Source organism: Lysinibacillus sp. EB271-A1-10B, assembly GCF_058791335.1.
In genome coordinates this window covers 1-57671 of the sequence record NZ_JBYTDL010000012.1, presented here as the reverse complement: position 1 = coordinate 57671, position 57671 = coordinate 1, and the positions used below count along the sequence as shown (strand labels likewise).

54 protein-coding genes and 1 riboswitch (1 of these 55 running past the window's edge) are annotated in these 57671 nt (G+C 37.9%); of the genes, 7 read left to right on the top strand and 47 right to left on the bottom strand.

Annotated features, from left to right (window positions below):
• From AC3WSK_RS15925 to putP, 6 genes are all read right to left on the bottom strand, one after another.
• On the bottom strand, nt 1-687 hold the 5' portion of the coding sequence (locus tag AC3WSK_RS15925; RefSeq protein ID WP_079562482.1) for a GNAT family N-acetyltransferase. Its footprint begins 138 nt before the window's first position; 687 of the gene's 825 nt are visible here — the first part of the coding sequence; it begins with the start codon at nt 685-687; its stop codon lies off the left edge, out of view.
• A complete protein-coding gene (locus AC3WSK_RS15920) occupies nt 687-1832 on the bottom strand; it encodes a M20 peptidase aminoacylase family protein (protein WP_079562481.1) in 1146 nt (381 codons plus the stop codon). The genes AC3WSK_RS15925 and AC3WSK_RS15920 overlap by 1 nt, the downstream gene beginning before the upstream one ends.
• A gap of 262 nt (nt 1833-2094) precedes the next feature.
• Nucleotides 2095-2268 carry a hypothetical protein gene (locus AC3WSK_RS15915; protein WP_492414551.1) on the bottom strand — a complete coding sequence of 58 codons (174 nt, stop codon included), beginning with the start codon at nt 2266-2268 and terminating at the stop codon, nt 2095-2097.
• 215 nt (nt 2269-2483) lie between these two features.
• Nucleotides 2484-3971: a peptide MFS transporter gene (locus tag AC3WSK_RS15910; protein ID WP_079562480.1), complete on the bottom strand. Its 1488-nt coding sequence runs from the start codon at nt 3969-3971 to the stop codon at nt 2484-2486.
• 406 nt (nt 3972-4377) lie between these two features.
• Nucleotides 4378-5664, bottom strand: coding sequence for a GTPase HflX (gene hflX, locus AC3WSK_RS15905; RefSeq protein WP_079562479.1), 1287 nt, complete (start codon nt 5662-5664; stop codon nt 4378-4380).
• A gap of 157 nt (nt 5665-5821) precedes the next feature.
• The gene (gene putP, locus AC3WSK_RS15900) at nt 5822-7309 is read right to left on the bottom strand and encodes a sodium/proline symporter PutP (RefSeq protein ID WP_427483443.1); all 1488 of its coding nucleotides are present in this window, start codon (nt 7307-7309) and stop codon (nt 5822-5824) included.
• 183 nt (nt 7310-7492) lie between these two features.
• On the opposite strand from putP, the gene AC3WSK_RS15895 reads away from it, so the two are divergent.
• The gene (locus tag AC3WSK_RS15895) at nt 7493-8653 is read left to right on the top strand and encodes a class I SAM-dependent methyltransferase (protein ID WP_427483441.1); all 1161 of its coding nucleotides are present in this window, start codon (nt 7493-7495) and stop codon (nt 8651-8653) included.
• 119 nt (nt 8654-8772) lie between these two features.
• On the opposite strand, the gene AC3WSK_RS15890 is transcribed toward AC3WSK_RS15895, so the two are convergent.
• The gene (locus AC3WSK_RS15890; RefSeq protein WP_427483439.1) at nt 8773-10092 is read right to left on the bottom strand and encodes an ABC transporter permease; all 1320 of its coding nucleotides are present in this window, start codon (nt 10090-10092) and stop codon (nt 8773-8775) included.
• 1 nt (nt 10093) lies between these two features.
• Nucleotides 10094-10780: an ABC transporter ATP-binding protein gene (locus AC3WSK_RS15885; protein WP_079562475.1), complete on the bottom strand. Its 687-nt coding sequence runs from the start codon at nt 10778-10780 to the stop codon at nt 10094-10096.
• 683 nt (nt 10781-11463) lie between these two features.
• On the opposite strand from AC3WSK_RS15885, the gene AC3WSK_RS15880 reads away from it, so the two are divergent.
• From AC3WSK_RS15880 to AC3WSK_RS15870, 3 genes are all read left to right on the top strand, one after another.
• Nucleotides 11464-12084: a DUF47 domain-containing protein gene (locus tag AC3WSK_RS15880; RefSeq protein ID WP_079562474.1), complete on the top strand. Its 621-nt coding sequence runs from the start codon at nt 11464-11466 to the stop codon at nt 12082-12084.
• A gap of 20 nt (nt 12085-12104) precedes the next feature.
• Nucleotides 12105-13121 carry an inorganic phosphate transporter gene (locus AC3WSK_RS15875; RefSeq protein ID WP_079562473.1) on the top strand — a complete coding sequence of 339 codons (1017 nt, stop codon included), beginning with the start codon at nt 12105-12107 and terminating at the stop codon, nt 13119-13121.
• 183 nt (nt 13122-13304) lie between these two features.
• Nucleotides 13305-15416, top strand: a complete 2112-nt coding sequence (locus AC3WSK_RS15870; protein ID WP_427483435.1) for an MMPL family transporter — start codon at nt 13305-13307, stop codon at nt 15414-15416.
• 107 nt (nt 15417-15523) lie between these two features.
• Here the strand turns inward: AC3WSK_RS15870 and AC3WSK_RS15865 are convergent, their stop codons facing one another.
• The 20 genes from AC3WSK_RS15865 to AC3WSK_RS15770 form a co-directional block, all read right to left on the bottom strand.
• Nucleotides 15524-16135 (bottom strand): alpha/beta hydrolase, encoded by a 612-nt coding sequence (locus tag AC3WSK_RS15865; protein ID WP_079562471.1) that lies wholly within the window; start codon nt 16133-16135, stop codon nt 15524-15526.
• A gap of 18 nt (nt 16136-16153) precedes the next feature.
• On the bottom strand, nt 16154-16345 hold the full coding sequence (locus AC3WSK_RS15860) for a hypothetical protein (protein ID WP_079562470.1): 192 nt from the start codon (nt 16343-16345) through the stop codon (nt 16154-16156).
• Nucleotides 16346-16368: 23 nt separating this feature from the next.
• Nucleotides 16369-16833: a hypothetical protein gene (locus AC3WSK_RS15855; protein WP_492414549.1), complete on the bottom strand. Its 465-nt coding sequence runs from the start codon at nt 16831-16833 to the stop codon at nt 16369-16371.
• Between the two features lie 493 nt (nt 16834-17326).
• Nucleotides 17327-17938, bottom strand: a complete 612-nt coding sequence (locus tag AC3WSK_RS15850; RefSeq protein WP_427483429.1) for an NUDIX hydrolase — start codon at nt 17936-17938, stop codon at nt 17327-17329.
• Between the two features lie 12 nt (nt 17939-17950).
• Nucleotides 17951-19030, bottom strand: coding sequence for an AI-2E family transporter (locus tag AC3WSK_RS15845; protein ID WP_427483427.1), 1080 nt, complete (start codon nt 19028-19030; stop codon nt 17951-17953).
• Nucleotides 19031-19324: 294 nt separating this feature from the next.
• Nucleotides 19325-21022, bottom strand: coding sequence for a M3 family oligoendopeptidase (locus AC3WSK_RS15840; RefSeq protein ID WP_492414548.1), 1698 nt, complete (start codon nt 21020-21022; stop codon nt 19325-19327).
• A gap of 73 nt (nt 21023-21095) precedes the next feature.
• Nucleotides 21096-21671 (bottom strand): YdcF family protein, encoded by a 576-nt coding sequence (locus tag AC3WSK_RS15835; RefSeq protein ID WP_427483426.1) that lies wholly within the window; start codon nt 21669-21671, stop codon nt 21096-21098.
• Between the two features lie 84 nt (nt 21672-21755).
• Complete coding sequence (locus tag AC3WSK_RS15830) at nt 21756-23498, bottom strand: methyl-accepting chemotaxis protein (RefSeq protein ID WP_079562465.1); 1743 nt, start codon at nt 23496-23498, stop codon at nt 21756-21758.
• Nucleotides 23499-23852: 354 nt separating this feature from the next.
• A complete protein-coding gene (locus AC3WSK_RS15825; protein WP_492414547.1) occupies nt 23853-25148 on the bottom strand; it encodes an arsenic transporter in 1296 nt (431 codons plus the stop codon).
• A gap of 101 nt (nt 25149-25249) precedes the next feature.
• On the bottom strand, nt 25250-25969 hold the full coding sequence (locus tag AC3WSK_RS15820; RefSeq protein ID WP_427483423.1) for a YebC/PmpR family DNA-binding transcriptional regulator: 720 nt from the start codon (nt 25967-25969) through the stop codon (nt 25250-25252).
• A gap of 197 nt (nt 25970-26166) precedes the next feature.
• The gene (locus AC3WSK_RS15815; RefSeq protein ID WP_492414546.1) at nt 26167-26631 is read right to left on the bottom strand and encodes a low molecular weight protein-tyrosine-phosphatase; all 465 of its coding nucleotides are present in this window, start codon (nt 26629-26631) and stop codon (nt 26167-26169) included.
• 217 nt (nt 26632-26848) lie between these two features.
• A complete protein-coding gene (locus AC3WSK_RS15810; RefSeq protein WP_079562550.1) occupies nt 26849-27457 on the bottom strand; it encodes a lysophospholipid acyltransferase family protein in 609 nt (202 codons plus the stop codon).
• A gap of 81 nt (nt 27458-27538) precedes the next feature.
• On the bottom strand, nt 27539-28369 hold the full coding sequence (locus AC3WSK_RS15805; RefSeq protein WP_079562461.1) for a putative RNA methyltransferase: 831 nt from the start codon (nt 28367-28369) through the stop codon (nt 27539-27541).
• Nucleotides 28369-29745, bottom strand: coding sequence for an MATE family efflux transporter (locus AC3WSK_RS15800; protein ID WP_427483509.1), 1377 nt, complete (start codon nt 29743-29745; stop codon nt 28369-28371). Before AC3WSK_RS15800 ends, AC3WSK_RS15805 begins: the two co-directional genes overlap by 1 nt.
• Before the next feature lie 490 nt (nt 29746-30235).
• Entirely contained in the window at nt 30236-31003 is a 768-nt protein-coding gene (locus tag AC3WSK_RS15795) for a tyrosine-protein phosphatase (protein WP_492414545.1), read from the bottom strand.
• Between the two features lie 221 nt (nt 31004-31224).
• The gene (locus AC3WSK_RS15790) at nt 31225-32184 is read right to left on the bottom strand and encodes an ABC transporter substrate-binding protein (RefSeq protein ID WP_492414544.1); all 960 of its coding nucleotides are present in this window, start codon (nt 32182-32184) and stop codon (nt 31225-31227) included.
• A 3-nt stretch (nt 32185-32187) separates the two neighbouring features.
• Nucleotides 32188-32730: an ATP:cob(I)alamin adenosyltransferase gene (locus tag AC3WSK_RS15785; RefSeq protein ID WP_197143822.1), complete on the bottom strand. Its 543-nt coding sequence runs from the start codon at nt 32728-32730 to the stop codon at nt 32188-32190.
• Between the two features lie 198 nt (nt 32731-32928).
• A riboswitch (cobalamin riboswitch) is annotated at nt 32929-33118 on the bottom strand.
• A gap of 230 nt (nt 33119-33348) precedes the next feature.
• Nucleotides 33349-33897 (bottom strand): hypothetical protein, encoded by a 549-nt coding sequence (locus tag AC3WSK_RS15780; protein ID WP_492414543.1) that lies wholly within the window; start codon nt 33895-33897, stop codon nt 33349-33351.
• A 591-nt stretch (nt 33898-34488) separates the two neighbouring features.
• The gene (locus tag AC3WSK_RS15775; protein ID WP_427483416.1) at nt 34489-35691 is read right to left on the bottom strand and encodes a C40 family peptidase; all 1203 of its coding nucleotides are present in this window, start codon (nt 35689-35691) and stop codon (nt 34489-34491) included.
• A gap of 381 nt (nt 35692-36072) precedes the next feature.
• Nucleotides 36073-38061: an ABC1 kinase family protein gene (locus tag AC3WSK_RS15770; protein ID WP_492414542.1), complete on the bottom strand. Its 1989-nt coding sequence runs from the start codon at nt 38059-38061 to the stop codon at nt 36073-36075.
• Between the two features lie 502 nt (nt 38062-38563).
• Here AC3WSK_RS15770 and AC3WSK_RS15765 point away from each other — a divergent pair.
• Nucleotides 38564-40258 carry an FAD-dependent oxidoreductase gene (locus AC3WSK_RS15765; protein ID WP_492414541.1) on the top strand — a complete coding sequence of 565 codons (1695 nt, stop codon included), beginning with the start codon at nt 38564-38566 and terminating at the stop codon, nt 40256-40258.
• A 41-nt stretch (nt 40259-40299) separates the two neighbouring features.
• On the opposite strand, the gene AC3WSK_RS15760 is transcribed toward AC3WSK_RS15765, so the two are convergent.
• The 13 genes from AC3WSK_RS15760 to hmpA all read right to left on the bottom strand — a co-directional run bounded on the left by AC3WSK_RS15760 (nt 40300) and on the right by hmpA (nt 49790).
• The gene (locus AC3WSK_RS15760) at nt 40300-41244 is read right to left on the bottom strand and encodes a c-type cytochrome (protein WP_427483410.1); all 945 of its coding nucleotides are present in this window, start codon (nt 41242-41244) and stop codon (nt 40300-40302) included.
• A gap of 274 nt (nt 41245-41518) precedes the next feature.
• Nucleotides 41519-42223, bottom strand: coding sequence for a DsbA family oxidoreductase (locus AC3WSK_RS15755; RefSeq protein ID WP_079562219.1), 705 nt, complete (start codon nt 42221-42223; stop codon nt 41519-41521).
• 13 nt (nt 42224-42236) lie between these two features.
• The gene (locus AC3WSK_RS15750; RefSeq protein WP_079562218.1) at nt 42237-43013 is read right to left on the bottom strand and encodes a sulfite exporter TauE/SafE family protein; all 777 of its coding nucleotides are present in this window, start codon (nt 43011-43013) and stop codon (nt 42237-42239) included.
• 104 nt (nt 43014-43117) lie between these two features.
• Nucleotides 43118-43345 (bottom strand): sulfurtransferase TusA family protein, encoded by a 228-nt coding sequence (locus AC3WSK_RS15745; RefSeq protein ID WP_079562231.1) that lies wholly within the window; start codon nt 43343-43345, stop codon nt 43118-43120.
• 158 nt (nt 43346-43503) lie between these two features.
• Nucleotides 43504-44631, bottom strand: coding sequence for an MBL fold metallo-hydrolase (locus AC3WSK_RS15740; protein ID WP_079562217.1), 1128 nt, complete (start codon nt 44629-44631; stop codon nt 43504-43506).
• 87 nt (nt 44632-44718) lie between these two features.
• A complete protein-coding gene (locus AC3WSK_RS15735) occupies nt 44719-45114 on the bottom strand; it encodes a DsrE/DsrF/DrsH-like family protein (RefSeq protein WP_079562216.1) in 396 nt (131 codons plus the stop codon).
• A 12-nt stretch (nt 45115-45126) separates the two neighbouring features.
• A complete protein-coding gene (locus tag AC3WSK_RS15730; protein ID WP_492414540.1) occupies nt 45127-45681 on the bottom strand; it encodes a sulfurtransferase TusA family protein in 555 nt (184 codons plus the stop codon).
• 247 nt (nt 45682-45928) lie between these two features.
• Nucleotides 45929-46225 (bottom strand): rhodanese-like domain-containing protein, encoded by a 297-nt coding sequence (locus AC3WSK_RS15725; protein ID WP_079562214.1) that lies wholly within the window; start codon nt 46223-46225, stop codon nt 45929-45931.
• Nucleotides 46226-46237: 12 nt separating this feature from the next.
• Nucleotides 46238-46579 carry a rhodanese-like domain-containing protein gene (locus AC3WSK_RS15720; protein WP_079562213.1) on the bottom strand — a complete coding sequence of 114 codons (342 nt, stop codon included), beginning with the start codon at nt 46577-46579 and terminating at the stop codon, nt 46238-46240.
• Between the two features lie 43 nt (nt 46580-46622).
• A complete protein-coding gene (locus AC3WSK_RS15715; RefSeq protein ID WP_349659363.1) occupies nt 46623-46883 on the bottom strand; it encodes a metal-sensitive transcriptional regulator in 261 nt (86 codons plus the stop codon).
• Nucleotides 46884-47136: 253 nt separating this feature from the next.
• Complete coding sequence (locus tag AC3WSK_RS15710; protein WP_079562211.1) at nt 47137-47361, bottom strand: sulfurtransferase TusA family protein; 225 nt, start codon at nt 47359-47361, stop codon at nt 47137-47139.
• A gap of 17 nt (nt 47362-47378) precedes the next feature.
• The gene (locus tag AC3WSK_RS15705; protein ID WP_427483402.1) at nt 47379-48440 is read right to left on the bottom strand and encodes a YeeE/YedE thiosulfate transporter family protein; all 1062 of its coding nucleotides are present in this window, start codon (nt 48438-48440) and stop codon (nt 47379-47381) included.
• Between the two features lie 183 nt (nt 48441-48623).
• Nucleotides 48624-49790: an NO-inducible flavohemoprotein gene (gene hmpA / locus AC3WSK_RS15700; RefSeq protein WP_079562209.1), complete on the bottom strand. Its 1167-nt coding sequence runs from the start codon at nt 49788-49790 to the stop codon at nt 48624-48626.
• A 190-nt stretch (nt 49791-49980) separates the two neighbouring features.
• On the opposite strand from hmpA, the gene AC3WSK_RS15695 reads away from it, so the two are divergent.
• The gene (locus AC3WSK_RS15695; protein WP_079562208.1) at nt 49981-50418 is read left to right on the top strand and encodes an Rrf2 family transcriptional regulator; all 438 of its coding nucleotides are present in this window, start codon (nt 49981-49983) and stop codon (nt 50416-50418) included.
• A 51-nt stretch (nt 50419-50469) separates the two neighbouring features.
• Here the strand turns inward: AC3WSK_RS15695 and AC3WSK_RS15690 are convergent, their stop codons facing one another.
• The 5 genes from AC3WSK_RS15690 to AC3WSK_RS15670 form a co-directional block, all read right to left on the bottom strand.
• Nucleotides 50470-51450 carry a GNAT family N-acetyltransferase gene (locus AC3WSK_RS15690; RefSeq protein WP_492414539.1) on the bottom strand — a complete coding sequence of 327 codons (981 nt, stop codon included), beginning with the start codon at nt 51448-51450 and terminating at the stop codon, nt 50470-50472.
• 84 nt (nt 51451-51534) lie between these two features.
• On the bottom strand, nt 51535-51912 hold the full coding sequence (locus AC3WSK_RS15685; RefSeq protein WP_197143839.1) for a VOC family protein: 378 nt from the start codon (nt 51910-51912) through the stop codon (nt 51535-51537).
• Nucleotides 51909-52346, bottom strand: coding sequence for a DUF1801 domain-containing protein (locus tag AC3WSK_RS15680; RefSeq protein WP_427483397.1), 438 nt, complete (start codon nt 52344-52346; stop codon nt 51909-51911). Before AC3WSK_RS15680 ends, AC3WSK_RS15685 begins: the two co-directional genes overlap by 4 nt.
• A gap of 472 nt (nt 52347-52818) precedes the next feature.
• Entirely contained in the window at nt 52819-53475 is a 657-nt protein-coding gene (locus tag AC3WSK_RS15675) for a YdeI/OmpD-associated family protein (RefSeq protein ID WP_492414538.1), read from the bottom strand.
• Between the two features lie 129 nt (nt 53476-53604).
• The gene (locus tag AC3WSK_RS15670; protein WP_427483393.1) at nt 53605-54099 is read right to left on the bottom strand and encodes a DUF1648 domain-containing protein; all 495 of its coding nucleotides are present in this window, start codon (nt 54097-54099) and stop codon (nt 53605-53607) included.
• Nucleotides 54100-54410: 311 nt separating this feature from the next.
• Between AC3WSK_RS15670 and AC3WSK_RS15665 the strand changes: the two genes are divergently transcribed.
• The gene (locus tag AC3WSK_RS15665; protein ID WP_427483392.1) at nt 54411-56105 is read left to right on the top strand and encodes a methyl-accepting chemotaxis protein; all 1695 of its coding nucleotides are present in this window, start codon (nt 54411-54413) and stop codon (nt 56103-56105) included.
• 600 nt (nt 56106-56705) lie between these two features.
• Here AC3WSK_RS15665 and AC3WSK_RS15660 read toward each other — a convergent pair.
• Nucleotides 56706-57473, bottom strand: coding sequence for an HAD-IIB family hydrolase (locus tag AC3WSK_RS15660; protein WP_492414537.1), 768 nt, complete (start codon nt 57471-57473; stop codon nt 56706-56708).
• Between the last annotated feature and the right edge of the window lie 198 nt (nt 57474-57671).

Here is a 57671-nt window from a genome sequence, read left to right as displayed (position 1 = left end):
AAGCTTAGGACTTTCCACTTTCATCTTTTGTAAATATTGAGGTATGGGCAATAAATAAGCGTCTTTATAAAATAATTGCTCTCGCTGAAATTCACCTTCAATATCGAGCACTGGTAAGCCATCTACCGTTAAAGACCACGGTACAACTTCTTCGGCTCCCTCTTCCAGTTCATCTAAGGAATCTTCCACTCGATCGCGTTCAATCCACCATTCTACGACAATTCGATCTGAAGGTAGCCCATCGTTAAAATCATCCCTGAGCGGACCATAATAATCATTTTCATACTGAAGACTAAAGGAATTGAGCTTCAAAAACGATAAATTAGCCATACATGCTTCTAGTGGATCAAATAGCCAAATCACAAGCTGAAACCCATGTTCTTTTGCATATTCCTGTTGGGCATGCTTTAATAATTCACCTACACCTTGTTCACGATATGTTTTTTCCACACCAATCATGTGTGAGTGTAAATACATTTTTCCATGTCCAAAGCCAACAAAGCAGTAGTTAAAGCCAATCAGCTTTTCGTCTAAATACGCCCCAAGTACTAATCCACCATTTTGTACAGCCGCTAACAATTGATGAGAGGGAATAGCCTGACTCCCCCAAATACTTTCGTTTAAAATTTGCACTTCTGCAACCTCTGTAGGTGTCATTACTTTTTGAATACGCACACTCTCTAACATTATGCTGACCCCTCCTTTGTATTCCCTGACTCCAATGCTAACAATACCGCTCTTGTAAGAATTTCAACTCCAGTTACTAACCTTGCCTGCTTAAATTTCATCTTTGGATGATGTAGTCCTGGTGCTAGTCCACAGCCTAGACCTAACATCGTAGATTTTAAATGTGGGCGTTGGACAGCATAATGATGAAAATCTTCTCCTCCAGGTGTATGAACTGGCCTTCTTAAATTCGACACCCCTGTTGCTTGCACGATTGCTTTCTCCATAAGAGATTGAGCAGTTGAGTCTACTTCAGCAGCTACTACATTTGCCACTGTACGTAATTCAATCTGCACTTTATGCAACAGCTTGGAAGAATCTATAACCCTTTTTACTCCCTGTACAAGTGCATCCATCACATCATTTTGTTGAGCTCGTATATCAATGGTGAACGCTGCACTCCCAGGAATAATATTGCCGGATTCTCCTCCTGCATGAAATTTAGTCATCTTAATTGATACAGGAACCATCGGATCTGTATGAATAGTTCGTAAATCTTCAATAATAGTTGCTCCTACTTCAATGGCATTCACGCCAAGATGCGGTCTAGCAGCATGGGCATCTTCTCCAATGATTTCTCCTTCTAATAATCGGGAAGCTCCATGGTGCAACGCGGCACAATATGTACCGTCTTCAAGCTCATGGACAGGTCTTACATGGACACCAAATAAAAAGTCTAAATCATCAATGACTCCTTCCTTTAAAACAGAGAAAGCACCTGTACCTTTCTCTTCTGCTGGTTGAAAAATTACACGAATTGTACCGTTGAATGATGGAGCAAGCTCTTTCAAAAGTAAGAGAGCACCGATTGCCATCGTCATATGTCCATCATGGCCACAGGAGTGATTCGCACGAAATTCACCATCTACTTCCTGCCATAACGCATCCATGTCCGTACGTAAACCGACTTTAGGTTGACCATTCCCTACATCAACATAAAGCCCTGTACTGTTTTTAAAGCGTATTGGTGAAAAACCTTCACGAGTTAGTAAATCGAAAATATAATTTGTTGTTTCTACCTCTTGCCAGCTTATTTCTGGATTCGCGTGCAAGTACGTGAAAATCTCCATTAATCTTGGCCTCAAACGATTCAAAGCTTCCTTCATAGCATCCAACCCCTTAAATTATCATACTATTAAGATTATTATAAATGAAAATAAAAACTTTTCTACACAGAAACGTCCCGCCTCCAGCAAATTAACTACATGCTACAGCTTTTCACATTCAGATTGTAGAAAGCTTTCCATATTGAATCCTAAAAAGTGGGGACGTTGTTAACCGCCTTTTATCCATTTTTTAATTAGAAGATGCTGATTTCCACCAAGGGCTACTATTAGTTAAAAATACGCTTATATTAATTGATCTTCGTTACGGTTGGGCGACTCCTTGGGGATCAGCGATAGAGGAACGAAGGCTAAAACCATCACGTCCTGCGATAACGCCTTCGTGACCAACATCCTGCTGTTGCTGTCGCTGCGCTTTCGCACAAACAAAACCCTCTGCTGCCGCTACGTTAGCACTACGCTTTCGCGCAAAAAACATCTGTTGGCCCGAGACCCTGCAGCGAAGCGAAGCGGCTCATCGGACGCCCCCAGGAAGCTCTGCTCTGTGCGAAAGCGAAGCGGCAGCGACAAAGCGCCCAGCCGGAACGGAAATCAACCTCACGTTATGTGGTAAGCAAAGTATCAAAGGTAATATTTCTTAATACAAAAAAATGCAAGTACAGTTATTTGAATAACTGTACTTGCATCTCTTGATTAATTAATACCTCGCATAGCTTTTGAAATAATTGGCGAAAGTACTAATATTATGATCCCGAAAACAATTGCTAATGAGCCTAAGAAACCGAAGTATGTGAATTCACTTACCACTTCATAGACTTTTACAAGTTGTGCGTTGATCGCTTGCGCTGCTGCGCTTGTTAAAAACCAAAGTGACATCGTTTGTGCAGCAAAAGCCTTTGGAGCCAATTTTGTAGTAACTGACAACCCTACTGGCGATAATAATAACTCCCCAACTACAACTAAAAAGAATGATAATACTAACCACCACGGACTTACTAAATCTGTACCACCAGATAAATACGCTGGAAGCATCATCACTAAGAATGACAATCCTGCAAAGAATAATGCATAAGCGAATTTACGCGGTGTAGATGGTTGCTTATCTCCCCACTTCATCCATAACATGGCAAATAACGGAGCCATTGTAACGACGAATAAAGGGTTTAATGATTGGAACCAAGAAGATGGAATATGAAAACCACCAATATCCAATCGTGTACGACTATCTGCATACGTTGCTAAAATAGTCGCCCCTTGTTCTTGGATTGCCCAAAACATTACAGCCGATAAAAACAAAGGAATATAAGCGAGCACGCGAGACTTCTCGTCCTTCGTTGTTTTCTCACTGCGATACATATAAATAAAGTACACCGTTGGAATTATAATACCCAGCGCCGTAATAATTAAACCAAAAACATTCACTGTTAGTACGCCAGTTTTGATACCAATTGCCCCAGCAATAATAATAAGTAGCGCTAAAATCCCAAATCGTGTAAAGACTTTTTTCCGTTCTTCAGGCAGTAACGGGTTGTTTACCTGTAACCCTGCTAACCCTAAATATTTTTTTCCTGTTAATTTAAAAATAATTAAACCAAATAACATCCCTATCCCTGCTACACCAAAGCCTAGGTGGAAATTATACTGTTGTCCAATTGTTCCGACAATTAATGGTGCAAGGAATGATCCCATGTTAATGCTCATATAGAAAATTGAAAAACCTGCATCACGACGACTATCTGTATCAGCATACATGTCTCCGACAATGCTTGAAACGTTCGGTTTTAATAAGCCTGTCCCAATGACAATAAAGAACATTGAAACAAATAAAATGCTTGCGCCACCAGGTAACGCTAGCAGGAAATGTCCAATCATAATGAACACGCCACCATAGAAAATAGTCCTACGTGTACCTAGTATTCGGTCAGCAATCCAACCACCGATAATCCCTGACATGTAAACCAATGATCCGTAGATAGCCATAATTGAGTTCGCTAGTCCACGATCTAGGCCTAAGCCGCCTTCATGCAATTCATAATACATAAAGAAAATCAGAATTGCTCGCATACCGTAGTATGAGAATCGTTCCCAAAATTCTGTAAAAAATAATGTAAAGAGCCCTTTAGGGTGTCCGACAAAGCCGTTTTGAGGGACGGATTTTACAATTTCATCTTTAGTAGACATAAAAATATCCTCTCCCGATTTCATTATTCAGTAATAATATTATTACCCAATTTTAAGGATAAAAACTATATTTCATCATACTAAAGTGTTTTAAAAACTTTTTCAAGAGTTTTAAAAAATGTTGGAATTTTACACCTTTTCTTTAAATTCAGACTCGTTTTACTATAATTATAGCAAACCTGTTGCTATCCCTGAATTTTTCTACTCTTTAATATCTACTAATTTATAAACATCTACAAAATTATTCTAAAATATTTTATAATCAGAGTATTTACTTTATTAACAAATAGGCTAGTATTATCTAAAATTTAATCCACAATGATATAAATTCGCTTTTTCTTTTGCAACAAAAAAACACGCTAGAAACACGAAGTGCTTCTAACATGTTTTTAGAACATGTTTGTGATCAACTAATTACATATTGTTGGAATTTTGCATAATCCGCTTCTTTTGCCTCTATTGTTAACAGCGTGCCATTTTCTTCATACGCTGTTTCATAGACAGAGGCATGTTCATTTAAATAAGAGACGATATTCCCCTGCTCATACGGAATGAGCATTTTACATGTTATATAATCAGAGAAAATATGCTGACGTATCATTTGCAATAATTCCTCTAATCCAGTCCCTTCCTTCGCTGAAATCCAAATATTATCACCGCTGATCACAGGGTATGGGACGTTTGCTATATCAGCTTTATTATACACATAAATTGTCGGAATCCCTTCAACGCCAACTGCTTTAAGCGTTTCATTTGTTACATCCATCATAAAGCCGTGCTCAGAATTGGAAACATCCACAACATGTAATAATAAGTCGGCATCACGAGCCTCTTCTAGAGTTGAACGGAATGCTTTCACTAGGTGATGCGGTAATTTGCTAACGAAACCAACTGTATCTGTTAATAGGAATGTCTTCTTATCAGGTAATTCTATTTGACGGACAGATGTTTCAAGTGTGGCAAAAAGCATATCCTTCTCAAACACTTGTTTATGATCTTCCTGCCCTATTTTCGTAAGTAGCTGATTCATAATGGTTGACTTACCAGCGTTCGTATAGCCAACAATGGAAACGACAGGGACGGCATTTTTACGTCGTTGTTTACGCTGCGTCTCTCGTTGCTCCTTCACATGCTCTAGGTCCTTCTTAATTTTCGCAATTTGATCCTCAATTTTACGACGGTCTAGCTCGAGCTTTGTCTCACCGGCACCACGGTTTTTAAAGCCACCTCCAGTGCCGCCACCTTGACGACTGAGAGAAGCATGCAAACCAACCAAACGAGGTAACATATATTGCAATTGCGCTAACTCAACTTGCAGCTGTGCTTCACTTGTTTTCGCACGACGTCCAAAAATATCTAAAATCAACATGGTTCTATCAATAACCTTTGTTTCTAAATCGCGCTCTAAATTACGGATTTGCGAAGGTGATAATTCATCATTAAAAATTACTAAATTCGCTTGTACTTCATCATAAAAGTTTTTTATTTCTTCAATTTTCCCTGTTCCAACATAATGAGATGGCGTAACTCGCTCTAAATTTTGTGTAACAATGCCAGCTACTTCAACATTTAAAGCTTCAGCTAAATTTTTTAGCTCCTCCATTGAATAATCAAAATGCTCATCATTCCGTAAATTCACACCAACTAAAATAGCTTTTTCTACCAATACATCAACTTCTTTAATTCTATCCATCCACAAACCTCCCACCAATGCCTTGATGCTACTACGACAAATTTTCTTCATCTTACCATATAATGTCCAAATTCGTGTTGTTTAGTAGTTATCTTATCTTTATTAACATGTATATCAAAAAAATGCGCCTTCTATACAAAAGGCGCACTACATTCATTTACTTACGTTCTTCTTTTAACAATACTTCAGTACGATTGAACTCGTCTTCAATATCTTTATTCGGTTTATATGTCACGATGCTGACAATCACCGCAACAATTAAGCATACGAAGAAGCCTGGAACAATCTCATATAACGATTCAGATAAGACCTTTATTTTCCCCCAAACGAAGGCGGTTGCAGCACCTGCTATCATCCCACTGAGAGCTCCGTAATTCGTTAATTTTCTCCAATATAGAGACAGCAATATTACTGGGCCGAATGCTGCACCAAAGCCAGCCCAAGCAAAGCCTACTAGGCCTAAAATAGAACTATCTGGATTCCATGCTAAAATCGCTGCGATAATAGCTACAACTAAAACAGCGAGACGGCCAACAAAGACATAATGCTTATCATCTGCTGTTTTATTAAATATAGCTTTGTAAATATCTTCTACAAGCGCTGACGAAGTAACAATTAATTGTGATGAAATCGTACTCATAACCGCAGCTAAAATGGCAGCTAGCATTATACCTGCAATAAACGGATGGAATAGGATTTGGCCAAGTACAATAAATACTGTCTCAGCGTCCTTTAACTCACCTGCATTTTGTTCATAATACGCCACACCTACCAAAGCTGTTGCAATCGCTCCGAACAAGCTTAACATCATCCAGCCAATACCGATACGACGAGCCTGTTTTGTTTCTTTAACCGAGCTTATTGCCATAAACCGTACGATAATATGTGGTTGTCCAAAATAACCTAGTCCCCATGCAAGTGATGAAATAATTGCCGCAGCAGTTGCAGTTGCTGGTAATAAGCTTAGATGTTCAGGATTTACAGCTTTAATAGAAGCTATTGTGTCTCCAATTCCACCTGTTAAAAACAAGCCAAATAACGGTACAGAAATAAGTGCAACAAACATAATTAGACCCTGTAAAAAGTCTGTATAACTAACCGCTAAAAACCCTCCAAACAATGTGTATGCCACAACAACAGCAGATACAATCAATAAACCAGTATGGTATTCATAGCCAAATGAACTATCAAAAAACTTGCCACCTGCAACCATTCCCGAAGAAACATAAAATGTAAAAAAGATTAAAATAATAATACCTGACGCAATTCTTATTAGCTTTGTGTTGTCACGTAAACGATTATCTAAATAACTCGGAATAGTAATTGAGTCATTAGCAACTTGTGTATATACACGTAGTCTCGGTGCTACAAGTAACCAATTCAAATAGGCACCAATCGTTAAGCCAATAGCAATCCAGGCCTCAACAATTCCAGATAAATAGATCGCACCCGGTAAACCCATTAACAGCCAGCCAGACATATCTGCTGCACCTGCACTTAGCGCTGTGACAGCAGGGCCTAGAGAACGCCCACCGAGCATGTAATCGGTTAAATTAGATGTTTTAACAAATGCATACCAGCCGATTCCTAGCATAGCTATCATATAAATGATAATTGAAAGTAATTGATACATGTTTGCAGACATATTTTTCCCCCTTATTTCCCCATGAATCTTTTTATTAAAAATTCTCTATATTTAAAATACCACAAACTTACAAGATAACCTATAATTATTCAAAGAGCGAATTCTAAAATTTATAATAGCAATGCAAATCACAAAGTATGTTAAACTAGTGCCATCTATAACACGATAAAGAAGGCGAAATGTATGACATTTGAAGAAATGAAAGCTCAGCTTATAGAGCAGATTTTACAACAGCAACTTGTTACTGCGACAATCAGTCAACCACGTATGAAATCAAACGAAGTAAAACGTATAAAGCTAAAACCTTTATTATTGAAGGATACTTACCATATACAAGTTGAATATCAATTTGAACGTATTTTAAAGCATGAAAATGTTTTATTAGAAGATTTCCCTGAGAAGTTAGAAGCATTTTTTAACGATTACCGCCAAGCACATATTGATTTTATTGATGAAAAAATACAAGTGCAGCTATCAAAAAAGAACAAAGTACTATGGAAATCTGATAAGTCCTCAACGCCAAAGCAAGTTAATTTAGCGCATAATCGCAAGAAAAACTATTTACTACCAGAGGATAAGCCATATCCATTTTTAATTCGTCTTGGCGTACAAACGGAAGAAGGAAAAATAAAAAAACAAAAATACGATAAGTTTAAACAAATCAACCGCTTCATCGAATTTATTGATGATGCATTAACATATTTACCAAAAGATCGTCAGGTTCGTATTTTAGATTTCGGTTCAGGCAAATCCTATTTAACATTCGCCTTATACCATTATTTAAAAATCGAAAAAGGCTTAGACATTCGTGTCACTGGTTTGGATTTAAAGAAGGAAGTCATCGAAGAATGCTCACAAATCGCACAAGATTTAGGCTATGAACAACTCGAATTTCTAGTAGGAGATATTAATGATTACAATGATGAGTCTGCCGTGGATATGGTAGTAACTCTACATGCTTGTGACGTTGCCACTGATATGGCATTAGCACGCGCTGTAAAATGGGGAGCAAGCGTTATTTTAAGCGTCCCTTGTTGCCAGCATGAGCTAAATCGCCAGCTTCATACACCAGCTCTTGATATCATGCTTCAGCATGGTCTCGTACGCGAGCGTTTTTCAGCGCTTGCAACGGACGCAATCCGAGCAGAAATTCTATCACTTGTGGGCTATGAGGCACAACTGCTGGAGTTTATCGATATGGAAAACACACCAAAAAACATTTTAATAAGAGCTTATCATACCGGCAAAAAGCCAAGCTCTGAACAGCGCGCTAGCTACGATGCGTTTTTAAAGTTACTAAATGCCAAGCCGTTTTTAGCGAATGAGTTACAAGCTTACCTATAAAATGTCGAGGTATTTGAGAGTGAAGCGCGGGTATTCGTCCTCCTTCCGCGGGTATTTCTGAATTTTCTTAAGCACAACATTAAAAAGGCGGTCCAATAATTTTTGGACCGCTCTTTCTATTATAGTTCTTGTCGTAAAGCTTGAATAACGTCAATTTTTGTGGCCTTTCGTGCTGGACGATAGCCAGAAATCATCGCTACACCAACACTAATCGCTGCAGCAATAATAACGAGCTGCCAAGGAATAAGAGAAAATGTAATGTCACTTTTACTAAATGCCTCTTCCCCTGTTGCAGCTTCTAGAATTACAGGCAGTGCAGCATTTGCTACGAAGCTAATAATATATGAAATAACTACAGCTATTAAAGTCCCAATAACACCAATGAACGTACTTTCCATTAAGAACAATCGTTGAATAAGCTTTGGACTTGCTCCGATCGCCTTTAAAACACCTATTTCACGAGTACGCTCCGTAACTGCCATTGTCATTGTATTGAAAATGCCAATCGAGGCGATCAAGACAGCAATTGTTCCTACAAAAATTAAGCCGATTTTTAAAACTAGGAAAAATACATTCATTTGATCCAACTTCTCAGTCACTGAATAAACGTTATAGCCATAGTCTTTTAGTTTGTCTAATATCGGTTTTACATTTTCCATACTATCAGCGAAAATATTGAATTCTGAATGAAACATGTCATCCTCATTAACAGTACCCGTTGCTGCTAAATTAGTTGCTAGCGTAGGCTTTTGCTCTGTATCCATATAAATAGAGTTATTGACCATCCAATCATAAGAAGGCTTCTTCATAACACCGACAATCGTATACTTTATTTTCTCTCCCTCTTCTGCACCATCAGAATGCGGCATTAATGCCAATTCGATTTCTTTACCAATTAATGAGTCCTTATACCCTTCCTCACTACCATTATAAAACGTGCCTTCCGCTTCAGCTTTTTTACTTTTCTCTTCAATAATTTTGCGCTCGGCATCATTTATTAATGTTTGAGCAAAATGATAACCTACTACGATTTCGTTTGGCTTTGTTGGATACTTCCCTTTCGCAAGCTTGCCATTTACTTGCTCAAAATCTTGCATATTCGCAACGTATACATCAGATAGTGTATCGCGACCTTCAAAAAATGAATGTCCGGATGCATTGACAGTAATCGTTTCAAGTACTGTTTTCACATGTTCTATACTTTTTATTTCATGGATTTGTTCCTCTGTAAATTGATCATTACCAAACACTTGAATCTTCGTAATATTTTCATCCGATAATATTTCATTACGTATGGAATCCTGCAGCCCAAACCCAACTGATGCGAGGACAATCAAAAATGCACAACCCATCGTTGCGGCTAGTACTGTCATAAACACACGTAATTTATTTTTCTTTATATGCTGTGTAACAAAATCTATTTGATCTTTAAATAACATGTTATGCTTCCTCCTTTACAAGTTCCCCGTCGTACATGCGGAAACGTCGATGTGCTATCGTTGCTACTTCCTCGTCATGAGTAATGATGACGAATGTTAAACCAAGCTCACGGTTTAGACTTTGAATGAGCAGCAATATATCTTGCTCTGTTTCTGAGTCAAGACTTCCTGTCGGCTCATCTGCTAGCAGAATAGGTGGATTTGTAATTAAGGCTCTCGCAATACTAACTCGTTGTTGCTGACCACCCGATAATTCATTTGGGTAATGGTCTGCTACCTCCGTTAAACCAACCTTGTCCATTAATATTTTCACCTTTTCAGTACGCATTGCTTTCTTGATACCTTGTAACTTCAATGGTAGTTCTATGTTTTCAGACGCCGTTAAGCCTGGCATCAGTTGAAAGTTTTGAAAGATAAATCCGAAATGTTGCAAGCGAAAGGCTGCACTTTCTACTTCAGTAAAATTAGCTGCTTCTTTACCGTTTACCTTAATAGACCCTTGTTCAGATTTCATAAATCCAGCTAGTATTTGTAATAAGGTAGATTTACCGGAGCCACTTTTACCAACAATTGCGACAATCTCTCCTTTTTTCACCTCAAAGTTGACACCTTTTAATACCGGAACCTGTTTTTCCTTGCCTTTCTTTCCAATTAAAAATGTATGTTGTAAGTTTTCGACTTGAATCATTTTCAAATAAACACCCTTTCACATTCTTTAAACCCATCACCATAACGTGTAGTTGATTTCCGTTCCGACTGGGCGCTTTCCTGGGAGCGTCCGATGAGCCGCTTCGCTTCGTTCCAGGGTCTCGGGCCAATAGGATGTTGGTCACGACGGCGTTATCACAGGGCGTGATGGTTTTAGCCTTCGTTCCTCTATCGCTGATCCCCAAGGAGTCGCCCAGCCTCCACTCCAATCAACTTATATACATGGATATGTTTTTAACAAATATCATCCTAAATATATGGTGATGAGTAATTCTTTCTCCATTGTAGACAAGAATTCTTAATAAAGTTGAAGGATAAAAATGAAGATATTCTTAAGAAAAGAGAAAACTATGAGCAAAACAATCCCTTTACATTCCCTTTACAATTCTGACATATAAGTTATTCAAAATTTTACGTCTCCATAGCTTTCTTTTGTATTAAACAGAAAGTATAAATCCTTATAAAACCTATATTTAAAGCGTTTTCCTGTATTAATAAAAACAAATACAGAAGTTCCATTATTATTTTGTGAGCAAATTGTATATTACAGAATTGTAAAGTTTTATGGAGAATAGAAAAAAATTATGTAGATAAATTAAAGATTTTGTTATGATAGTAAAGTTTAGAGGCCAATTTATTTATATCCAGGAGGATTCGATTTACATGCTTAACTCAAAAAAACAAGACCCTTTCTTTATAGCTTTGCATAAAATTGCTGAAAATATGAGAGAGGCCGTACATTACGCAAATGATTTTCGTATTAACAGTGTAGCTGACTTAAAAGAGATTAGCATTACTATGAAAAATTACGAAACAGCTGGTGATAAGCTTATTCACGAACTAATCGTGATGCTAAACAAATCATTTATGACACCTATCGAGCGCGAAGACATTCTAGAATTTGCAATTCGTATGGACGACGTGTTAGATGGTACGGAGCATTGTATCGCTCATTTTGAAATGTTCTCTCTAACAGAAGTTGACGAATCAATGCGTACTTTCTTAGGCTATATTTCAAAAAGTGCTGATGAAATTGTGAAAGCAACAGAAGAGTTAAAGAAAAAGAATCTTATTGGCATGCGCCCACACGCAATTCTTATTAAGGACTATGAACGTGAATGTGATGAAGTACAACGTTCGTCTATTAAACAACTATTTTTAAATGAAAAAGATCCGATTCGACTTATTAAATATAAAGATATATATGAACAACTTGAAGATATCGCTGATCATTGCCAAAACGTTGCAAATACTATGGAAACAATTATCATGCGTAACGCGTAATTAGGAGATGGGCACTTACAATGAACACAATCATTATTCTAACCGTACTGGTCGTTATCTTTGCCCTAACATTTGACTTTATCAATGGCTTCCATGATACAGCAAATGCTATTGCAACTTCGGTTTCCACTAGAGCGTTGAAACCTCGCGTAGCTATCATGATGGCTGCAGTGATGAACTTTATCGGAGCTATTACTTTCGTCGGTGTTGCAAAGGCTTTAACAAAAGATATTGTAGATCCATTCGCTTTAAATGCCTTTAATGGAGATACAACTGGTTCAGTCGTTATTTTAGCAGCATTAATCTCCGCTATTATTTGGAACTTACTAACGTGGTATTTCGGTATTCCATCGAGTTCTTCACACACTCTGATTGGCTCCATTGCTGGTGCAGCAGTTGCATCTGCTGGCTTCGACGTTCTAAACTATGGCGGTTTCACTAAAATCATTATGGCCTTAGTGCTATCACCAATCCTTGCGATTTGCGCCGGCTTTATTATGATGACACTGTTTAAATTATTGTTTAAAAACTTAAATTTATATCGCACGAATAAAGGTTTCCGTACGATGCAAATTTTCACTGCCGCCATTCAATCTTTTACACATGGTACAAACGATGCACAAAAGGCAATGGGGATTATGACGATGGCGTTAATCGCCGGTGGTTTGTATACAGGAGATGAAATTCCTTTCTGGGTACGAGCTGCAGCAGCAACTGCAATGGGGCTTGGTACTTCTATCGGTGGCTATAAAATTATTAAAACAGTCGGCGGTAAAATTATGAAAATCCGTCCAGTAAACGGAGTTGCAGCAGATTTAGCATCTGCGTCTGTTATCTTCGGTGCTACATTAATTCATTTACCAGTTTCTACAACACACGTTATTTCTTCCTCTATCATGGGTGTCGGCTCTGCACAACGTGTACGTGGCGTAAACTGGGGGATGGCGCGTAAAATCGTCACTACTTGGATTATTACAATGCCAATTTCTGCAGTTATGGCAGCTACGATTTACTTTTTATTATCGTTATTCTTTTAACTTCTTCCCACCTCTATAGATGGTGAGATAAACGCAGATTTCATAGAATTATGCCAAGGCATAATTGATTTTGATCGCATACTAAGACTCCTGTTCCTTATTAGGGACAGGAGTCTTTATATTATTACACGACAAAATGTGACACATCCTTTACACTATTTTAAAAGGGGGACAGTACCTAATATGAAAACTTTTTCAGCTTTTATAACGGCCCACGCTAAAGCTATCGTAGCCTTATGGTTCGTCATTTTCATTTCCATGGCTATGTTTGCTATACAACTTCCAAGTAAACTTCATGGCGACGGTTTCTTCGTGAAAGGAGATCATACCTACGTAACAAATGAGCTTGCCAAAACATTTGATTTACCTTCCGAGACAATTTTGGTCGTCTTCAATCCAGCAGACGATAAGAAAATTCAAGATACATTAAAAAAGTTGGAAAAAATTAAGGAGATTCATTCAATCCAGTCACCACTCGATGATGCTTCTTTACAAAAGAATGGTATAGCTTATGCCATGATTCATCTTAAAAATAATATTGATCAGCTACCGGATGTTGTGAAAGACATTCGTACATTAATAGAGGATGACGGTGTGAGCATTACTGGCGGACCTGTTATTTCAGCAGACATCAATACGGCCAGTCAAAAGGATTTAGCGTCAGCAGAGGCAATAGGCTTACCAATCGCTATCATAGTGCTATTACTAGCTTTCGGTACTGTCGTAGCCTCCATCTTACCTATCATTATTGGTGTTGTTACTGTTGTCACTGCGTTTGGAATTTTGACTTTGTTTAGTGGTAATGTCAATTTATCAATTTTTGTATTAAATATAGTACCCATGCTTGGACTTGCATTAAGCATCGATTTTGCCTTGTTATTTATTAACCGCTATCGCGAAGAACGTGCTCACACATCCATTGTACAAGCCATTCAAACGTCTATACAGACAGCTGGCCGTTCAATCATCTTTTCTGCAGCTTGTGTCATGATCGGCTTAGGTGCCATGATTGTCATTGACGTCGAGATTTTTCATAATATCGCTTTAGGAGGCGCAATTGTTGTATTTCTTGCAGTACTTTCCGGCTTAACCTTGCTACCTGCTACGATGATGTTATTAGGAGATCGCATTAATAAATGGCGCCTATTACGTGTAAAATCCGGTGGTACAAATCGTTGGCGTGGTTTTGCCGGCTTTGTAATGAAACATCCTGTTGCCATCGTTATTGCTGCTTTAATATTACTAGGCATTGGCATGATTCCATTGAAGGATATTAAACTTACAATTCCTCAGGTGGATTCATTACCGGCTAAATATGAGGCACGTGCTGCTTATGATCAGCTAGATGAGACGTTTGGACTTGGTGATACCTCAACATTATATTTATTGGCAGAACGTAAAGATGGTTGGGAAGATAATAAGGCAAGAAAGCTTATTTACACTATTCAAGAAAAGTTGCTTGATGACCCATTAGTAAATCATGTTTCAACCATTTATACGACGGCTAACATTAAGTCACCTGAGGAGCTGACTGCTTCTTTGAAGACTCCACAAGTGGCCGAACAAATAGAACCAATTCTAAATACGTTTACTAAAGATAAACAACTCTTTATCCCAATTACATTGGATGCATCCGGTTCATCCACTACCGCTCAAGAATTTGCTCGAACATGGAAAGATAAAGATTTAGGTGTCGATTTTGCGCTCGGAGGTCATGCGAAATTCAATCAAGAGATTTTCGATGAAATTGCTAGTAAAATTTTCTTGGCTGTATCTATTATTATCGTTTCAACGTTCTTTATTTTAATGGTCGCTTTCCGCTCTATTTTAATCCCACTGAAAGCGATTATTATGAATATCATTGGACTTTCATCAGCCTTCGGTATTCTCGTCTATATTTTCCAATATGGACATTTGGGCATTGAAGCCGGTACGATCGTCCTTATTATCCCAGTAATTGTATTTTGTCTTGTCTTCGGCTTAAGTATGGACTATGAAGTCTTTTTAATATCTCGCATTCAAGAGGAATATCAAAAAGGGGCGGATAATACACGTGCCACGATTGACGGTCTAACTTCTACAAGTCGTATCATTACGTCAGCAGCGCTTATTATGATTGTTATAACAGGGGCATTTGCTTTTACAGATGTGATGCCTGTGAAGCAAATTGGGGTTGGTATAGCTATTGCGGTCGCCATCGATGCAACTATTATTCGCCTCATGCTTGTTCCTAGTCTTATGAAGCTCTTTGGGGACTGGAATTGGTGGCTACCCTTTGCGAAGAAACAGAAATAAACAGACATCAATTATGCCTCGGCATCCGAAATCGGCTTTGTGTTCGGACACCCGCTGAAAGAAATTAAAAAAATCCGCTCCCTCACTCAAAGGTTGCGGATTTTTTCTTATTTTGAATAAATACGGTCGTACCATTCTTTTGCAGCTTCTACCTCAGGCATTGTTAGCTGATGACCATAATTAAACCATACAGTTGTCACATCGGCCCCAGCTGACGTTAAAAGCGCCTCTAAATCTTCAGATTCCTGAGCAGTACACATTGGATCATTCGTTCCAGCACCGATAAAGACAGGGGTTGAAGAAAGTGTAGGCAATTTAATATCGCGTCTAGGAACCATTGGATGATGCAGTATTGCACCTGCTAGAGCATCCTCATAATGGAATAATAGGCTAGCAGCAATATTCGCGCCATTAGAATAGCCGATAGCAACAACTCGATTACGGTCAAAGCCATACTGCTGCGCTGCTTCTAATAAAAAGTCATTTAATTCCTTCGTACGGAAAATTAAATCCTCTATATCAAAAACACCTTCCGCTAATCTACGGAAAAAGCGTGGCATACCATTTTCAAGGACATTCCCACGGACACTTAAAATACTTGCTGTTTCATCAATTTCCTTCGCAAGGCCAATTAAGCTTTGTTCATTTCCACCTGTACCGTGTAACAGTAAAAAAATTGGTTTTGTTTCATCTGTTCCTTTATGAAAAACGTGCTGCATTTACAGTCCACCTCTCGATTATCTTGAATTCGAGATAATTGTAGCCTGTGGCAAAATTAAATTCAAGCTCTTTGATTTATTTATTTCGCGATTTTCACTATTTGGCTGTTCCTTATGATCTTTATAAAACTTTGTGATCGTAAATACTGAAAATAAACAAGCAGCTAGAACAACAACAATAACTATTCCCACTATTTTTTTCCCATTCATTCGTTTCGTATCCCCCGAATTACTTATTTCTTTTTACGAAAACCTTCTTCTAGTAAATATTCTTTCGCAGCATCGTGTGTACCAAAGGCTTCTTCTAAGTTTTCTCCATGATAAATATTCCACGAACGTTGCTCAAAGGCTAGCATTAATTGAGCACCTTCACGATTTTGCCATAGCTCTTCAATCGGCTCTTGCTCCTCTGCTTCTTCCGATAAATATTGAATGGCATCTTCAATAATTTCACGAAGTTGTTGTTCATCGTAGTCACGAATGTTTACTAGGCCTTTATCACTTGCTTCTTTCTCGTAGCGCAATAAATCACCGACAAATACGAAGCCGTTGCCATTTGGGTGTAGTTTTTCCACAACAATTGTCTTTTCATAAAGGCTATCCATAAAGTGATAATTTACGCGTTTCAATGAAATTTCCTTCTTTGTCAGTTTAGGAAATGAGTCGATGATGGCTTGCTTTTGTTCAAATGTTAGCATATAAAAATGCTCCTTTTCTATTCAATATCTCTTTTAGTATAACTTATTCTTCCTGTTATATTGAAGTAAAATAGGAAGTACTAAAAGTAAAGTTTCATGTCCATAACGTGTGGATTGATTGTTTAGGTTGATTTCCGTTCCGATTGGGCGCTTTCCTGGGGGCAGTGGCAGATGTTTTTTGCGCGAAAGCGTAGTGCCAACGTAGCGGCAGCGGCAGATGTTTTTTGCGCGAAAGCGTAGCGGCAGCGGTACAGAGGTAGGTCATGAAGATCAACTTATTTACATGGCATACTCTTTAACAAAATTGATGATGAGACAAGAAATCAGAGTCTAATGATTTTTCCTATAAAGGCAAAAAATCCGCTTAAACTTCCTATGAAAAAAGCACGAGCACAATGATGTTGCTCATACCTTATTCACGGAAAGCGAAGCGGATTTACCTTATACAATTATGCTAGAATTCCTATGAAGGTTTTTCAGACACCCCACAAATTCATAACATTTTATCTTTTACAAACTGAATAACATGGGCAACGTATAGTTCCCTGTAAGGGACAAATTGCGCAGTACTAACAGGGCGCACAATTTTCGCTCGTTGACCATCAGGGAAATATTCATAGCCTTCAATATTTAAAGTAGCTGTTTCTCCTAAAAAGAATGCCTCGGCCTCGTCAAGCTTTGCTCGAACGACCCCTGACACTTCCTCATACTGCAGGTTAAATGATTCCCAATCATGTTTGAATGGATATATAAAAACATGACAAAATTCATTGTCAATCATGTTTTCTGAAACGATACTACAAGATGTCATGCCCATTTTAACTACTTCGTGTACGTCAACATCGAGTCCTAGCTCTTCCTTTACTTCGCGAATTCCTGACTCGACTGTCTCTACAGCTAATAAATGCCCCGCTGCTGTAATATCAAGCAAACCAGGATAGTCCTTTTTTTGTGCACTACGGATTTGGAAATAGATATAGTCCTCATTGACAAGCCAACAGTGGAATGTTTCATGCCATAGTCCTTTTTCATGTACCTCTGCTCTCGTTGCTGTCCCAATCTGTTCATGCTGTTCATTAAAAACTTTCACAATTTCTTGTTCCATTTTTTCCGACTCCTATACCGACTTCGTAGCCTTTTTCTTAATCACGTTCCGTTCATCATAAATATTGGATGCGATTACTTTTAATACTGCATAAAACGGTACAGCAATGATAATACCGATAAAGCCTGCAATATTACCTGCTGCTAAAATAACTGTAATAACGGTTAACGGATGGATATCGAGTGTTTTCCCCATTACATTAGGCGTTATAAAGTTACTATCAATTTGCTGTGCCACTAGTGTGACAACAGACACCCATATAACCAACACTGGATCCTGAACAACAGCCACGATCAGCGCTGGTGTAAAGGCAATCCATGGTCCTATAAACGGAATCATATTCATAAAGAAAGCAAATATAACAAGAAGCAATGAATATTCTAAACCTATAATTAAATATCCGACATACATAATAAGTGCAAGTAAAAAACTAATTTGTAGCTGTCCTTGTATGTAGCTACGTAAAACACTATCAATTTCACTTAACGTTTTCTTCACCCATTCACGGCGTTCACCACTAAAATATTTATAAATTGATGGTGCAAATTTTTCATGATCCTTCAACATAAATATAAAGAAAAACGGAATTAAAATAGCTAATAAAGAAACTGAAACCACTGATTGTAAAAGTGATACTAGTCCTTTACTTGCCGCAAAAGCAATATCCTGCACATAGTCCGCCATATTGTCGATAAGATCTTTTAACTGTGGCGGGAAATTATCCCTGTTTCTCAATACATAATCAGCTGCATCTTGAATACTAGCACTAATCTGCGGTACATTTTTCACTAAATTATTTACCTGTACGGCAATCGGATTACCAACGATCCACCCAAAGCTACCGACAAGCGCGATTAATCCAACGACGATCGTTAAAATGCTCGCCCATCTCGGCCATTTACGCTTCTCTAAAAATCTCTGAATCGGCTCTGTAACATAATACAAAACACCGCCCAGTAATAAAGGTACAAAAATAGCCTTTAAGATAATTACAAGCGGCGAAAAAATCCAATGAATCTCTATAAAATATTTAATGACTAATAGGGTAAGTAAAATCCCTACGCCTACTTGAAACCAAACTTTCCTCGTCACTTTAATTCACTTCCTTTTATCTCAGTTACTGAAAATACTACTTATATATTAACCATTTCGCAAGTATCCTATTAATTATTGTCTAAATATGAGAGTTTATCAATTATGCCTCGGCATAATTGTAGCTGCCGCTTTGCTTTCGCTACAAAAGACATTTGCTGAAAATAGTTAACACAAAAAAATTGCAACCCTCCAATGGGCAATCTCGCAAGCCCCTCAAATGCCAAAGCATCCGAGGAGGCTCATACGTTTTGCCTTCCACAGGAGTGTCGCAAATTTCCACAATGTAATAGTTTATAATTTTGTATCGTCTACTGAATTTAAGTAATCTTCAATATCGCCAATGACCGATTCAACGCAGCCGTCCTCAAATGGTGAAATTAAGCCAGCTTCTTTTACAAGCTTCGTAAAGGACATAGAACCACCTAAATTACATAAATGAGTATAGTCCTTCCAGGCAGCTTCAAATTCTTCACGTGAACGTTTCCAGAACTGGAATGCACAAATTTGCGCTAACGTGTAATCAATGTAATAGAACGGACTTGCATAAATATGTGCCTGACGTTGCCATACACCACCCGCTTCTAGATAACTATTATGATCATAGTCACGGTGTGGTAAATATGTCTCTTCAATTTTTTTCCACGCAACTTTACGTTCAGCTGGTGTCATATTCGGATTTTCATAAATCACATGCTGGAACTCATCAACTGCAACACCGTAAGGAAGGAATAATAAGCCACTGCTTAAGTGTGTGAACTTATATTTTTCTGTGTCTTCCTTAAAGAATAGCTCCATCCATGGCCATGTGAAAAACTCCATACTCATCGAATGAATTTCACAAGATTCATAAGTTGGCCATAAATATTCTGGGATTCCGATGTCACGGCTTGAATAAACTTGGAAAGCATGTCCCGCTTCATGTGTTAACACATCGATATCACCTGAAGTACCATTAAAGTTCGAGAAGATAAATGGAGAGTGATAGTTTTCGATAAACGTACAATAACCGCCACTCTCTTTACCTTTCTTCGCCACTAAGTCCATTAATTCATGGTCAATCATAAAGTTGAAGAATTCACCCGTCTCAGGTGATAGCTCCTCATACATTTTTTTACCGTTCGCAACAATCCATTCTGGATCGCCTTTTGGTGTCGCATTTCCTGATACAAAGTTGAATGCTTCATCATAGAACTTAAATTCAGAAATACCAATACGCTTTGTCTGGCGCTCATATAACTTAGTTGCAATAGGTACGATTAAATCACGAACTTGGTCACGGAATTTCTTCACCATATCTGCATTATAGTCAATGCGATTCATTCGAACATAGCCTAGCTCGACATAGTTTTTATAACCTAATTTAACAGCGATTTCATGGCGCACTTTGACAAGTTCATCATATAGTCGATCAAATTCCTCTTCATGGCCAGCAAAGAAGCCAAAGCGTGCATCCGTTGCCGCCTTACGCATTTCACGATCAGTAGACTCTGCATACGGACCAAGCTGGGCAAGCGTTAATGTTTCACCATTAAAGTCAATTTGCGCAGAGGCAACAAGCTTATTATATTCTGAAACGAGCTTGTTCTCCTTTTGCATTAGATCAATGACTGCTGGTGAAAAACCTTTAATTTGATAGGTTGCTAAATCAAATAATTGCTGGCCCCATTTTTCTTCTAACTGCTCACGGAATGGTGAAGCGATTAGTGCTTTATAATATTCTGTTGTTACCTCTTCTAACTCAGGTCCAACCTCATCATAATAATCACGTTCTGCGTGATAGAATTCATCATTCGTATCAATCGAAGCACGAATATACACCAGGTTCGCCATCGTGGCATAGTCATTACTCAATCCGTTTAATTTCTCAATTATTTCACTTTGCTCGTCCATCGTTTTCGCATTTTTAAATTCGTCAATTAAAGATAATTGTTGCTCTTTCATTGCCTCAACTTTAGGACGGCTGTATTCATAGTCTTTAAATGTTTTCATAAAGTCCCCTCTTTCTGTCATATACCCCGTTATATTTCTATTATATGCCAAATCTATAGTATTAAGAAATAAATTAATAGCCAAATACATATGTTTTTAATAGTGCGGCCCTTTCCCGTAGCGTTAACTTCAATTCCACCGATTTTGGCGTTTTTGCCGCAACTACATCTACTTCAAAACCTAAAGTCTCCGCTAAATATTTTGCACGCTTTAAATGAAAATCATTAGAGACTATCGTGATTTTCTTAGTTTCTTTAGGCAAAAGTTCTTTACTAAATAATAAGTTCTCATAAGTTGAAGTAGATTGGTCTTCCACTACTATTCTATTCGTATCAATACCATTGTCCTGTAAGTATTTAAGCATGACTGAAGCCTCTGTCCGATCTTCATCTTCCCCTTTTCCACCTGACACGATCACTTTTACACGAGGATACTTTTTCAAATACTTTACTGCCTCTTCTAATCTATTTTTCAAAGAAAGCGATGGAATTCCACCCGGTTTTACCTTTGCTCCCAGAACAATCATGTATGTAGCTGTTCCGTTTGCAGCTGGCTGGACACCCTGTTTCATCTCCTCGCCGAGCCAAATATAAACAACACTACCCATAGCAAGCAATATAACCCCTAACCTTATTACCCATTTCTTCACAATTGCCCCCCCTTACCTTTTATTAACGTTTAGGCAAAAAAAAGGATGCTTGTACTGAAATTGCTGTACAAACATCCTAATTGATTATCTTAATATAAAGCGCTTAATAGAATCCTGTAACGCTGTTATTTCATCTGTTAAATCATTGGAAGATTCACTAACAACCTGAATGGCACGCTGTTGTTCATCAACGGATGCCGTAACTTCCTCTGATGCAGCAGCATTTTTCTCACTAATCATCGCAATACTTTCGATAGATTGCATAATGTTATTTTTTGAGCCATTCAAATATTCTACCCCAGTCGTCATTTCCTTAATAATAGAAATGATCTCTTCTACGGCCAATTCTATTTCCTTAAAGGATGACTCTGTTATGGCCACCGAATCATTTTGCTGACGAACAATGACGTTTGTTTTCTTCATCTCATCATTCACTAAATTAGTTTCACTTTCAATTCCCTTTAAGGTTGTACGCACTCGCTCTGTTGCTACAGATGTTTGATCCGCTAACTTACGTACCTCCTCAGCAACAACTGCAAAGCCTTTGCCATGCTCCCCAGCTCTAGCCGCCTCTATCGATGCATTCAATGCAAGTAGATTCGTCTGATCAGAAATCTCCGTAATCGTACCGACAATGCCTTCAATTTCCCTAACTTTCACAATTAAGCTATTAAATACAGCCTGGACATTATTAATCACTTCTGAAGACTCGTGTGATGTCTCTTTTAAGTTCTTTAAATTTAAAAGCCCGTCTTGATTTGATTGCTTCATATTTTGAGATGCATCTAGCATTACTTCATTTTTGTCATGCAATAATTCAATCTGTTGCGCAAAATCAATTGCTGTTCTATTCGTATCCTCTGCCTCTGAAGCTTGCATTGATGCGCCGTTTGAAACCTCATTTATCGCTTTTACTATTTCATCTCCATAAGCGTTTGTTTCCTCTGCCACAGATGTTAAATTTGACGATGTCGATTGAATTTCTACAATAGCTTCCTCTACATCTGTAATTAATGTTTTCAGTTGATCAACCATTTCATTAAAGCCTTCATTTAACTGACCGATCTCATCTGAACGTTGTAGATTTTCAATTTCTACAGTTAAATTCCCTTTGGCTACTTCACGTACACGTTTCGATAATTTTCGCACTGGTAAAGCTAAATGTCTTGAAACCATTATGACAACTATAGTACCTATAATGATGGCACCTAATAATGTAATACCAATAACGAATAATAATGAATTAGCCCCTTCATTAAAGTCTTGCATATATGTACCCGATACTATAATCCATCCCCAATTTGGATCCTTTGCAGAATAAATTATTTTATCAGCTAATACATCTTGCCCTGGTAGCTCAAACTCATATTTGGTATATCCCCCACCGGCAAGTGCTTTTTCGGTTACTTCCCGAATAAAGTAATTTCCGCTACTATCTTGATCGTTCCATAGGTTATCCCCTTCTCGAGTCGGATGGGTTGTTAATGTCCCTTTATCATCTAAAACATATAGATAACCATACTCCCCCAAGTCTCCAGGATAATTAATTGGCCTCTTTCCTTCACTATCCTTCGGTCCTAGAAATGCCTCCCGCACTTTCTCCTGTGCAACTTCTAAAGGAACTTCGCCCCTTTTAACACTCTCATTTGCTAACTCGATTAATTGCAAAGAAGATTCAACACTATTTTTAATAACTTGTTCACCAATATCATCCAGACCTTTTTTTGCTTTGCTATAGCTAACTAAGCCTATCACTAAGCTAGGGATAATTAATAATGCTAGTGAAATGATAATTAGTTTCCCCTGTATCGAACGTGAAAACTTCATGCTTTAGCCCCCCTTTTCTCCTCTTTCACTATGACTATCAATCTATATTATGTTATTATTCAGAATTTTTCACAATGGGTAAAACGTAATTTATGTTTGAATTCTTCGCCTTTTTACGAAAATATGCTTGATAGCTTAACGTGGGGGGGGATTTCCATTGCTACTGGACCTATTTCCGGCGGCGTCCAGCCTTCACTCCAAATCTAACAAATATGATTCCAAACTTTTAATGACAAGCTTCAAATATGCATAATAGATAAAAAAACTATCTTTCTACAAGAATATGCCTTATAGAAAAATAGTTTTTTGATTTTTACCATCATTAAAATGTTTAGACACTATCTTAGTTCTCGCCTATGATATGATTTTAATCCAAATTACTAATGCTATTAAAGTAGTGAAAAGGGTTGGGATTGTTAAAATAATACCTATTTTCAAATACTGAACCCAGCCAATCTTTATTCCTTTTTGCTTCAGTATATGGAGCCATAACAATGTTGCGAGTGAGCCAATCGGCGTCATTTTAGGACCTAGATTTGTGCCGATGACATTTGCATAAATAAGCCCTTCTTTCATAATTCCAGTTGCACTAGTTTCAGCAATAGCTAATGCATCAATCATTACAGTTGGTAGGTTATTCATAATAGCTGACAAAATCGCTGCTACAAACCCCATCGTAATTGTCGCTACCATCAATCCTTGCTGTATAGCGTGCTCTAATAGACTTGCCAACAATCCGGTCATTCCTACATTTTTCAAGCCGTAAACAACCACATACATACCGATAGAAAAGAACACAATATTCCACGGTGCCCCTTTCACAACTCTCGTTGTATCTACAGTGTGGCTACGTCGGGCTAGTAGGAAAAAGATAGCTGCTACACCACATAAAATAAATGACACTGGAATTTTGAAAACCTCACTCGTTAAGAAACCAACTAATAGAATGGCTATAACATACCATGATAATAAAAATAATCTCGAATCACGAATTGCAAGCTTTGGATTGTCAACTGCCTCGAGTGAATATTCTTTTGGAATTGAACGACGAAAGACAATATAAAGCACAACTATACTTGCTAGTAAAGAAACTAGATTCGGTATCAGCATATGTAGGGCATATTCCATAAATCCAATACCGAAATAGTCTGCCGACACAATATTTGTTAAATTGCTAATGACTAACGGTAAGGATGTTGTGTCCGCAATAAAGCCACTTGCAATAATAAATGGAAAGATCATTTTATCGGTTAAATTCAATTTACGGATCATTGCGAGAACAATTGGTGTTAGTATTAAAGCTGCACCATCATTTGCAAATAATGCTGAAACAATAGCACCTAGACAGCAAAGGTAAATGAATAAGCGTATACCACTTCCCTTTGCCACTCGTGCTATATGTAGGGCAGACCATTCAAAGAATCCTATTTCGTCTAAAATAAGTGAAATAAAAATAATTCCTATAAACGAGAACGTTGCATTCCAAACAACCCCCGTCACCTCGACAACATCTTGCCAGGTAACAACTCCGAGCATTAATGCAATTGCAGCACCAAAACAAGCAGACCAGCCGATCGATATTTTACGCGGCTGCACTATTACAAAAAATAAAGTTATTAAAAATATTGCAATCGCTAAAAGAGCTTGCACAGTTTTCCTCCCTAAATCAATTATGCCTCCGGCGGAAGTTTGGACACCCGATGAAGTTAAAAACCAGTAGCTTTATTCGCTACTGGTTTCATATGTTTATATTATTCACCTAAATCTGCATTATGGTAAACGTTTTGAACATCCTCTAAATCTTCTAATGCATCAATTAATTTTTCAAATTTCGCAATGTCGTCACCAGCTAATGCTACTTCTGTTTGTGGAAGCATTGAAAGCTCTGCTACTGTAAATTCTTGAATGCCTGCTGCTTTTAGTGCTTCTTGTGCAGCAAAGAATTGATCTGGCTCTGCATAAATAATGACAGTCTCGTCTTCTTCAAGAATATCACGAGCATCAACATCTGCTTCCATTAAAATTTCAAGAACTTCATCTGCTGATTTACCTTCTAAACCGATAACCGCTGTTGAATCAAACATGTAGGCAACAGAACCACTGACACCCATATTCCCATTATTTTTACCAAATGCTGCACGTACATCAGAAGCTGTACGATTAACATTATTCGTTAAAGCATCAACGATTAACATAGTGCCTGCTGGTCCGAAACCTTCATAACGTAATTCGTCGAAGTTTTCATCGCCGCCACCCTTCGCTTTATCAATTGCTTTTTCAATAATATGTTTAGGAACACTGTATGTTTTTGCACGTTCTAGAACAACTTTAAGGGCACGATTTGATTCAGGATCTGGCTCGCCTGATTTAGCTGCCACATAAATTTCGCGTCCAAATTTTGCATTGATACGGCTTGTGCTTTGGTCTTTAGACGCTTTCTTTTCTTTAATATTGTTCCACTTACGACCCATTGTTTCCACTCTCTTTCAAATTATAAGTTGTTTATCAATTACGCCTTGGCGTAATTGCGTCCGGATTTTGAATTGTGATTTCGTATCTTTACTCTGAAAATAATAACACAAATGATGCTTACAAAGCTATATATGCCAATGTTTAAGGTAACTTTATTAAGTCATTAATTGCAAAAAATTGTTTCACTTAGAGCACTCTACAAATGTTTTTCCACTTTGATTTTTTCTAATAATGCCTGACAGCCTTCTAAAACTAAATCATAGGTTTCTTGGAAATCTCCTGTATAGTAAGGATCAGGCACGTCTTTTCGATGATCAGTTAAATCTAAAAAGCGAAAGATCTTTGTGGAATCCGGATTCCCTAGCATCGTTTGGATATTACGTATATTGCTTTCATCCATGCCAATAATGTAATCAAAATTTTCAAAGTCAGCCTTTTGTAATTGTCGACCTTGCATCCCTTTCGTTGAGATGCCATATTCTTTTAGCTTACCTTGCGTTCCTCTGTGAGGAGGATCTCCAATATGCCAAGAGCTTGTTGCAGCCGAATCCACCTCGACTTTATGACTCAAATGCTCTTTCTCTACCAAATCACGCATGACCGCTTCAGCCATTGGTGATCGACATATATTCCCCAAACATACAAAAAGTACTCGAATCATTTTTATGTCCTCCTACAATCAATCTCATCTTGGCGTATCGTAGTTGTCGCTACAGTAAACACTTGCTAAATGTAGATAAAGCACTCAAAATCAACCGATTCTGAGTGCCTTCTAAGTTATCCCACATTACTGGCAGTATGCTACTACTTCAAAGGAATGTGAAGATTTTAGTTTGTGTTCTTCACACAGAGGGTTCACCTCTGAATGGTGTTTCACTTTATTTCTTTTCTGCTGCAACTCGCTTCTCTAATTCTTCAGTTAATGCTATTAATTCATGCTCAAGGTGATTTGTAAATTCCTCGCGCCCTTCTTTACCTTTACCCGTTACGTAAAATGGCTCGCCATAAATTAGATAACCTTTACCACGCTTAAAGACATCACCAGCATTACGCGCACCAATATAAGCTGCTGGTACAATTTGCGCTTTGGCTAACTGAGCTATTGTAATTGCACCTTGCTTTAAATCTGTACCTTCCGCATTTCGCGTACCAGATGGGAATATCCCAACCACTTTCCCCTCTTTCAATAGCTGCGAAGGGATTTTAATAACACTTGGGCCTGGATTATCACGGTCAACCGGAAAGGCATTTAAACGCTCTATAAGCCAGCCAAGACCCTTTATATCAAACAATTGCTTTTTAGCCATAAAGTGAATCTCTCGAGGGCATACTGCAACACCAAGATTTAAAATATCAACATAGCCCGTGTGTGTACACGCAATAATAAACCCACCTTCCTTCGGTAAGTTTTGCTCTTCATATACACGCGCTTTCGAACCTGTTAATTTTAAGATTACTTTTACAACATTTGCTATAAATTTATACACTGTTTTCATTCCTACCTTATTCAATAGTTATCCCCATTGTAATCGAAAAGACCAGTATACTGCAATTACAGATGAAAATATCTAGACTCTTCCCACTAATACATCAACATCAATCGTAATTTCATTTAACAGGATATTGGATCCTTCTTTCTTATGCCAGCCCATTGGTGTCATTTCCAGCAGTGCTGGTACAAGCTCTTTAGCTAGCGGTACCGTATATGTAATACGTTCTACGCTAACATCGGTAAAGCTTTCTTTAAACCGAGCAACTATTTGTTCATTCGAATACGACTCTTTAGTAGAATCCGCATATAATTGCGCTCGAAGCTCATGTAAGTATCCACTTTGAGGTACAACCTTAACAACACAACCATTGTGAGTTAATAGTCGTTTAAATTCTTCATAATTGGCCGGCGATAAAATATTTAATATGGCATCGAAGCTCGATCTTGCAAATGGACTTTTCGCTAAATCACCAACACACCACATTTGCTCTGGATAATGTCGAGATGCAGCAAGGATGCCTTCCTTCGCTATATCAATACCAATTCCTATACCATGTTTCTTTACCATAATACGAGCTAAATGTGAACCTTCACCACATCCTGTATCAAGTACGGTTTCTGCATTAGCAATTAGCTCTCCGATTTTATCTTCTACTACATCATAAATACCACTATCAATAACCGCTTTTCGAGATTCAAAAAGCTCTTTATTGTACTTAGAAACGGCACCATGTGTCAGCATATTGATGTAGCCCTGTTTGGCAATATCAAAAGAATGATTTGAGGAACATACTAATCTACCTTGCTCAAAAACATCCATTGATTCCTGACAAATTGGACAAGCAAAAAGCTTTATATTTTTATCCATTAACGCTGCCCCTGCAGCTCTTTTAGAAAGTGCCCCCATTAATTTTCCTCCTTCGGTTCTGTAGGTGAAACAAGTGCAAAACGCTCCCACTTACGACTTTTCCATCTAAAGTATACGATAATAGCTCGCATCCATTCATCTACCGCAATTGCTAACCAAATACCTACCAGCCCCCAATGTAAAACGAATACAAACAAGTATCCAAGCGGGAGACTCATACATACCATTGATAAGAAACCAATTTTCACTGGAAATCTTGCATCCCCTGAGGCACGCAATGAGTTAATAACTACAATATTCATTGTTCGCCCTGTTTCAAGGAGAATACTTAATGCTAGGACAGATGCTCCGATGGCAATTACCTCTGGATTATCTGTAAAAACGTGCATAAGTTGCTTACGGAATATCGTTACAACTGCAACCATAGTGATTGTAAAAGCAAAAGCTGCGCGTACACTCGTCCAAAGCTGATGATAAGCTTGATCCTTTTTACCAGCACCGACGCTTCGTCCAATAATTATAGCCGTACCTGTTCCGATGGCAATCGCAAATAAATACGTAAACATCGAAATATTCATGGCATATTGTCTCGCCGCAAGTGTCTCTGTGCCTAAGTAAGTTGCATAATAAAGGAAGACAATCTGACAAAACTGATAAAGCACCTGCTCAAATGCTGACGGTAAGCCTATATTTAATATTTTTTGAACATATTCCTTTGAATACTCGAAATAATATTTCAGCTTCATTCTCACTTCCATGACTTGGTACAACAGCCAGAAAAACACAAGAACTGCCAAACCACGGCTTACCACTGAGGAAATAGCTGCACCTTTTACACCTAACTCCGGTAATCCTAAGTTACCAAAGATTAAACCATAGTTTAAGACAACGTGTAGCACATTCATACCTAGTGATACATACATCGTTTGCTTTGTCCATCCATGTACACGGATAATTGCTGCTAAAGCGTTTATAATAGCCTGTAAAAAAATAAAGCTTCCGATGATTACCAAGTAGCTTTGAGCGTATTTAAGCACTTCCCCTTGCAAGTTCATCATGGTCATTAAATGACTTGAAAAGAAGAAAAATAAGATACTCATCATTAGTCCAACAACCAAATTCATCGTAACTGCTAAAGCGGAAATCTTCGCAGCCTCAAAAAATCGCCTTGAACCTAAATATTGAGATACAACAATGGAAGCACCGTTACCAACTACCTCAAGTATTAAAATTGCAATATGAATATATTGATTGGCTGCACCAACTCCTGATACAGCATTATCTGATAAAGCGCTGAGCATAAAAGTATCGGCTAGTCCCATTAACATAAATAAAAATACTTCTAAAAATATCGGCCATGTCAAATGGAATAAACTTAACCTATCTGTCTCTTTAATATCACTTTCTTTTAATATATCTGCCAATACTTTTCACTTCTCCTAATCGTTTCGTAAAGATTTTCACATGCTGTCCAACTTTCAACTACCTTCTTTACCATCTATACAGATAAATTACTGCCCAATCAATTATGCCTCGGTATAATTACGTCTGGAATCGGCTTTGTGCTTAGGGCTGCAAATGTTTTTTGTGCGAAAGCGCAGCGACAGCAACAACACGAGGGCCGACACGATGTCGGTCATTTCGGTAATGCCACAGGACGTGGCGTTTTTAGACTGAGTTCCTATATTTCAGCGGGTGTTTGGACAACCGCTGAAAGAAGTTAAAAATATATAGTATCTTATCATAGATTTTTAGGCTGTAAAGAATTTTTATAATGAAACACCTAATTATGCCTCGGCATAATGCTTCCATAAGCTTTTTGGCCAATATGAATTAAAAGATTATGCAAAGATAATACAATACACAAAAAATCCCTCTCACAATTTTATGTGAAAGGGTTTCTTATCATAATAAACAATAGTCCTGCAATTGGTTACGTTTTTCAGTTGTTAACCCAAACTCTTCCTCTAAAAAAGCTGTCTTAGAGCCATATCGGCTATCCATTGCATCAAATGCTGCCTGCAAATAGTCTTCACGGGCAGACATTAAGGCATAAAATTGCTGTAATTCTTGTTCGCTATAATCTTGCTGAATGGTTAGAGCCATTCGTTCGACTAAGGAACGTAAATGTACATTTGTATCTAAATAATCCTCCATGATCGTTTCCTCAGGGACATCTAAAGCAAGTAAAATAAGCGCACTGCCAATACCTGTTCGATCCTTCCCGACTGCACAATGATGAACAAGCCCTAAATTTTCAGGTTGTTGAATCGTTGCTATTAACTCTTTGAATGAGGCATTATTAAAAGGCATTTGTGCATAAAATTCTCTAAACATCTCCGGGCTTACAACCTTATAAAAATCTTTTCCACCAGCGTTTGTAGGCATCTCAAAAGCATGATTTCCTTTAGCTGGTATTTGAATATACTTGGCATACGGGAATATCGGATTAGGATTATTTTGAGCCTCATGGTTGTCTCGATAATCAAAAATTGTTTTCACACCTAGCGTTTCAAAGCGCTCTTTATCTGATTTCGTCATTTTACCAAGTGCGGCTGAACGATAAATCAAACCATTCTTAACAGCACGCCCATCTCTTGACTTATAACCACCCATATCCCGAAAATTATTAACTGCCTCAAACGGAATAATATTCATATCAAACTGTTTCACTCACTGCACCCCTCCCTGTTAGCAAACATACTTATCTCTATTTTATAGAACAATTCGATATAATACCAATTTTCGCATTAGGGAATGTCGTACACTACTTAGAGCAACAAGGGGATTTATTTGAGTGTTTCTTTATTTGGGTGGAGCAGTTATCCTTTTTATTCATCAAAAAAGCTGCCCTTGATAAAGGACAGCTCCAAAATACTATTTTTCAATATCAATTATTTAAATAACTCAGGATATACTGCTTTCGCGATTAACTCAACAGCTTCGCCAATACGTGGACCTGGACGGTTTGAGATATCATTATCTATAGAATAAACAGCTTTATTTTTAATGGCCGTGATTGAATTCCATCCATCACGAGAAAGAATTTCTCCCGTTGAGTCATTGCCTACTGTTGTTAAAATGACTTCTGGATTTTTCGCAATGACATCTTCCTCAGATACCATTGCCCAGCTTTTAAGTTCAACAAAAACGTTGTTAACGTTTGCAGCATTTAAAATCTCTTGTTGGAATGTATCAGAACCAGCTGTATAGATGTCTGGCTTTGGACCAATTTCTAAATAGATATTTTTTGGTTCTTTCACATCTTTAACTTTTGCTTGGACATCTGCAATTTTAGATTTAATATCTTCATTTAACTTTTCGCCTTTATCTTTGATGCCCATAGCCGCTGAGACTTGTTCGATATCCCCATAAACATCATCAAATGATTTAGCTGATTGAATGGCAAACACTTTAATACCCGCATCTTCGAGACCTTTTAAGGCATTTAAATTTTCTTCATCGTCTCCAGTTGTATAGGCAATAACGACGTCTGGCTTTAACGCTAAAATACGCTCACTATTGAATATTGTAGAATCAGAAACACGCTCAATTTTTTGAGCTTCTTCTGGATACGAATCATACTCAGTCGCACCAACTATTTTATCACCCACACCTAGCGCAAATAAAATCTCTGTATTACTCGGTTTTAATGAAACAATAGTTTTAGGTACTGCATTAAACTCTACTTCTACACCACGGTCATCCTTAACTTTATAGCTAGTAGTTTTCTCAACTTGTTGATCTTCTTTAGAAACAGTATCTTTATTTGTATCCTCTTTCGTGCCACAGCCAACTAATACAAGTGCCAACATCAACACAGAAAGCCATTGTAGCTTAAACATTTTCTTCATTTTTCATTGATTCTCCTTTTTCTTTTTCATCGGGTATGACTTACTAATAAACGGTATTTCAGCAATACCTGCATGCTGATTCATATAGACAGCCATTACAAAAAATACATTGGCTAGCAATCCTAAATAATCAAAGAGAATAGCTGGTACTTCGCGTTCTTCAGATACTTTGTGCAAAACACGGTATGATTTTTTCGCCTCACTACGACATAAATGTAATGCAGAAGCTGCCTCTGTTCCTTGGGGTAATACAAAGTTTTGTATTTCCTCTTTAACATGACTAACATAGAAATCATAGCGATCACTAAGCCAAGTCAAATCATCTTCAGTTACAGCTAATTTGCCTCGGACTGAGCCATTTACATGGTAAGCCATTGGCAAAATGGCAAGTAAATCATCTGCTACTACCTCTACCGTTTCTTTTTTAACCGCCGCCAATGCTACACCAATATGTGTTGTTAGGCTATCCGTTCGAATTTCAAAATCTACTGTAGATGCCTTTTCACGCATAAATGGATAACAAGAATAACGTGCATCTTTTTTCAAATCTAAGTCCCCGCTTTCCTTCGTGAAAAATTCTTACCTTATTAACACCTCGTCTTACATCAGGTGAACTATAAGCGCATAAAAAAAAACGTTGTTCCCACTCCTAAGGAAACAACGAAAAATAGCATAAATAGTGTCGCATAAATACGACATAGCCTATGTATTTGCCGCATATTCTCCTAGCTTCCGAAGAGTTATCTATACGTTCAAACAAAGGTCGGTCTCCTGGCTTGTACAGTTCACTACATTCATAAAAAACCTTCCCATCGGATAATTCGACAGTGGTATATCTTTATGACTTCTGTACTTACAGTTGCGGAAACAGCTCCGGTTTTTCACCGAATTCCCGATTATGCTATAGTTCAGCACCTTTATTCTGCAAGAATTATTCACTTGTTATGCAGTTTATCATAGATTGATAGGAAAAAATAGCTGTGGAATTTAGAATAAACAACGATGGATAAAAATCATGCAGGTATTACCGTATGCACGCGGATATATTCACTGCCCCATTGGGTATTCATCCTGCTCGTGCAAATATTTGTTATGCCTTATAAGTTAAAGCATTTTATTTTTTATAATGAAAGGATTTTCAAAAAATAGCCATTTTCATAACTTTTATCGGATGGCATTTTTATATTTCTTTTTGGATTTAACATCTTTCTCTTCCTCAATTAAACGCTGTGCAATTTCTAGTAGCTTTGGGTCATTTGTTGCATCGAATAGCTTTTTAAAGGATACAATAATATCATAGCGTATTAATGTCGGGTGCTTTTCGTCTAAGCACGTTTGATATCTTTTAGCCAAATATGATACGACTAAATCTCTTTGTACCTGCCCCGCTAAGCCTATTTTCCAAATTGCCTGTAAAGTATGCCTCACAGTGACTGTTTCTTCATCATACGTTACTGCCCAAATCTTTAAGAAGTCCTCTAACACTCTTTCTTCAGGATCGCTTTTTGCTGCCAGTGCGCATAAAAATTGTGCAGCACTTGCACGTACATGTCCATTTTTGTATGTAAGAGTTTGAACTAATTGTTCCCAAACTGAATAGGTCCAATCAACTGGTTCCTGCATAATTTTCATTAATTCTTCGTATGATTTGTATTGAATATCACGGTCACGCTCTGTTAAATTACTAAAAAGTTGCAAAATCTCTTTTTCCATGATTCATCCCTACCTTTATTGTTTCAGAACGTAAAAAATAGTGTACTTGTAAGTGTTATCTCATTTACCATCATGCGTTACTTTGCTACTACAAATTAAAAGTCTCATATAATTGTAATTTCAGAGCAAGATCCCAATCGTATATTTCAAAATTATCAGAAATGGCGTTCAATATGCAAGAATCTTTTCTTTTAGCTATATGAAGACAGAGGAATACTCGTTAGGATTATTATTGGAGTTATCTCACGATTGAGTCAAAGCGAAATACGCAATAACGAAAAATTGATGCTAATTCTTTTTTCGGCTGTATTATCATTTTTATAACTGGGGCTATAGTTATAAATATATCAACTTATGTAAATTTATTCATTACAAAAGTTATTTTACTCATTATTGACCGAGTAGTCGAGCCTAAACTAATGAATAACATTATGCGTTTGCCTAATAGGTTTAGTCGTAGAATCTTAACTATAGTTTAAACAGTTGATAATTTCCAGTACCGTCAAATAATAAAAAAAGGTTACCCTTGTAATTTCTTTTACAAAGATAACCTTTTCGCTATTTTAATCGTCTATATAATAGTACGGCTTATTAAATACGACCGAAGCCTACTAAATATTGATTCCACCAATCAAGTGATTCAATGACAACACCTTTATTTTGAGCATCAATCATTGTGTTGTTTCCTAAGTAAATACCTACATGCGCTATACCTGAACCATAGCTGAAGAATACTAGGTCACCTACACGTGCTTCACTTGCTGAAATACGTTGTGTTGCTAAATATTGTTGTGATGCTGTACGTGGTAAATTTACACCCGCTTGTTTGTAAGACCATTGTACAAGACCAGAACAGTCAAATCCTGTTGATGGGTTACTACCGCCCCAAACATAGCTACGACCTAGGAATTGTTTCGCAACTGAAATAGCATCACCTGAAGATGCAGTGCCTGCCCCTGAACCAACAACCACTTTTTGTGATGATTTTTCATTGTTAGCTTTGCCATTATTATTATCATTGCTATTGCCATTATCGTTAGTGTTAGCATTGTTGTTTGTTGCTTGTACAACTGGAGTAGCTGCTTGAAGTGCACGTAAACGAGCTGCCTCTTCCTCTGCTGCTTTACGTTCTGCTTCTAAACGCTCTTCTTCTTGTTTCGTTGCAATTTGTGCTTTTAATGCAAGAGATTTCGCTTCATTTTCAGCTTTTTTCACTTCCATTTCGCTTTCCTTCTCTTGAAGCTCTTGGAATTGCTTTTGAAGCTCTTTTTGTTTTTCATCTAATGTTGTTTTTTGTTTTTCTAAGCTAGCCTTATCTGCTTCTTGTTGATCTACTAATTCTTGGTCAGCATCCATTAATGTTTTTACCGCTACGACACGGTCCATTAAATCTGCAAAACTTTTTGATTCTAGAACAGCGTTTAAATAAATACCTACAGTATTATCTTGTGCTTGGTATGCAGCCATACGGTCACTTAAAATCGCTGAACGTTGTTCAATACGTTTTTTAGTATCTACAATATTTGCATCAACTTCTTTAATGTCTGCCTGTACTTTGTTAAATACTTTTACTTTTTCTTCGATCTCTTTTTCTAGGCTTTTTAGCTCTTCTTGTAGCTTTTTAACCTCTGTATCTATTTTAGCTTTCTTATCAATCATTTGTTGAGATGTTTCTTCTGCGTGCACTTGAGTTGGTTGAACTGTATTAAATAATAAGCCGCCCGCTAGTGCTAATGCTAGCACCATCGACTTACGCCATTTATTGCGTTTACCCACGTTATTCTTTCCCTTCACTAGTCAATTTCGTTCGTAGAATTTTAATGTAATCATTGGAACGATTTCTTTTATTTATTCTTATATTTTATTAGCCTTTTAAAGTTTAGCACTATTAGCATAACTTTTATACTATTTCACGCCTTTTTAATGGTTTAGTAAAACTCGCAACATTCTTGTAATATTTACGTAATTCCCGATAAATTCTACAAAATTACGTTTTATTCTACATATCAACGTTTTTAACTACTTTACCCATAGTCCCACTCTCTGTTTTGTAATGCTTTTGTAATATTTCTAGAAAACATTTTTAACATAAAAAAAGGTAAGGGAACATTTTCCCCTACCTACAAATAATGTGTAACCATAAACAAAGGTTAATTTCTCTCCAAGTTGACGCTTCTATTGCTTCATGGAACGAAGCGCTTGGATAGAAAGCCGTACTAACAGAATGGCACAGAGAAATAACCCTAAGTATGCTGCTGTATTTAAATAGATCGCATACGTGTCATGAATAAATTGTGAAATGGCTAAAAGTGCTACAGAAATAATGCCAAAGGTAATACCAACGAGAAGTAAGACGAAACGGGAAAATAGATTGGTAATAAAACGAGCATTATCCTCATCTGAAAAAACATCGTGATGTAAGATGATTTTCCCACTTTCTACCCGTTGAATAAGCTGGTCAACTCGTCTTGGCATTTTGCGCAATGTCGGAATAAGCATGGATAATTCTTCTTGCAAACGTTCCTTTGTTGCCGTCGGTTCTTTAAATGGCTTCAGGAAGGATGCCCGCATATATGCGGATGAAAAATCTCTCGCTTCTGTAAAAATATCAAAGCTTGGGTCAGTTACCCGTAGTGTGCCATCCAATGTTACTAAGGAACGCAGTGCTAAACCTACTGCGGGATAGAAAGCAAGACCAAAATCACGAACAACTGTAAATAACGCATGTATCAATTCCTCTGTTGGAATCCGATCCACGTAAGAGATTTTCAAGAGAATTTGATCTATGGCTTGCTCCATTTTTGCACGATCTGCATGGCCCGAATTTTCAACCAATAGTGTTAGGCCATCGTATAAAACACTTGCATCATTTAGCTGAATTCCCATTAAAAATAGCTTTAAGCCCTCTTGTTGTGTAGCTCCTAAACGGCCAACCGCTCCAAAATCAAGCAGTATTGGTGTGCCATCCGTCTCATCAATATGAATATTCCCCGGATGTGGGTCTGCATGGAATATACCAGAAAGCAACATCTGCTCAAAGAAGGAATATAAAACAGTCCGTGCAAACTGCTTACGATCACATTCAAATCGGTTAAATTCAGCTGCAGCATTTGCAACACTTTTTCCTCGAGCATATTCCATGACAATAATATTTTCATTACAATATTCTGTATAGATTTTAGGGATTCGAACTTTATAATCGCTTTTGGCAAGCGCCTTCGTCACCTGCAATGTATTGCGAGCCTCAATATCTAAATGGATTTCCTCGCGTAATCCATCTGCAAATCCTTTTGCAAGCTCTCGAAAACCAAGTGACTCAGCCCATGTAGACTTGTTCGAAAGCCAATTAGCGAATTCCTCCAAAATGTCGAGGTCGTCTCGCATAATCCCCTTCACTTCTGGACGCAGTAGCTTTACCACGACTTCATCAAAATTTTTCAACCGTGCCTTATGTACTTGTCCAATGGATGCTGCCGCAATAGGCTCCATTTGAAAGTTTGCGAATATTTCATTCATAGGCTTCGGAAGTGAATCTTCTAAAATTTGTGTTACCTGTTCTGACGGTAAAGGCTTCACACTATCTTGTAGCCTCTCTAACTCGGCAATAAAGATAGGCGAAAATAGTTCCTTACGAGTAGAAAGTACCTGACCAAATTTAATGAATATCCCACCACATTGCTCCAAAGTTACTCTTAAAGCAATGGCAAGCTCTTTTTCATTTTCACGTTGTCTTGCGTATTTTATCGTTTGAACAACGCCATTTGTCACTGCTATTCTCAATACATGACGCAAGCGCTTTTGTTGTCGCCAGTAGCTTCGAAGGCGCATAAATAAATTTTTTTGCCCATTACGATGATCTGTAGCCCTAATACCGCTTGAATCGAAAAGCTCAAAAACGAGATAGAGCAGCATCGAAATTAGTAGCATGCTACCAATCCAAATAAGTGTGCTGACCTCCGTCACTGTTTGCATCATCGGTTCGTATAAAAAATCTGTATGACGTAAATAGGTATACCAATAAACGAAGGACGTTAGCGTCACACTAATGACTACAGAAAGAACCCTACGTCTGAAATTAATGTTTGAACCAATTAATCGGCCACTGACAAAATAAATAAGTCCTGATACAACAATGATTTGGATTAAAAATTTCAAAAAAATCAACAGCGTCACCTCCGATACTACTTCCTAATACTGCTAGTATAACAAATGTAAGGCTCATCATCATAACGCAGGGGTCACTTCCGTCCCTTAGAAGGCTCTGATTTCCGCTACATGCTACTTGCTTTGTCGCTGTCGCACAGATAAAACAGTTGCTGTCGCTGCGTTAGCACTACGCTTTCGCATGGAAAACATTCGCTCCGTGCAGGGTCTCGTCTGTCTCGCTTTCCCGCGGGAGTCGAGTAGCCCTACGCTACAATCAGTTAAAATCGTCATATTTTACTGTTATCCCCAAAATTTTGTCTATTTGTTTATTTCTTTAGTATTTATCCACTTACAATGATTTTTACTCAGTAATTTTTGTTGATAAAATACCCAAAGGGGTATATAATCCACTTAAAGCAATATTTATCCACAGTTTTATTCATTATCAACACAATAAAAATCTTGATTTATCCACAACATACCCATGTATGTATACTACAAGAAAAGGATGTGCTTACACATGAGTAAAAAATTTTTAGTTGTCGGTGGTGTCGCAGGCGGTGCCTCGACCGCTGCACGTATCCGCCGCCTCGACGAACAGGCAGAGATTATTATGTTTGAAAAAGGACCGAACGTTTCATTTTCCAATTGCTCTTTACCATTTCACCTTAGTGGAATCGTTGATAACAGCGACAAATTAATCTTAATGACACCTCAAGCCTTTCAAACAAAATACAAGATTGAAGCACGTGTTAATCAAGAAGTTTTACATATTAATCGAAAAGATAAAAGCATTACTGTAAAGGATTTAACCACTGTCACTGAGTACGAAGAAAGCTACGATACATTAGTGTTATCTCCTGGCGCAAGTCCAATTGTTCCAAACTTGGACGGAGTTCATTCTTCACACGTTTTTACCGTTCGTAATGTCGTGGATATCGACCGTTTAAACCGGTATATCCAAAGCGATGACATACAAGATATCGCTGTTATTGGTGGCGGATTTATAGGCGTGGAGGTTGCAGAAAATTTACGACTTGCCGGTTTTAATGTCTCACTCGTTGAGTTTAGTCAACAAATCATGACGCCATTTGACTATGATATGGCACAAATATTACACAAAGAAATGATGGATAAAGGAATTAATGTCATCGTCAATGACGGCCTAGCTAAGGTTACGGCAGATTATGTAGAATTGAATTCCGGTAAACAATTGAAAGCACAGGCTGTTGTATTAGCTATTGGCGTTCGTCCCGAAACCTCTTTAGCGAAAGAAGCCGGACTGGCAATAGGCGAACTTGGCGGTATTCAAGTTGATGCTAATTACACAACATCCGATCCTTCTATATACGCTGTGGGCGATGCTATAGAAGTATTCCATCAACTAACCCATAAACAAACTCGCCTGGCACTAGCAGGTCCAGCGCAACGACAAGCACGAGCAGCAGCTAATCATATGTACAATATACCTCAACAAAACAAAGGAGTTATCGGCTCTTCAAGTGTGCAAATTTTCGATTACACGTGTGCCACAACGGGCTTAAATGAAAAAACAGCGCTCGCACACGGCTTCCAAGCAAAAAGCGTGTACTTGATTGCACCAGACAAAGTTGGTTTAATGCCGAATAGTAATCCACTTCATTTTAAACTTGTTTACGAAGTGCCAACTGGGAAGATTCTCGGCGCACAGGCGATCGGAAAAGGCAATACCGACAAACGCATCGACGTTATAGCAACTATGATAACAATGAAAGGCACATTAGAAGACTTGAAAGAGCTAGAGCTATCCTATTCTCCAATGTTTAGCACTGCACGTGACGTTGTTAATTTAGCTGCACTCGTTGCCCAAAACCAGTTATATGGTCATTATAAACAAGTAAAAGTTGACGAAGTTAGAGGTCTCGTTGAAAATAACGCTTATTTCTTAGACGTCCGCGAAATAAATGAATTTGAGAATGGTCATCTCATTCATGCGAATAATATTCCGTTAAGCGAGCTCCGCGAACGTTTGGATGAGATTCCACAAGATAGACCAGTTTACGTACATTGCCGATCTGGCCAACGAAGCTACAATGCTGTAATGACCCTCCAGAACAACGGTTTTTCTAATGTATTTAATGTCGCCGGCTCCTTCCTCGGTATTTGCTTGTATGAATATTTCACAGATGTAACAATTAACAGAGATAAAATTGTCACGGCCTACAATTTTAAATAACACAAAAGGGATGCCACTAGTTTGCAGCATCCCTTTTCTTTTTAATTAGTAGAAAGTACTTTCTCCCAATTTATTGTCCCATTTTTAACTTGATCCCGTTTTTCTTTATTCATAATATCATTTGGACGTCCGCCTTTTGGCCAATCTTTATTATGATTTCCCCATTCAGGTCGATCCTGCGATAAAATAAAGGCTGCTAAATCAGCGGAATCTTGATCTGTCAAAGTACCAGCTGCACCAACTGGCATATTATGTTGAATATAGCCAGCCATTTTCGACATCCTTGCCATACCCGCTCCGTCATTGAATGATTTTTCACCCCATAATGCAGGACCTGTATTAGCACCATTACCTGAGCCATCTGCCGCGTGGCACGCGATACAAGACTGAGCATACACTTCCTCACCGTTCTTAACATCCGGTATAGGAATGTCCTTCATATTACTTGTACCTACCCACTCACGCTCCGCCCCGATAGGTACACCTTCTGAAATATAAGAGAAGTACGAGACCATCGCTTCCAACTCTTTGCTATTCATGTCAAATTTCTTACCGTTCATACTACGAACCATGCAACCATTAATACGCTCCTCAATCGTTACAATATCACCAGAGCGCGCGATATATTGGGGATAATCCGCCATAACACCTACTAGTGACGAAACTCGCTCATCGTAACCTGCCCCCGCATGACAGCTTGTGCAAGACAATTGATTCCCAACATATTCTTCTGCAGCAACATGTGTATTATTGACAAGCTCATAACCATATAATATTGCTTCCTTCATAGGTCCATCCGGCACTTCTTCAATACTTGGTGGCGCATAGACAACTGACTGAGCAGCTGCTGTTGTTTGTACTTTTGTTTGTACAGCGGCTTCTTTGCTTTCTGCATCCCCTAAAATTTTGTCGCTAATGGCTGCTCCTACAAAAAGTGTACCTGCTAACAGCACTGTTCCCGCTACTCCTGCTACTATAGGTTTCATCTATAATACCCCCCTTTGTATAATCACCTATATTTTAGCAAAACAGCATCTTTTTCGATGTGACTTTTCTCACACCACACGCAAATAGAATCATTTTGAGGATAAAATTATGAAATTCGTTGTTCTATAACACATTAAACAAGACTTAATACCTCTTGCAGTATGTACTATTTCCTAAATTTGTAGCCGACGCTTTACTTTCGTACAGTTCAACATTTTCGAATGAATATAAAAATGCCGAGTACAGCATTGTACCCGACATTTTAGCATTCTACTATAATTTACATTCACCACCAACGCAAATAGCTTCACCATCACCTACCATCTTTAACACCGGCCGAATACCTGCTATCTCCGCCGCCTGATGCAATGTTCGTACGAAAACTTCATTTGGTTCTGCCCCTTTAATACCGTAACGATTTTCAAAAACAAAGAACGGAACACTTTCTACACCTAGCTGTTGAGCATCATATCGATCTCTGTCTAAAGCTTCACTGAAGTCAGTTGATGCCAGAATACCCTTTGCTATTTCAACATCTAAGTTTATATTTTCTATGACTTTTAACAAGAACATATCATCGTTTAAGTCTTTTCCCTCCGTAAAATAACCATTCATAAGCTCTTCCGTGTAGACCGACTCTTTACCAAACTGTCGTGTCCATTTTGCTAATCGATGAGCTTTTTCAGTATGCGCTGTTTTCATATCATCAAAATTGTAATGCAATCCAACCTCTTTGGCCCGCTTTGCTATACCCTTAGTAAGTTCCTTCACTTCTTCTATCGAGGAGTCAAATTTTTCAGCCATACCCCCATATACAGTTGGTGCATCTATCTTGGGTGTATCTGGTCCAATTTGATATGCTTTGTATTCAATTTCTACCTGCCCCACATAACCCGCCGAGTCAATGGCGCGTTCCAATTCTCTTTTGCCAATGTAGCAGAACGGACATGTGAAATCCGAGAAAATCTCAATTTTCATTTACTACAGCCTCCTACAATATATCTATCCAAATTTTAATGGCAGTTGCTAAAATGAGCACCGCTAAAATAGTTTGTAAAACTTTTGTGTTTAATTTTTTTCCTGCTTTCGCACCTAGTGGAGCCGCTATTAAACTAGCTACAATCATAATGAAAGCAGGATAATAATCAACTTGTCCCGTCATTAATTTCCCAATTGTACCACCTATTGAGGATATAAAAGTAATAGCAAGGCTTGTAGCGATTGTCATACGCGTCGGTATACCTAGCACTACTAGCATTATAGGTACTAACAAGAAGCCACCAGCTGCCCCAACAATTCCCGATCCAATACCAACAACGAATGCTAATATGGCCGCTATCGGTTTATTGAACGTTACCTCATCCAACGGCTTATCGTCAATTTGTTTCTTAGGAATAAACATCATCACTGCAGCAATCAACGCCAATACACCATAAACGACGTTAACCCCTGCTTCAGATAAAAACTGGGAGCCATAACTACCAACGAAACTTCCTGCTAATATGGCACCCCCCATATAAATAATCAGCGATTTATTTAAATAACCACCTTTACGATATGCCCATACCCCAGCAATAGAGGCAAAAAACACTTGTACAGCACTAATCCCCGATACCTCATGTGCTGAAAATGCTGCAAAACCAAGTAAAGGCGGGATATATAATAACATTGGATATTTTATAATCGATCCGCCAATTCCTAGCATTCCCGATACATACGAACCTACAAAGCCAATCAAAAATATTGTAATAATCCATGCTAAATCCATCTTTTTTCCTTCTTTCTGGTCACTGGCGCCTCAATGGCATTGTCATATCAATTGAAAGGAGGGCTGTTCTAAACTTCTAATAGAAGAGACAACCCTCACCCGTTTTAAGCTTTTTGAATAGAGAATGTAATGACACCAGCGTCTTCAGATTTGTCTAAAATTGTATGACCGCCAGCTTTGGCCCAAGCAGGGATATCCGCAAGAGCCCCCTTATCTGTTACTTGAACCTCTAAAATTTCACCCGAAGTCAATGTATCCATAGCTTTCTTTGTTTTCACTATAGGCATCGGGCAAGATAAGCCCTTTGCATCTAGTTGTAAAGTTGATTTCATATTTTTCTCCTTTGAATCAGCAAAGCTTGTAAGCGATTTTGCCTGTTCCTTTTGTTTTTTCACGACTTTACGAAGGATGAGCGCCTTCGCTTCGCGGTATTTACATGCTATAACCATGCATGCGTACTCATTACATTTAACCATCTTTTATAAACAGACTATCGAACTGCGCAACGATTTGGACCGATTTCCATCTCTGTCTGCTCATCCTGCGTCGGCGTAATCTTACCCATATTTACTTGACGAATTTCTTGATATGCATTTGGCTGCGGAGGCAGATGCTCCGTTACGACACTTCGGAATTCCGCTTCATCTTTAATATTTAAGCCGTGATTTTCGGCAAATAATTGTCCAAGATGCTTCGCTACAGTTCCGTCTTCATTTAGTTCATCAATCATCATAAAATGAGCTGGTAAAACGATCAGATCATCCGATAATTCTCTGTATCGCTTGTAAAGTGTTTCACGCAAATCACCAACCCAATCTTCTGCAAGACCCGCTAAATCAGGGCGTCCAATTGAATCAATGAATAAAATATCACCAGTTAATAAATACTTGTTATCCACAATAAATGATGTTGAACCAATTGTATGACCAGGTGAATAAATCGCTCCTACGTCAATTCGAGAGGCGCCTACTTGGACAGCTGTGCCGTCAAGTAACGGTGTATAATCAAATACAACTTCTTCTGCATCCTTCGGTGGTAAATAATACGTAGCACCAGTAGTTGCAGCTATATGACGCCCACCAGAAATATGATCAGCATGCAAATGTGTATCGAACACATATTTAATGTTTACGTTTTTCTCTTCCGCAAAGCTTGTGAATGCTTCAGTAAAACGAACAGCGTCAATAATCGCCACTTCACCTTCAGAGATGACCATATAAGAAAGGCAGCCCTTCCCTAAACGTACAAATTGATAAAGCTCACCACCACCCGTTAAATCTCCAACTTTAATCGGCTCTAAATATTCACTCCACGTTTTCATTCCACCAGCTAAATAAGCAACCGTACGACCCGCTTCTGATAACATCTCAGCTATCATCAGTGATGACCCTTCTTTCGCACAAACGACTAACACATCTTTATTAGCCGGAATCTCCGGTAAAATATCCTCCACGCCATCTAGTAGCTCAAAATACGGAATATTAAGGTATTCAAATTTACGGCCATCAATTTTCCAATCTTCGAATGCATCCGCATTTCGAACATCTAAAATAAATAATTCTTCATTATTAATTACTTTTTTCGCTACTTCTGCTGCACTCCATTTTAAAACTGACACTTTGATTACCCCCTGAGGTATTATTTTGTTGTTTTTTTAGCGGAAAGGATTGTCCTCTCCGCCTATATAGTGAGTCATTTATATTAATTAGAACGTTAATGACGGTGCTGCATCTTTTGCAAACTCTAAGAACGTCACAGCTCCCCCAACTTCAATGCCTTCAATAAAGTCATCTGTCGTTAAACCCATTACATCCATAGTCATTTGACACGCGATCAACTTAACACCTAATTCCTGCGCCATTTCCACTAATTGCGGAATTGCGGGTACATTAGCTTTAGCAAACCCTTCTGCAAAATGCTCCGCTCCCGCAGGCATAGGTAATGCATGCATTCCTTGCTTATGGATTAAATTTAATCCTTCGAATGTAAAGAAGATCGCTACTTCTTTCTCTGTAGCTGCCGCTGCCGTTGCAATATTGAACACCTTATATGCATCGAAAAGACCACCGTTACTTGCAATTATCGCTACTTTATTTGACATAATAAATTCCTCCTAAATATGTTTTGTTAAATGTCCCATCCAGGAAGTCATCCCTGGTAGAACGTTAAATACTTTTGTAAAACCATGTGCCGCCATCTTTTTAGCAGCTAAATCACTGCGCTTCCCAGTTCGACAAACGACATAAATTTCTTGCTCTTTATCAAGTTCAGAAAGGCGTCCCTCTAGCTCACCCATCGGAATTGACTTTGCTCCCTCGATATGACCAAAAGCAAACTCTGCCTCCTCGCGAACATCGAGAATAAGTCCTTCTCTTGCCATTGCCTCTTTTAACTCAATTGTATATTCAAAAGTTTGCTCATCTATCGTGTCGTCTGAGCATTTACGAATATAATGTTTAAGCACACTTTCTTCTTCCACTGTCCCAATATATTGATGACCCACAGATTCAGCCCACGCAGCAATATCCGCCTTCGAACCCTTATCTGTTGCTGATACTTCTAAAATTTGACCATCTACTAAATCAGCCATCGCCTTTTTCGTTTTAACAATTGGCATAGGACAAGAAAGCTCCTTGGCATCCAGCTGAAAATCTACCTTAATACTCATAACATCCTCCCTCATACCTGTATAGGTATTATTTTAGATCAAATATACCTCGGCATAATTGCGTCCAGAATCGGCTTTGTGCATGCACAAAGAACTCCTTTCCGATTCCGTGACATCCGCCGGAGGCTTTAGCCAACACGACGTTGGTAACTCAGTCGTTGCCACAGGACGTGGCGTTCTTAGACTGAGTTCCTATATTTCAGCGGGTCGCTGAAAGAAGTTAAAAAAATATAGCGGGTGCATCCTCTTATTTTACTTCACCATTCCAAGCAAGCATGCCACCAACCATATTACATACATCGAAGCCTTGACTTTCTAAAAACTGAGTAGCACTACCACTACGACCACCTGATCGACAGACCATAACATATGGTTCATTTTTATTTAGCTCATGCATACGAAATTCAAGTAAGCCAAGCGGGATATGAATAATGCCAGGAATGTGTCCTGACTCCACTTCATCTACTTCACGTACGTCGATTAAATTTATTGCCTGCCCTTGCTCTACAGCTTGTTGTACTTCCATTACTGAAATTTCCTTCATACTATTCTCCTCCTAATACGCGCTCATGCCTCCACGGACATTTGTCACACGCTCAAACCCTTGTTTCTTCAGCTGTTTACATGCCCGACTACTGCGCATGCCACTTTGGCAAATGACAACGATCTCTTTGTCCTTCGGTAACTTTTCAAAGCTAGAACCGAGCGGAACATTTTTGAACTGCGGAATATTTCGCCCCTTATATTCGGCTGGTGTCCGCACATCAACAAAAACTTTATCCTTATCATTTAGAATATTTTTCAATTGCGCCGCCGAAATTGACTGCACCCCTTTCGTTGGCTTCATTCGCCAAACAAAAAATGCTATAACAACAGCAAGTATAATCCATGTTTCCAAGTAATATCGCCTCCAACTTAATACTATTAAGGGTATATAAAATCTATCTACTTTTAACGACTAAATCCATTGCTTCTTGGATAGCGTTATTCATTTTCCCCGCATCCCCTTCAGCAGTCGTTACACACTCCAATAAATTTTCACTAACGATTACTCCAATAGTTCGATCAACCGCAGAACGCACGGCAGATAGCTGTGTAATCACATCTTTACAGTTTTTTTCTTCTTCCATCATGCGTAAAACACCACGCAATTGACCTTCTATTCGCTTTACTCGATTAGCTGTTTTTGCATCGTAAGCCATACTGTTCACGCCTCCTTTCAAAACGATTGATTGAACTCGCTTACGAGATTCATGATATACCCCATTAGGTATATTGTCAACATGAAAGCTCTAATTTTTTCTTAAACGTCATTTCCATGTTATACCCCTTATGTATCAACGTTTTACCCCGTTAATCTCAAGTAGTTATCTACATCTCCCTTTAATTTTCATAAAAAAAAGCGAGAAATTCGACGATGCTATCATCGAATTTCTCGCTTTTTTAAACTTTAAATTATTTCTTTTTAATCGTAATTGTCCAAGCCGCATCGCCAACTTGCTCATACTCCGTTACCTCGTGCCCTTCTTCAGCTGCCCAACGAGGAATGGATTCTGTACCTTGCGTACAATCAAATTGCACTTCTAATTCATCGCCTGAATTTAAGCCTTTGATCGCTTCTTTTGCCTCTACTAAAGGAAATGGACAAACCATTCCCATAACTTCTAATATTTTTTTCATATGAAAGCACTCCTTTTTTATGCGGGTATTATTTCTGTAGCTTGCTTAGCTTTTTTACTTGGTCGAACGAATACAAAGTAAGATGCAGTCCATGTACCTAAAATCATAAACCCTAATGAGATCCATCCTTGCCAAGTCATCATCGCTGTCATCACCAATCCATTACCAATTGAGCATCCTCCTGCTAAACCTGCACCGAACCCCATCATAAGTCCACCACATAAGCTGTTAATCGCCGTTTTTGTATCTGGAATACGAAATCTAAATTCGCCACTCATTTTTGCTGCGAATAATGATCCTAAGAAAATACCTAGCACTAGGAAAACACCCCAGTTGATGAAGCTAATTTGTCCTGTCACCAAAAACTGCAAAATATTAGCAGAAGGTGTTGTAACGCCTAACCCACCTATGCGTCCAGTAGCAACACTTAACGGCCACGCTAAAGTTGCAATCACACCAATAAGTGTTGCAGTTATAAATGGATGCCAACGTTTTTCAAATAAAATATGTGCTAATCCCGTTTTTTTCGGCTTTAACCCTGGGATTTTCACTCGTGGCTTCTTTAGCTCACGGTAAATGATAAATGTAACGACTACTACAAAAATCGTAATAATCAACCAGTTATTTACGCCAATTGTCTCGGCAATAGAATTACTTTCAATTTTCGTTTCTTTAATAGCCGTATCCATCGGCAACAATACGCCTGATTTCATCATTGCTGCTACAAGCATATAACCAGCTAATGCAATCCAGCTGCCAAGTAAACCTTCTCCTGCCCGATACCAAGTACCTGTTGCACAACCACCTGCGAAAATAATGCCAATTCCAAAAATAAACGAACCAACAATAACAGCTACGATCGGTAGCGAACCAGCACTGAATTCAAATACCTTTAAACTAATTAAGGTATATACACCCACACTTTGGATTGCTATTGCAATAAGTAATGCGTAAAACATACGGTTATCTTTTGTTAAATACATATCGCGGAATCCGCCAGTTAAGCAAAAACGACCACGTTGCATAACAAATCCAAGTAAAGCTCCGCAAATAAGTCCCGTAATAACCATTTGAACCATCCGTCATTCCCCTTCCAATACCTTAGTATTCTTATAGGGTATAATACCACTTGTTTTACTATGAATTCAATTACTTTTTTTTTACTATTTTAAATACAATGACTTTTTTCATATTTGCGCAACAAAAACCCCTTGCTACAAGTGCAGAAAACTGCTTCTTATAACAAGGGGTCAGATCGTTATTTATTTGGCTAACTGCATTGCTGGACCAAAGAATTCATAATGAATTTTTTCGTCTTTCACGCCAATCTCATGTAAATTTTCAATGATTGCTTCCATAAAGCCAACCGGTCCACATACGTAAACATCTGCATTATCGGCTACTTTTTCGGCTAACAATTCTTTTGAGACTTTCTTATTTTCATCCGAATAAAACGCTGTGTATGTTGCATTTGGTAGCACATTTACTTTCTTTTTGATGTCATCGCTAAATGCTACAACTTTTTCATTGCGCGCACACTGGATAAAGCTCACTTCGTTTGTCGCATCATCTGTTAGTGATTGCAGCATACTATTCAATGGTGTTACACCGATACCACCGCTTATAAACGTAATAGGAGTAGAAGTTTCTTCTAAGACAAATAGCCCTGCTGGAACACTTACATCCACTAAATCTCCCACTTCTAATACGTCATGAATAAAGTTAGATACTTTACCATTTGGCGTATGATCACTTTCACGTTTCACTGAAATACGGTAGCCGTCTTCTGCACTTGCTTGCGAAAGCGTATACTGACGGTTCATTAAATACTGTTCGCCTGGTACTTTCACACGGATACTGATATATTGACCCGGCTCATAAGCTGGTAGAGACGAACCGTCTTCATTTTCAAAGTAGATAGATGTAACAAGATCACTTTCTACTACTTTTTTCGCCACTTTCAGTTGTTTAAATAAGCGCCAACCGCCATTACGCTCAGCTTTTTGATATAGCTCTTCTTCTACTTGAATGAAGATATCTGCAATGACGCCATATGCTTCAGCCCAAGCATTAATAATATCATCTGTTGCTGCATCACCAAGCACTTCTTTAATAGCTTTTAATAAGTTTTCTCCAACAATTGGATAGTGCTCAGGTAAAATACCTAAACTACGGTGTTTATGAGCAATTAACATCACCGCTGGTAAAATAGCTTCTAAATTTTCAATATGAACCGCAGCAGCATAGACTGTGTTTGCTAATGCTGTTTGCTGGCGACCTTTTTCTTGGTTTGTATGGTTGAAAATATTTAATAATTCCGGATGAGCTTGAAACATATTTTTGTAAAACGTTTTAGTAATCTCCACTCCATGAACTTCTAATACAGGAACTGTCGCTTTAATAATTTGTACTGTTTCTTGTTTTAACATATCGCATACCATCCTTTCGTGATTACAATATAACGCTATCAATTCCTTAAAGCAATATGTAAAATACATCTTTAACAAAATGGACATAATTAATGCATTTTAAATACATCTTTAAAAAAGTATTGAATTTATTATACTTCAATGTAAAAATGCTATAATTATTTTGAACTATAGAAAGTAGGGTGTTCTTATGCGCTTAACTTTATACACCGATTATTCTCTTCGAACACTCATTTATTTGGGTGCAAAGGATGAAGGCCAATTATCAACTATCCAAGAAATTTCTGACGCTTACAATATATCGAAAAACCATTTAATGAAGGTGACACATCAACTTGGATTATTGGGCTATATTGAAACGATTCGAGGACGAGGTGGAGGAATTCGCCTAGCGATTGATCCAAAAACCATTACAATTGGAGAAATCGTGCGTCATACAGAAGAGGATTTTCATCTTGTCGAATGCTTTGACAAAGAAAATAATCTATGCAAAATTGCACCAGAATGTCAGCTGAAAGGCGTATTATATGAAGCATTACAAGCTTATTTATCAGTCTTAGATCGCTATACGCTTGATGATTTTTTACATTCAAAAGAAAAGTTGATGGCACTGTTGCTTGGCGAATAAAAATACCCGCACAACTCAAGTTGGACGGGTATTTCTTATGTCTATATTGTTTTACAATGCCCTTGAAAAGAAAATCATATCTAGTGCACGAATTCCATTTTCATAGATTGGCTCTGGATAATTACTGAAAAAATCTTTTTCAATTGCTTCCATACGAAAGCCTGCTTTTTGATAGAATGCAATATTATCAATACTAGAATTCGCAGTTCCAACTATTATCGTTTGATACCCTTGTGTTTGACAAATTGTAGTTATTTGACGAAGCGCTTCTTTTCCAAGCCCTTTACCTTGATACTTCGGTACGATCGCAATATTTTTTAATTCTATTGTCTTATCAGATTGTTCTAGAAGTAACGCCACACCCGCTAACTGCTCGCCACATTTAATCTCAAATAATTCACCGTCATTTAAATATTTCCGAACAGCTTCTTCACTTTCATCGGCCAATAACAATTGTGGTAAATAGTCTTCTCTCGCACCTTCCACTTTCTTTAAAGATGTACGATATTGGACAAAATCTTCGCGCTCAAAAACATTTAAAACACAAGGCTGCTTTTCCTTGACCTCTAACCATGAATGCTCCTTCGGAAAATCATTTTCAACTCCGAGTCGAATAAAAGGCAATTTTTCCTGTGCCTTTTGTGAGCGAATATTGACCTTTCGAGCTCCTGCAAAAACATACTTTAACCCTAACTCAAAAAATGCAATATCTAAAATGGCAATTTTAGATTGAAGATTATAGCCTTTACCCCAAAATTCATAGCCTAGCCATGAGCCAATATGACAGCTCTTTTTATTGTGATCAATAAACATTAACGCCGTTACACCAATCAGTTGCCCTTCCTCATCTAAGATAACACGAGGAACTGTCTTTCCTGCCTCTTCGTCCACACACTCACGTTTAATAAAATTAATCGTATCTTCCACTTTTCCAGCAGGTAACCCTAGTGCATCTCGAACCTGTGGCATGGAAGACAGTGCATGCATTGCTTCAGCATATTTTATAGCGTGTCTCACTAAAGTTACGGCCATATTCTATTCTCCTTTTAATATGATCTCGCCTTACGCATTGGATTTTTGTATCATCCTCTAATGGCTTAAAGCTTATTCCTAAATTTAATTATATGTTAGTTGCCAAGATACACCGAAACGATCCTGAATCCAGGCAAATTTCTTTGAGAACCCATAATTATCTAGCGGCATTAACGCCTGTCCACCCTCTAAAATTTGAGCAACCAGACTGTCGATTTCATCTATAGACTCACATTCCACAAAGATAGAGGTTGACGGTGTAAATGTAAAGTTATGTTGTATCACACTATCATTCACCATTATTTTCAAACCTTTTAAATGAAGGACAGCCATTGCAACCTGTTGTGAGTCTTCCATATAAGTTAAGCTTTCTACTTGTAACTCTGAAAACCATTGTTGATATTGCTGGATAGCTTCATTGGCTTGTCCTTGAAACATTAAAAACGTAGTGGCACTTTTCATTTATTTAACTCCCCTTCATATTTTGTAATCCATTGTGCTGGTGTCATTTTCGAAACAAGCTCTCCTATTAATTCATACGGAATATTTTTAGTGTTTGTAAAACGAATACAGCTTTTCCCCATATTAAGCTTTGTCGGAACTCGTTTCGCATATTCCTCTTGGAACCACGAGAGTAACGCTTGATCTGCATAAATGCCCATATGATAAACCGCAATATGACGTTTTTGTGCAGCAAGACTTATAAAGGGTAAAGGAGTATTCGGTGTACAATGGTAGCCCTTCGGATAAGTAGATAACGGGACAACATAGCTTATCATGTCATAATTCATATTTTCTTCAAAACCCTCTGGTAAATTGCTTTCTACGACATCTACAAGTTTAGCAAAACCTTCCTGCCATTTTTTATCTACTTGCTCAATATAAGTGTTTTTCATACTCTGTCCCCTTTTCAACATAGTATTGGTGTATATCTTTATAGAAGACTCATTCCATAACGTAGAATTGATTCCGTTCCGGCTGGGCGCTTTCCTAGGGGGCGTTCGATGAGCCGCTTCACTCGCTTTGCTCGCTCCAGGGTCTCATCTGTAACGCTAATCCCCGAGGAGTCGCCCAGCCTCCACTCCAATCTACTTATATGTATGAAATACGTTTTACAAAATGTCATCTCAAACTTCCGATGATGGATCAATTTATTAGAAATGATTTGTATGGCAAATTACCATAACGCTGAATTGATTTCATATGTGTAATAAATATCATCCCTAATTTTTAATAATGAGCCAATAGCCAATTAGAAGACATTGATTTCCGTTTTAATCGCTAAGCTACGAGCTAGGCTAATCATAGGATTGCCAATTAGCACGAATATAGCATCATTTAAAATAATCAATAAAACCTCTTTGTTATTTATGCTTTACCTTCTGCTTTTGCTTTTCGGTATAATTCCTTTGTTTTGTAGCCTAGTCTAATAATTTCACGCATCTCCTCCAAGCGCGCTACCTGCGTCTCTTCCTTTTTCGCACTATAAATATATCGGGCCCAATCTTTTTGATAGCCCGGTGTTAATCCATCATAAAATGTTAAATCATCCGTATTTTCCGCAAGTGAATCACGCAATTGAGGAATCATGCCCTCATAGTCGCTTACGCATTGACTACTCGCTGTCTTCTTCTTGCCACGGCTTTTGCCATCTCTTTTTATGCTTAATATTGAAAATGTCTCATCTAAAGACATAAGACTCGCAAATTTATAATCACTGCCAACAATGTATCTTTCATCGTCTACTTGAATAGCCGGGAAGATTTCATCGCGATGAATAAACTGTTCATACTTCTTATTCCCCTTTTTCGGATACACAAAAAATAAATAGCCTTGCTCCACGAGAGTGTTTAACTTTATTTCATTTTGTAAGTACGTTACCATTTCATCAATAGTAAATACAAAGGTAATGATTCGATCATGAGGTGTATTCCCCGATTGGGGTATTCCCTCTAGCAACATATCCTGCGGCTGATTATGAATAACAATGGACAATTCATCTTTAAGTTTAAATTTCTTTTGCATAGTTTTGACACCTCTTTTAAAGATCAATTCAATTTTCTCTTAGTTTTGATAGTATAGCTGATTTAATGAAAAATTCGTACAAAAAAAACGCTCAAATTTTCTCGAGCGTTTCGTTTACATTGAAATAAGCTATTTTATTTTGGTAGTCGCTACTATACCTTTAATTATCGGAATGGCTGTTCCAATTATCACTATCGGCAGGAACCACCAGCCAAGATTCTCTACCTCACCAAGTGCAATGCGTACCATTTGGAAGGATATAGCTGCAAATAAAATGAGACAAAGGTTTTTCACTTCATTTAATATTTTTCGGCTATTCAAATAAAAAGCCTCAACATTACTTTCATTTAAGCGTGCTGGGTAATTATGCGTATGCGGAACCCTTTCGAGGAACCCTAGAAAAATCCATAGAAGTAGTCCAATAAACGGAAGGATAAATAATTCTATTTTGGAACCCCAGCGATCAACTTCTCCTGCTCCGTTAAAATGTCCTGGAATCTCCTCAGGTAGGTTGCCCCACATAGCCAAAATATAAAGGATGGACAGTACAAATAATCCACCACCGATATAGTCCAAAATTTTTTCATATGATGTTTTCGGCAATTTCAAAACAGGTCTATACATCTTCCCACATCCTTGCTTATCCCTTTACCATTTCTACGTTACTACAGTTCATTTAGTTTCAAATTTGCGCAAATTGTCTTAATTGTTTGCGATATATACATAACTATCCGCTTCCACTAACAGTAAAACGGCACTTTATTCTACCTTTTTTATCATTTTATCTACAACTTACGTCCTTACTCTTCTTATTCAATATAGTAGAAATTCTCATAATACTTTGTAAAATTAATATAATCTGATATAAATGGTATATACATATTTCATTTTTTTGTAACATTTCTACTAAATTACTGAGAAAGGAAACGACAACTATGCGATTTACTATCTATAAAAAGTTAACACTCGGTTTTTTTATTGTAATTTTAGTATTGATTGGCACCATCGGATTAAATTTTAAACAGCTTAATTCCGTAAACAAGACATATCGCGTGTTACTTGAAGAACAAACAACAAAATCTATTAGTATACAAGAGCTCCGCGCAATTGCTAAACAGGAAATTGTAAATATGAGAGGCTATCTATTACTTGGAGACAAGCAAAATTTTCAAAGTAATACGGCGTCCCGTGAAGAATTTAAAAAGAAATATGATGAATTAATGGCATCGTTCGATTCTCAAAAATCAATCGAATTATTAGAGGCAATCAATAAAAGCGAGCAAGATGTCCAACAGTTCGCAGATCGCATGTTTTCATTAAAGGCCGATGGAGAAACAGAACAATATGTAAAGCTTGATAGCACACAGGGCCGCCTAATTATTAAACAATTCGACGAACGTGTAGCTAACCTTGCAAACTATCAAGATGAATATATAAAAGAAAAAATCGCTGCTACATCAAAAGAAATACAATCTATTAAATTCCAAATGATTATTCTCGGCGTGTTTGCCGTTGTCATTAGTCTGATAATTGCTATGATCATGGGAAGCCTTATTTCCCGCCCTATCAGGGGAATGGCAAAGACCGCGAAAAAGATTGCTGGGGGCGATTTAACAGCTGAGCAAATTCAAATTAAGAATCGTGATGAAGTAGGCGATTTAGCACTTGCCTTTAATCAAATGGCGGCAAACTTAAAGGATCTTATTACAAATGTACGTCATAACACTGTACAAGTAAGTGGTTCTGCAGCTGAGCTAACAGCAAGTGCTGAACAAACTATTCAAGCGACAGAACAAATCACTTCCTCTATACAAGAAGTAGCAAGCGGCTCCGAAGCTCAAGGTAAAAATGCTACTGAAAGTTCGGTAGCTATGAAAACTATGACAAAAGGCATTCAACAATTGGCTGTGACTACAGCTGCTGTTTCAGAGCTTGCTATAGAGACAAATACGGAAGCGAATAAAGGAAATGAATCACTTCACCGTGTTATTACACAGATGGACACCATCAATTCAGCGGTTTTAGAATCTGCTGGCGTTGTGAAAGATTTAGAAAACCATTCTGTTGAAATCGGAAATATTATTAGCCTCATTACAGATATTGCAGAGCAAACAAATTTACTAGCATTGAATGCTGCAATTGAGGCAGCACGTGCAGGAGATCATGGTCGAGGCTTTGCAGTAGTTGCGAATGAAGTAAAAAAATTAGCGGAGCAATCCAAGCGATCTGCTGAACAAATTTCAACTTTGATTTCAGAAATCCAACAGAATACACACCACGCCGTAGCTGTTATGGATACTGGTACACAAGAGGTTCAAGTAGGTATGCAAGTTGTCAAAGTAGCGGAGGAAGGCTTCTCAAAAATCGTTGAACTGACTGAGCATGTATCCAAACAAATTCAAGAAGCAACGACAGTTTCAGAGGAAATGTCATCAAGCGCTGAGCAAATTTACGCATCCTTTGATGAAATTGCAACAATCGCACAGATGTCTTCTTCCAATCTACAAAATGTAGCTTCTGCTTCCGAGGAACAGCTAGCAACTATTGAAGAAGTGGCCGCTTCCGCTGCTACACTATCAAACATGGCCGAGGAATTACAAACACAGGTTTCACGCTTTAAGGTTGAATAAAAATGATAAGAGTAGACACTCAGTAATGATTAACACAGCAACCCTTAAACCAGATTTATTAACGAATTAATAATATTAATTTCAAGATTATCAAAATCAAGACTTGTTGATTTTCAAACATATTTAGATATCTTTTTCATTGACTAATTAACTTTTTAATAAAAAGATCCTCCAAAACTGTATTTGTATACAATTTGGGAGGATCTTTATTTTTTCTCCCAGCTGCCTAGGATCTTCTTTTTAAAAACGAAAAAAATATAGCTAATATGAAAAGAACAAATGGTGTTAGTCCAATATATTTAAAAGAATTTTTTGCTCCTAATAAAAAATAAAACGCTAAAGGCAAAAATGTAATTGTACTTATCAGCATATAAACCCAAGACTTTTTTTAAATACCTACTATTAATGTGACACCAGAAATGAAAAAAGAGAGCTGCCAAAGGAACAAAATTGTGTTAGACTCTGCCATATAATCTTCTCCTTTTTATCATCGTCCTATATGAAAATTGGACTTTGATTATCCCTAAATGGTAACTATCGATGTCATTCATTTATATGTACAGGATTCTTCAATTTATGAAAGATTCCCAGCACGGGAATCTAATCAATTAAAGCCTCTTCCTTGTACTTTTCATTTAACACACTTAACATCTTAATTATTGCCGTCTCCTCACTCGGTACTTGTAAGGACGCAAGCTCACGTACTTTATGTTCCCCTACACAAACGCTTTCTTTTGCCTTTGCAAACATGGACGCATCATTCGAATCATTACCAAATGCGATAAATTCACCTTCAGCGATACCTAACTTCGTTAAACCATTCCATTTATTTATGCCACTCGGGCTCATATCTACAATATTTTCAGATGTATGTTCATATAACGAGATTGGTAGTTTTTTTAGTTTGCCTACTATTTCATTACGTTGCTCTCCAGGGAATAATACAACTTTCACTATATCCTTCAACTCTTGCAACGAAACGTTTTTCGCAAGTTTTAATGGATCTAAATTTTGATAAATTGGGTGTGTCTCACTACCTGTATATGCATAATCCCAATCACCGTCTATTAAATACGGCAATCCAAATGCTGAAATAATGTTTTGAATCTCTTCTATAATTTTTGCTTCAAATGCTGTTACCTCAATAGTTTCTCCGTTCTGTGCAACAAATGCACCATTTCCCCCTACCATTGAAAATTTTCGCATTGTCTCAGGTAATACTGGTAGTAAATCACGAATCGGACGAGCGGATGCAAAAATGATTTCATGTCCGTTTTCGATGCAAGCTTCTAAAGCATTAGTAACTCCCTCACTTAATGGTTGACCCTTAAAGCAAATCGTACCGTCTAAATCAAATACAAATTTCATTGTCACGCCCTCTTTCTAAACTATTAATTACCCATTTATTATCTCATAAATATTTACATTTATTGTAGAAATAATAATGATTATTATAATAACGCGGGGTTGATTTCCGTTACGGCTGGGCGCTTTGTTGCTGCCGCTTCGCTTTCGCACAGTTAAAACATTTGTTGCTGCCGCTTCGCTTTCGCACAGTTAAAACAT

Coding starts and splice junctions, on each gene's coding strand:
- AC3WSK_RS15920 (WP_079562481.1), bottom strand. CDS start 1,832: ATGAAGGAAGCTTTGAATCGTTTGAGGCCAAGATTAATGGAGATTTTC.
- AC3WSK_RS15915 (WP_492414551.1), bottom strand. CDS start 2,268: ATGTTTTTTGCGCGAAAGCGTAGTGCTAACGTAGCGGCAGCAGAGGGT.
- AC3WSK_RS15910 (WP_079562480.1), bottom strand. CDS start 3,971: ATGTCTACTAAAGATGAAATTGTAAAATCCGTCCCTCAAAACGGCTTT.
- hflX (WP_079562479.1), bottom strand. CDS start 5,664: ATGGATAGAATTAAAGAAGTTGATGTATTGGTAGAAAAAGCTATTTTA.
- putP (WP_427483443.1), bottom strand. CDS start 7,309: ATGTCTGCAAACATGTATCAATTACTTTCAATTATCATTTATATGATA.
- AC3WSK_RS15895 (WP_427483441.1), top strand. CDS start 7,493: ATGACATTTGAAGAAATGAAAGCTCAGCTTATAGAGCAGATTTTACAA.
- AC3WSK_RS15890 (WP_427483439.1), bottom strand. CDS start 10,092: ATGTTATTTAAAGATCAAATAGATTTTGTTACACAGCATATAAAGAAA.
- AC3WSK_RS15885 (WP_079562475.1), bottom strand. CDS start 10,780: ATGATTCAAGTCGAAAACTTACAACATACATTTTTAATTGGAAAGAAA.
- AC3WSK_RS15880 (WP_079562474.1), top strand. CDS start 11,464: ATGCTTAACTCAAAAAAACAAGACCCTTTCTTTATAGCTTTGCATAAA.
- AC3WSK_RS15875 (WP_079562473.1), top strand. CDS start 12,105: ATGAACACAATCATTATTCTAACCGTACTGGTCGTTATCTTTGCCCTA.
- AC3WSK_RS15870 (WP_427483435.1), top strand. CDS start 13,305: ATGAAAACTTTTTCAGCTTTTATAACGGCCCACGCTAAAGCTATCGTA.
- AC3WSK_RS15865 (WP_079562471.1), bottom strand. CDS start 16,135: ATGCAGCACGTTTTTCATAAAGGAACAGATGAAACAAAACCAATTTTT.
- AC3WSK_RS15860 (WP_079562470.1), bottom strand. CDS start 16,345: ATGAATGGGAAAAAAATAGTGGGAATAGTTATTGTTGTTGTTCTAGCT.
- AC3WSK_RS15855 (WP_492414549.1), bottom strand. CDS start 16,833: ATGCTAACATTTGAACAAAAGCAAGCCATCATCGACTCATTTCCTAAA.
- AC3WSK_RS15850 (WP_427483429.1), bottom strand. CDS start 17,938: ATGGAACAAGAAATTGTGAAAGTTTTTAATGAACAGCATGAACAGATT.
- AC3WSK_RS15840 (WP_492414548.1), bottom strand. CDS start 21,022: ATGAAAACATTTAAAGACTATGAATACAGCCGTCCTAAAGTTGAGGCA.
- AC3WSK_RS15830 (WP_079562465.1), bottom strand. CDS start 23,498: ATGAAGTTTTCACGTTCGATACAGGGGAAACTAATTATCATTTCACTA.
- AC3WSK_RS15820 (WP_427483423.1), bottom strand. CDS start 25,969: ATGGGTCGTAAGTGGAACAATATTAAAGAAAAGAAAGCGTCTAAAGAC.
- AC3WSK_RS15815 (WP_492414546.1), bottom strand. CDS start 26,631: ATGATTCGAGTACTTTTTGTATGTTTGGGGAATATATGTCGATCACCA.
- AC3WSK_RS15805 (WP_079562461.1), bottom strand. CDS start 28,369: ATGGGGGCACTTTCTAAAAGAGCTGCAGGGGCAGCGTTAATGGATAAA.
- AC3WSK_RS15790 (WP_492414544.1), bottom strand. CDS start 32,184: ATGAAGAAAATGTTTAAGCTACAATGGCTTTCTGTGTTGATGTTGGCA.
- AC3WSK_RS15780 (WP_492414543.1), bottom strand. CDS start 33,897: ATGGAAAAAGAGATTTTGCAACTTTTTAGTAATTTAACAGAGCGTGAC.
- AC3WSK_RS15765 (WP_492414541.1), top strand. CDS start 38,564: ATGAGTAAAAAATTTTTAGTTGTCGGTGGTGTCGCAGGCGGTGCCTCG.
- AC3WSK_RS15760 (WP_427483410.1), bottom strand. CDS start 41,244: ATGAAACCTATAGTAGCAGGAGTAGCGGGAACAGTGCTGTTAGCAGGT.
- AC3WSK_RS15755 (WP_079562219.1), bottom strand. CDS start 42,223: ATGAAAATTGAGATTTTCTCGGATTTCACATGTCCGTTCTGCTACATT.
- AC3WSK_RS15750 (WP_079562218.1), bottom strand. CDS start 43,013: ATGGATTTAGCATGGATTATTACAATATTTTTGATTGGCTTTGTAGGT.
- AC3WSK_RS15745 (WP_079562231.1), bottom strand. CDS start 43,345: ATGAAATCAACTTTACAACTAGATGCAAAGGGCTTATCTTGCCCGATG.
- AC3WSK_RS15735 (WP_079562216.1), bottom strand. CDS start 45,114: ATGTCAAATAAAGTAGCGATAATTGCAAGTAACGGTGGTCTTTTCGAT.
- AC3WSK_RS15730 (WP_492414540.1), bottom strand. CDS start 45,681: ATGAGTATTAAGGTAGATTTTCAGCTGGATGCCAAGGAGCTTTCTTGT.
- AC3WSK_RS15725 (WP_079562214.1), bottom strand. CDS start 46,225: ATGAAGGAAATTTCAGTAATGGAAGTACAACAAGCTGTAGAGCAAGGG.
- AC3WSK_RS15715 (WP_349659363.1), bottom strand. CDS start 46,883: ATGGCTTACGATGCAAAAACAGCTAATCGAGTAAAGCGAATAGAAGGT.
- AC3WSK_RS15710 (WP_079562211.1), bottom strand. CDS start 47,361: ATGAAAAAAATATTAGAAGTTATGGGAATGGTTTGTCCATTTCCTTTA.
- AC3WSK_RS15705 (WP_427483402.1), bottom strand. CDS start 48,440: ATGGTTCAAATGGTTATTACGGGACTTATTTGCGGAGCTTTACTTGGA.
- hmpA (WP_079562209.1), bottom strand. CDS start 49,790: ATGTTAAAACAAGAAACAGTACAAATTATTAAAGCGACAGTTCCTGTA.
- AC3WSK_RS15695 (WP_079562208.1), top strand. CDS start 49,981: ATGCGCTTAACTTTATACACCGATTATTCTCTTCGAACACTCATTTAT.
- AC3WSK_RS15690 (WP_492414539.1), bottom strand. CDS start 51,450: ATGGCCGTAACTTTAGTGAGACACGCTATAAAATATGCTGAAGCAATG.
- AC3WSK_RS15685 (WP_197143839.1), bottom strand. CDS start 51,912: ATGAAAAGTGCCACTACGTTTTTAATGTTTCAAGGACAAGCCAATGAA.
- AC3WSK_RS15680 (WP_427483397.1), bottom strand. CDS start 52,346: ATGAAAAACACTTATATTGAGCAAGTAGATAAAAAATGGCAGGAAGGT.
- AC3WSK_RS15675 (WP_492414538.1), bottom strand. CDS start 53,475: ATGCAAAAGAAATTTAAACTTAAAGATGAATTGTCCATTGTTATTCAT.
- AC3WSK_RS15670 (WP_427483393.1), bottom strand. CDS start 54,099: ATGTATAGACCTGTTTTGAAATTGCCGAAAACATCATATGAAAAAATT.
- AC3WSK_RS15665 (WP_427483392.1), top strand. CDS start 54,411: ATGCGATTTACTATCTATAAAAAGTTAACACTCGGTTTTTTTATTGTA.
- AC3WSK_RS15660 (WP_492414537.1), bottom strand. CDS start 57,473: ATGAAATTTGTATTTGATTTAGACGGTACGATTTGCTTTAAGGGTCAA.